The following is a 57,671-nucleotide window of genomic DNA, read 5'->3' as shown; positions in this document are numbered from 1 at the left end:
TCACCGAGGAAGCGGCGATTTCAGTCACCCGGGCAATCGGCCAAATGACGGATCGCATGGTCGTGTGGCAGATCGAGGCCCTGGTGGAGGACATGGTCCACGAGCAGGGCGTCACGGACGCCGTGGCCCGCAAGCGCCTGGTCAACGAACTTCCCGCCCTCGTGGATGCGCTTGAGGAAGTGCTGGTGTACTCCTGGCGCCGCCAGCTCAACGCAGGCGTCCAGCGGCTCGCGGTCCGCGCCGAGGCCGGCCTCCAGGCCAGCGAGGAAGGCCGGGAAGGCGACGAGGACGATGCGCCGCTGCCGTTGGCACGCGCGGTTGGCTTCGCCGACCTGGTGTCCTACACCAGCCTGTCCCGGCGGATGAACGAAAAAACCCTGGCCCGCCTGGTTCAGCGGTTCGAAAACAAATGCGCTGAAATCATCTCGGTGGGCGGCGGCCGGCTGGTCAAGACCGTGGGCGACGAAGTCCTGTACATTGCCGAAACACCCGCAGCCGGTGCCGAGATCTCCCTGGCGCTCGCCGAAGCCTTCACCGCAGACGAAATCCTCCCGGAAGCCCGGGTGGCCATGGTGTGGGGAAGGATCCTGTCCCGCCTCGGTGACATCTACGGCCCCACCGTCAACCTGGCGGCCCGCCTCACCACGCTCGCAGACCCGGGAACCGTGCTGGTGGACTCGATGACCGCCTCCGCACTGGAGCACGACGAGCGGTTCGTCATGATTCCCCAGGATCCGGAAAATGTCCGCGGTTTCGGCGAAATTAAACCGGTCCGCCTCACCCGCGGGCGCGGCCAGGGCCTGGTCCTGGACTAAGGGCACCATCCGGCCACGGGTGCCGAGGGCGGCCCGAAAACAATTTGTCCACTTGTTGGCGGATGGCGGTATGGTTGTGGTGCCCGGGGTCCAGTGCCACCGGCTGCCGGCAGGGGCAGAGAGCTATCGGGGGATAAGACTGCATGAACCGACGCGACCAAACGCGCGCTGAAAACCCTGGTTTTGCCATGCCCTCGACACGCCGGCTGCTGCGCTCGCGGTGGTCCGCCGGGGCTGCGTTTGGTGTGGTGGTGGCTGTGGTGGTGACGGGTGCGGTGTTGTATCCGGGGTTTAAGACCACTGAGGTTGAGTTGAATGATGGTGGCGTGTGGGTGGTGTCGAAGTCCAAGAATGCTGTTGGGCGGTTGAATTATCCTTCGCGGGTGCTTGATGGTGCGGTGACGCCGGCGTCGACGACGTTTGATGTGTTGCAGCATGCGGGTGAGGTGTTTGTTGATGATGCGACTGGTTCGACGTTGAACCAGGTGTCGCCGGCGAATATGCGCCTGGGTGGGGATAAGCGGTTGCAGGGTTCTGCTGCGGTGAGTTTTGGGGCGCAGACGATTTCGGTGACGGATCCGGCGTCGGGCAAGGTGTGGGCGGTGTCTCCGTCGACGGTGAATGGTTTTGATGAGGAAGCGTCGGAGCCTGTCATGGTGGGTTCTGAGGGGATTGTTTCCGCGGTGGGGTCTGATGACCGGATTTATTCGGCGGATCCGAAGTCCGGGGTGGTGTCCGTGACGGGGGTGGATGCCAATGGTGCGGTGACGTCCTCGGAGTCCAGTACCTGGGAGGGGTTGAAGGGTTCCGGGGATCTGCAGATGACGGTGGTGGGGGACAAGCCGGTGGTGTTGGATGCCGCGGCGGGCAACCTGTTTTTGCCCGGCGGTAAGCGGCTGGTGCTGGAGAATGCGCGGGATGCGAAGTTGCAGCAGGCGGGGCCGGGCAGTGATTTTGTTGCCGTTGCGACGCGGAAGGCGTTGTTGAAGCAGCCCCTGGACGGGGCGGCGGCGAAGACGGTCTCGTTCGATGGTGAGGGCGTGCCTGCGGCTCCGGTGCAGTTGGGTGGGTGTGTGCATGCGGCGTGGTCGGGTGCGAACAAGTACATCCGGGACTGCACCAATGATGCGGATGACAAGAATGTTGCGGTGCCGAAGGCGAGTGCGTCGCCGTCGTATGTGTTCCGGGTGAACCGGGACCTGGTGGTCCTGAATGATGTGAATTCGGGCAATGTGTGGCTGGTGAACCAGAACATGCAGCTGGTCAACAACTGGGACGACGTCATCCCGCCGCAACAGACCTCGGACGACGCCGACAAGGACTCGGCCGATGAGGTGCAGCAGACCGTCCTGCCGGACCGCACCAAACCCAACAACGCCCCCGTGGCCAAACCGGACACCTTTGGCGTGCGCGCCGGCAAGACCACCGTCCTTCCCGTGCTGGACAACGACTCGGACCCCGACGGCGACGTCCTCACCGTTCGCACGCCCGACCCCCTGAAGTCAGGCCTGCTCGCGCCGATCTACGGCGCCACCGGGTTCCAGGTCAGCGTCGGCGCCGACAAAACGGGCTCTGAGGCGTTCAAATACACGGTGGACGACGGCCGCGGCCTTTCCGGTTCCGCCGATGTCACGTTGAACGTCGTCCCGCCGGGGGAGAACTCGGCACCGCGGCAAAAGCCCAACCGCAACACCACCCTGGTGGTGCAGGCAGGCAAGGTCGTCAGCCAAAACATCCTCACCGATTGGATCGACCCCGACGGCGACGACCTCTTCGTGGTCGGTGCCAGCGGCAGCGACCCCCGCGACCAAGTCCGGGTCCGGCCTGACGGCCTGCTCAGCTTTCAGGATTCCGGTGCTGAACCGGGACGCAAAACTGTCACCGTCACCGTCTCGGATGGCCGGGCCACCACCGAGGGAAAGGTCACCGTCGACGTCCGCGCGCCCGGGGCGCTGCCGCCGATCGCCAACGCGGACCACGTGGTCGCCGTCGCAGGGGTGGATACGGTGATCGCGCCGCTGAAGAACGACTCAGACCCGCAAGGCGGGGCGCTGCGCCTGGCCCAGGCCAGCCCGGACGGTAATTCCACCGCCACCATGGGCGCCGACCAGCAAACCTTCACGTTCAATTCCACCGCCGAGGGCGCGCACTACGTCACCTACCTGGCCACCAACGGACCGGCCAGCGCCCAGCAACTGGTGCGTGTCGACGTCGTGCCCGGGAACGGCGACGGCGCCCCCGTCGCCGTGCGCGACACCGCACTGCTGCCCAGTGGCGGCAACGTGCTGGTGGACGTGCTCGGCAATGACTCCGACCCCTCCGGCGGCGTGCTGGTGGTCCAGTCCGTGACGGCCGCGGACGGCCTGCCCATCAGCGTCTCCGTGCTGGACCATTCCGTTGTCCGGATCACCGACATCCGCGCCCAGGGCCAGCTCACCGTCAAATACACCATCTCCAACGGCAAAGCCTCGGCCACCGGCGAGATCGCCGTGCTGGTGGTCCCCGCACCGGCGAAACTCCAGGCCCCCCAGGCCAAGCCGGATGAGGCCACCGTTCGTGCCGGCGACGTCGTCACCATCCCCGTGCTGGCCAACGACACCGACCCCAACGGCGGCGCCCTCACCCTTGACCCGCAGCTGGCCCAGCAGCCGGACCCGGCGGACGGGCGCATCTTCACGGCAGGCGGAACTGTGCGGTTCATCGCCGGCGACGTACCCAAAACCGTCTACGCGATCTACAAGGTCACCAACGAATCAGGCCAGTCCGACTCCCAGCAGGTCACGATCCGGATCCGGGCCCGCGACGACCAACTCAATACCCGGCCAGAACCAAGAAACCTCACCGCCCGGGTGGTGGCGGGCATGACCGTCCGCATCCCGGTACCCCTCGATGGCGTGGACAGCGACGGCGACTCAGTCCAGCTGACCGGGGTGGACAAGGCTCCCGCCATGGGCACGGCCGTGGTCAAGGACGGCTACCTCGAATTCACCGCAGCGGGCAATGCAGCCGGCACTGACACCTTCACCTACCGGGTCCGCGACCGGATCGGGGCCGAGAACACCGGAACTGTGATCGTCGGCATCGCACCCGCGGAAGCCACCAACCAGAAGCCCATCGCAGTCGACGACGCCATTGAAGTCCGGCCCGGACGCAAGATCGCCGTTGAAGCCCTCGCCAACGATTCAGATCCGGACGGTGACCCGATCACCCTGGTGTCCAACGGCTTCGAGGCCCGCCCGGACCTCGCCGTGGAGGCAGCCGAAGGCGGCAAGGTGCTGCTCACGGCCCCGAACGCTGCCGGCAATGACAGCGTCAGCTACAAGATCCAGGACGACAAGAAAGCCCAGTCCGGTGCAGTGATCCGGGTTAAGGCCAGCCCTGATGCCGCACTGAAGGCCCCGGTTGCCAAAGACGATGTGGTCACCCCCGCAGAGACGCTGGGCAAGTCCGCCGTGGACGTGCCGGTCCTCAAGAACGACTCAGACCCCGACGGCGTGGCCTCCGAACTGAAGATCGGCCTGCCGGACGGGAACCCCAACGCCCGCGTCACCGGCGACGGCACCGTGCGCGTCACGCTTGGGCCGGCCGACCAACTGGTTCCCTACACTGTCACCGATGTTGACGGCCAAAGCGCGACGGCGGTCATCTGGGTGCCCGGGCAGGGGGAGCAACACCCCACGCTGGCCAAGACCGAGACCGTGGAAGTCATGTCCGGGAAGGACATTACCCTCAACCTGGCGGACTACGTCCGGGTGCGGGAAGGCCGCACGCCCCGGATCACCCAGGTGGACAAGGTCCGCATCCTGGGCGGGGAACCGGACAACGTGGTGGCCGGAAACGGCAATGCCCTGCGCTATGCCGCCCTCAAGGACTACGTGGGTCCAGGCTCCATCACCTTCGAGGTGACGGACGGCACAGGGCCGGACGACCCCGCCGGCCTCAAGTCAACGCTGAGCATCATCACCAAAGTCATCCCGGACCCCAACGCCAACCATCCGCCCACCTTCAGCGGAGCCACCCTCGACGTTCCCGCCGGCGAGTCGGCCACCCTGGACCTGAGCAACCTGGCCAAGGACGTTGACGCCGGCGACCAGGACAAGCTCGCCTTCGCTCTCGACGGCGCGCTCCCGGAGGGCTTCAACGCAACAGTGGACAAGGCAACCCTTAAGGTCACCCCCGATTCAGCCCGGGCCGCCGGCTGGAAAGGCAGCATCCCGCTCAAAGTCACCGACGGCCGCTCAGATCCGGTCCGCGCCACCATCACCGCCACCGTGGTGGCCTCCAACCGACCGCTTCCCACAGCCAACGAGGACGTGGTGGACAAAGCGAACGCCGGCACGTCCGAGACCGTCAACGTCCTCGCCAACGACTACAACCCCTTCCCGGAGACGCCCCTCAGGATCACCTCCGCCACCGTGGAGACCGGATCGGCCGCAGGGCAGCCCGCCGTGGCGGGGGACTCGATCACCGTCACACCGGCCAGCGGGTTCAAAGGCGTGATGGTGGTGCGCTACACCATCATGGACAAGACCGGAGACGTATCCCGGCAGACCGACGGACGGGTCCGGATCACCGTCCGTGACCGGCCCGACGCGCCCTCCGCGCCCACGGCCACGGATGTCCGGAGCCGGACGGCCGTGCTCAAGTGGACACCGCCGTCGGATAACGGCGCGGCCATCACCAAATACACCGTGCACTCCACCAGCGGCTTCAGCCAGGAGTGTGCCACCCCCACCTGCACGCTGACCGGCCTGACCAACGACGTCAAGTACGTCTTCACCGTCACCGCCACGAACGAGGTCAGGGAATCCGACCCGTCGCCGGCCTCCAATGAGATCCGGCCGGACGAAAAGCCGTCGCCGCCGGACGCGCCTGCCGTCAAGGCCGGCGACAAGACCATGGAAATCACGTGGCCGGCAGCCAAAACCGAGGGTTCGGCCGTCAAGAACTACAACCTTGAGATCTCACCGCCGCCCGCGAATGGGGCGGCGGTCAAGAACGGCGTGACCGGGCTGAACTACACCTGGCCCGGGCTGACCAACGGCGTCCGGTACAAGGTGCGCGCCCAGGCAGTCAACGAACTGGGCCCCTCAGACTGGAGCCCGTACTCCGCCGAGGACAATCCTGCCAGTGTCCCCGCCGCACCCGCCGCTCCGACGTCGTCCGTGGCATCTTCCGTGGGAACCTCCAACCAGCTCAAGGTGGACTGGAACGAGCCAAACACCAACGGTGACGCCATCAGGAACTACTACGTCACCATGAGCGGCGGCGGCGGGGCAGCCCAAACCCAGATGGTGGCCGGCACCGTCCGGACAGCCAACTTCACCGCCAACAACTCCGAAGCGGCCTACACCTTCACTGTGCAGGCCGAGAACAAGGCCGGGAAGGGCGCGGTCAGTGCGGCGTCCGCCCCGCGCCGCGCCACCGGCAAGCTCGCGCAAGTCTCCGGCGTGAGCGCCACGGAAGCCAACACCGGCGGAGCCGGGCGCTCCGTCACCATCGACTTCCGCGAACTTACCGCCGCCGAACGCAACGGCTCAACGTACGCCGAAGTCAGCTACACCTACCGGGCCAGCACGGGACAGTCCGGTCCGATCAGGCCAGGGCAAACCGTCGGAGGATTCGCCAACGGCAGTTCCACGGCCATCACCGTCATCGCCAACTCTTCGGTGGCCCCCAGTTCCGACGCCAGCACGCCGGCCACCGCCAACCCGTACGGTTCTCCTGGCACGCCGTCGGCCGCCGGGCAGGACGGCGGGGAGAACCAGAAGAACCTCACCTTGAGCTGGGCATCCCCGGCGGCGGGCAGCCACGACATCGCCTACACCCAGATCAGGATCGACGGCGGGGGCTGGGAACGGGTGGCTGCCTCCGGCAACCGCACCATCAACACCGCCGGATTCAACGAGCGGCATTCGATCGACGTACAAACGGTCAATTCGCGCGGCACCGGTGGCCCGGTCGCGTCTGCCTCCGCGCAGTCGGGTGCCGCGAAAACCCGTTGGACCACGCGGCTTGGTCCCGGCATGGACCGCAGCTGCACCGACCTGCCCGGCGCCACGTCATATGACCCGTCGAGGAATACCTGCGATGGCCAAGGCGGCTACGACCGGCCCTGGATGTCGCACCTGGACACGTTCGATGTCATGTGCTGGAAGCCGCACGGCACCACATACAGCGGAGACGGACAGTGGTACTACATCATGCGCGGCTCGCCCAATGCCACCCGCTGGATCCAGTCGCTGCACACCACCCTGGGCTCTCCCGCGCAAAGCGGTGTACCGCTGTGCACCTTCCCGACAGGGGCAACGCCATAGCCGCCGCGGCGCCGGGCAAGTGCCCCGGAATGAGCGGTACACGGGATAGAGGTCCCCATCGCGGGGTCTTGCGGGGCTTCGGTAGGCTTGGCCCGGGGAAAGAAAGCCTACTGCCTGTCCCGCGAACAGGACCGTATCTGGCAACACAATCTGAGGGAAAAGTAACGCTGTGACAACTCTGCTGGGGAAGCTTGGGCTGAAGAAGCGACACAAGAAGGCCGCCGCCGGGGCTGCGTTTGGTGTGGTGGTGGCTGTGGTGGTGACGGGTGCGGTGTTGTATCCGGGGTTTAAGACCACTGAGGTTGAGTTGAATGATGGTGGCGTGTGGGTGGTGTCGAAGTCCAAGAATGCTGTTGGGCGGTTGAATTATCCTTCGCGGGTGCTTGATGGTGCGGTGACGCCGGCGTCGACGACGTTTGATGTGTTGCAGCATGCGGGTGAGGTGTTTGTTGATGATGCGACTGGTTCGACGTTGAACCAGGTGTCGCCGGCGAATATGCGCCTGGGTGGGGATAAGCGGTTGCCGGGTTCTGCTGCGGTGAGTTTTGGGGCGCAGACGATTTCGGTGACGGATCCGGCGTCGGGCAAGGTGTGGGCGGTGTCTCCGTCGACGGTGAATGGTTTTGATGAGGAAGCGTCGGAGCCTGTCATGGTGGGTTCTGAGGGGATTGTTTCCGCGGTGGGGTCTGATGACCGGATTTATTCGGCGGATCCGAAGTCCGGGGTGGTGTCCGTGACGGGGGTGGATGCCAATGGTGCGGTGACGTCCTCGGAGTCCAGTACCTGGGAGGGGTTGAAGGGTTCCGGGGATCTGCAGATGACGGTGGTGGGGGACAAGCCGGTGGTGTTGGATGCCGCGGCGGGCAACCTGTTTTTGCCCGGCGGTAAGCGGCTGGTGCTGGAGAATGCGCGGGATGCGAAGTTGCAGCAGGCGGGGCCGGGCAGTGATTTTGTTGCCGTTGCGACGCGGAAGGCGTTGTTGAAGCAGCCCCTGGACGGGGCGGCGGCGAAGACGGTCTCGTTCGATGGTGAGGGCGTGCCTGCGGCTCCGGTGCAGTTGGGTGGGTGTGTGCATGCGGCGTGGTCGGGTGCGAACAAGTACATCCGGGACTGCACCAATGATGCGGATGACAAGAATGTTGCGGTGCCGAAGGCGAGTGCGTCGCCGTCGTATGTGTTCCGGGTGAACCGGGACCTGGTGGTCCTGAATGATGTGAATTCGGGCAATGTGTGGCTGGTGAACCAGAACATGCAGCTGGTCAACAACTGGGACGACGTCGTCCCGCCCAAGAACCAGTCCGATGACCAGGACCAGGAATCGGCGGACAACAACACCATCAACGTCCTGCCTGACCGCACCAAACCCAACCGGCCACCGGAAACCAAGCCCGACGCCATCGGCGTCCGGCCTGGCCGCACTACGATCCTCAGCGTCCTGGACAACGACTCGGACCCCGACGGCGACGTCCTGACCGCTGCCGTGGCGCCGGAAGCCGCACCCAAATCGGGCACCCTCGAAAGCATCTACGGCGGCACTGCCTTCCAGATCACCGTTCCGGCGGATGCCAAACCAGGCACTGAGACCTTTAACTACAGCGCCTCCGACGGCCGCGGGCTCTCCGCCACCGGGCAGGTCACGCTCAGCGTCGTGGGGCCTGACGAAAACAAGCCGCCCAAGTTCAAGCGCGGCGAGGACACCACCATGCTGGTGGAGCAGGGCAAGACGGTCAGCCAGAACATCCTGACGGACTGGATCGACCCCGACGGCGATGATCTGGTCCTCCTCGACGCGAAGGCCGACAACGACCAGGACCAGGTCAAGGTCCGGCGCGACGGCCTGCTCACCTTCCAGGATTCCGGTGCGACCGCCGGCAAGAAGAACGTCCAGGTCACCATCTGGGACGGCCGCGCCACGGTCACCGGCAAGGTGGTGGTCAACGTCCAGCCCCCCGGCGCCCTGGCGCCGGTGGTCAACGCGGACCATGTCACCGCCGTCGTGGGCCAGGACCTGGTCATCTCGCCGTTGAAGAACGACGTCGACCCGAACGGCGGTGCCCTCCGGCTGGCCCAGGTGGAAGCCAACGGACCGGCCGAACTCGGGCCCGTCACGGACGGGGGCACCTTCACGTTCCGCAGCAGCACCCCCGGGCCGGTGTACCTGACGTACATTGCCAGCAACGGGCCGCAGAGCAGCCAGGGGCTGATCCGTGTCGACGTCGAATCCGGCAACGACGGCGGCGATCCCGTCGCGGTCCACGACGTGGCACTGATGCCCACCGGCGGCAGTGTCCTGCTGGACCCCCTGGCCAATGACTCCGACCCCTCCGGCGGCGTCCTGGTGCTGCAGTCCGTCAAAATCCCGGACAACGCCCCGGTATCGGTCAGCGTGATCAACCACAGCGTCCTGCGGATCACCGACATCCTGGGCACCAAGGACCCCCTGCTGTTCGAATACACCATGTCCAACGGCAAGAAATCCGCCACGGGCAGTGTCTCGGTCGTGCCCGTGCCGGCGCCGGCCGTGCTCGAAGCACCCCAGCCCAAACCGGACGAGGTGAACGTCCGGGTCAACGACGTCGTCACCATTCCCGTCCTTGACAACGACACCCACCCGCAGGGGCAGGAACTGACCGTGGACCCCATCCTGCCGCAGGCCGTGGACCCGGCTGACGGCAAGAGCTTCGTCTCCGAGAACACCGTCCGCTTTATCGCCGGCAGCCAGCCCAAGACGGTGCGCGCCATCTACAACGCCGTCGATCCGCAGGGCCAGAAGAGTGCCGCCGCGGTGACCATCCACATCCTTCCCCTGGAAGGTGCGGAGAACTCCCGGCCCCAGCCGCGGAACCTTACCGCCCGGGTGGTGGCTGCCGGGACGGTCCGGATCCCGGTTCCCCTCGACGGCATCGACCCCGACGGCGACTCCGTCCAGCTCACGGGCATCGACAGCACCCCCGCCATGGGCACCGCGACGGTAGGCAGCAACTTCATCGACTTCACGGCGGCCGGCGACGGCGCCGGTACGGACACGTTCCGCTACAAGGTGGTTGACCGCCAGGGTGCCGTGAACACAGGAACCGTAACGGTGGGCATCGCCCCGCGCGGAGAGGTGAACCAGAAACCCACGCCCGTGGACGACGAAGTCCGGGTCCGTCCCGGCCGCCAGATCGCCGTCGACGCCACCGCGAACGACACCGACCCCGACGGCGACCGCATCCGCATCCTCACCGACGGCATCGAAGCCGATCCCGCACTCCAGGCGACAGTCAGCAGGAACAGCGGCCGCATCATCCTCCTGGCCCCGAACGAGGCAGGAACCGTCAACGTGCGCTACACCATCGCCGATGACCGGGACGCCACCGCCCAGGCCACCATCCGCCTGGTGGTCGACAACAACGTGCCCCTGAAGGCGCCGATCGCCCGTGACGACAGGGTGACCTCAGCCCAGGCAATGGGCAAGACCGCCGTCGACGTCCCGGTCCTGAAGAATGACGAGGACCCGGACGGCGTGGGCGAGAACCTCAAGATCAGCACGGAGGCCACCACCGCCAGGCCCGGCGGCAACGGCAATGTCCTGGTAGACCTGACCAAGGATCCCCAGCTCATCCCGTACACCGTGGAAGACGTGGACGGACTGCAGTCCACCGCGGTCATCTGGGTACCGGGCCTCGGCCAGCAGGTTCCCACCCTGGCCAAGGACGACGTCATCGAGGTGGTAGCGGGCCAGTCCGTCGACGTAAACCTCAACGAATGGGTGAAGGTCCGCGAGGGCAGGTCGCCCCGGCTTACCCAGGCGGACCGGATCAAGCTCATCGGCGCCGACGGCGGCAACCCCGTCATTGGCGACGGCACCGGCCTGAAATACACCGCGGGAACAGACTACGTGGGCCCCGGGTCCCTGACGTTCGAGGTGACGGACGGAACCGGACCGGACGATCCCGCCGGCCTGAAGTCCACCCTCAGCATCCGCACCAAGGTGCTTCCGGACCCCAACAAGAACAACCCGCCCGAGCTGCTTGGCTCGGACGTGGACGTTCCCAAGGGCGACACTGCCAGCACGGACCTGGGCAAGCTGACTTCCGATCCGGACCAGGGCGACCTCGAAAAGATGAAGTATGAACTGGTGGGCGGAGCGCCCGGCGGCTTCAACGTAAGCATCGACGGCAAGACCCTGAAGGCTTCGGCGGCGGACTCCACCGCCACCGGGACCAGGGCCGCCGTCCAGGTCAAGGCCAGGGATCCGCGCGGGCTTGAGGCAACGGCCACGTACCAGCTTTCGGTGACCGCCTCCAACCGGCCCAAGCCGGTGGCCAACGACGATGTCGAGGCAAACGCCGCCGCAGGCAAGCCCGTCACCATCAACGTGCTCGCCAACGACGCCAACCCGTTCCCGGAGACCCCGCTGAAGATCATTGCTGCCAACACCGAAACGGGCAGCGGCAACGTAGGCGTCAACGGCGACTCGGTGACCGTCACTCCGGCCCCCGGTTTTACCGGGACCATGGTGGTGGCCTACACCGTGGAGGACAAGACCGGTGACGCGTCCCGGCATGCCACGGCGCGCATCCGCTTGACCGTCAAGGACAAGCCCGCGGCCCCCACCACGGCGCAGGCACAGAGCGTGGGTGACCGCACGGCGCTGCTGAACTGGACCGCCCCGGCGGACAGGGGCTCACCCATCACCAAGTACACGGTGTATGGCGAGGGCGGGTTCCGCCAGGATTGCCCGGCCAACACCTGCACCCTTAATGGCCTGACCAACAACACCACCTACCACTTCCAGGTGACGGCCACGAATGAGTTCGGTGAGTCCGACCGCTCGCCGGCCTCGGCCGACGTCCGGCCGGACGTGAAGCCCGATACTCCCATGGCGCCTTCGCTGGCCTTCGGCGACAAACAGCTGACCGTCAACTGGACGCAGCCGGCCAGCAAGGGGTCACCGGTGAAGTCTTACGACCTGGAAATCTCGCCGGCTCCGGCCGGGCAGAACGCCCAAATCCAGAACCTGACATCGGTCAGCTACGTCTGGAAGGGGCTGCAGAACGGCGTTTCCTACAAGGTCCGGGTCCTGGCACGCAACGACGCCAAGGAACCGTCCGAATGGAGCCCGTACTCGGCCGCCGAGGTGCCCGCGGGTGTTCCCGCGACGCCCACCGCGCCGAATGTGTCCCAGGCTACCCCGTTGGGCTCGCAGAGCCAGCTGCGGGTGGTCTGGTCCGCACCCAACAACAACGGCGACCCTGTCTCGTCCTACACCCTGACCACGCTGCGCGGCGGGGCTCCCGTGGCCAGCCAGCAGGTTTCGGGCACCTCGCAGAACGTCACCGTTGACAACTCCGAAACGAACTACACCTTCACGGTCTCGGCAACCAACAAGGCAGGGACCGGCGGTACCAGTCCGCAGTCCGCGGCTATCCGGGCGGCCGGCAAGCCGAGCCCGGTGAGCAGCGGCTCCGTCGCGGAGACCGGCACCAGCGGGCAGCTCAAGGTGACCTTCACGCCGCTGAGCGAGGCCCAGCGGAACGGCTCCACCGCCAGCGAGATCACCTACTCGTACAACGCCGACGGCAAGAGCGGCCCGATCGCCGCAGGCGGCGGCACCATCGGCGGCATGACCAACGGCCGGGACATCACGGTGACCATCGTGGCGACGTCCACGAAGAACACTATGTCCAGCGACGCGAAGGCCGTCGGCACGGGCAACCCGTATGGGCCGCCGAATGCGCCGGTGCTGAGCGGACAAAGTTCCAACACGCAGCAGGTCCACTGGACCTGGACTACTCCGGCCAACAATGGTCGTGCTATCGACCGCTATGAGGTCAGCTATGAAGGAGGGGGCTGGACGAGCGTCGGCATGGCCACCCGGTATGACCGTGATACGGGTGCCTGGAGCTCCACGAAGAACCTCAAGGTGCGGGCCTGTACCGTCGTGTGCGGTCCCGCAGATTCGGCCAACGCGACGAGCGGCAAAGACCCAACCCCGCCGCCGCCCACGGACTGGAACGTCACGGCCAGCCCGGTGCGCAGCTGCACGGAGCCTCGCCAAGGGACGGACAGCTACGTTGCTGGCAACCCGTCCCAGTGCACGGGCGCGGGCAAATGGCTCGACGCCGGTGCCCCGTCAACGGCCGACCGCTACCAGGTCTGGTACAAGACCTCGAACAACCCCAGCGGCATCTGGTACCACCTGAACTCCGGGATGGCCAACGGCAACTGGCTCCGCTGTGACACGTCCAACGTGGGCTGCAACCCACCGGCAGGTATGCCTAACCGCTAGGAACCGCATCCATCGTGTGGGCCTGGGACTCCCGGGCCCGCACGACAACTTTCGACCCATCAAAAGGAAGCACAATTCATGACCATGACCATGGAGCAGGCCGAGTGGTTTGCCGGGACGTTCGAAAAGCTGGTTGCCAACGTGGGGCAGGCGGTGCTGGGCAAGGAGCACGTCATCCGGCTGACCTTCACGGCGATGCTGGCGGAGGGCCACGTCCTGTTCGAGGACGCGCCCGGCACGGGCAAAACCTCACTGGCCCGGGCCCTCGCGGCCACCGTGCAGGGGTCCAACAACCGCATCCAGTTCACCCCTGACCTGCTTCCGTCCGACGTCACCGGCGTGACCATTTATGACCAGAAGACGCAGAAGTTCGAGTTCCACAAGGGCCCGATCTTCAACAACATCGTGCTCGCTGACGAAATCAACCGCGCCTCGCCCAAGACCCAGTCGGCGCTCCTGGAAGTCATGGAAGAGTCCCGGGTCACCGTGGACGGCGTCACCTACTCCGCCGGCCGGCCGTTCATGGTCATGGCAACCCAGAACCCGATCGAACAGGCCGGTACCTACCGCCTGCCCGAAGCCCAGCTGGACCGGTTCCTGATCAAGACCTCCATCGGGTACCCGGACCACGCCTCCACGGTCCGTCTGCTGGGCGGCAACAACCTGAAGGACCGCTCCAAGGAACTGTCCGCCGTCATCACCACCCAGGCTGTCGCGGACATGGCAGACCTCGCCGCCACCGCGCACGTGGATACCGCGGTGCTGGAGTACATTTCGCGGCTGTGCGAGGAGACCCGCAGCGCTCCCGAGACCCGGCTGGGCGTGTCCGTTCGCGGTGCCCTGGCCATGGTCCGGGCCGCCAAGGTCTGGGCTGCCTCGCAGGGACGGAACTTCGTCCTGCCGGATGACATCAAGGAACTGGCGCCCGTGGTGTGGACGCACCGGTTCGTGATGGACCCCGAGGCCGAATTCTCCGGCGCCACCGCCGAGGCCGTCCTGGCCAGGATCCTGGCCGACGTCGCCGCCCCGCAGCAGCGCACCAACGCCTGACCGGTCCGGCGCGCAACCAACGGCTGCACGCCGGCCCCTTTTCCTTTCCAACGCAACAACGAAGGCACACCCACATGTCCGACGGCACGTCCAGCGGCACCCCGTTGACCCGGCTCGGGGAGCGGATCCAGCTCCTTTTCCACCGGAACGGCCGCCCCACCCGCCTGCACCCCGCTGCGGTGTGGTCTGAAGCCAGCAACACGGCCCTCCTTGCCCTGACCCCGGCCTGGCGGACCATCCGCACCACCTGGCTGAAGTACGTTTGGCCGGTGCTGTCCGTGGTCAGCATCCTGGGCTGGTCCGTCCTCGCCGCTGCCGTCCTGCTGTGGACCACCGGCCAGGCGTTCGGCTGGCAGGAAGCCACGGCAGCCGCCATCGCCGCCTTCGCCATGTTCGTGATCGCGGTCGCCTTCATCCTGGGCCGGTCCTCCTACGGCGTGGTCCTGGACCTTGCCCGGACCCGCGTGGCGGTGGGGGACAGCGCCGTCGGAAGCATCGCCGTCTCCAATACCTCCGCCCGGCCGTTGCTGCCTGCGGCCCTGGAACTTCCGGTGGGCAGCACCACCGCCGTATTCCACCTGCCCCGGATGAAGCCGGGCCAGGTCCACGAGGACCTCTTCACCATCCCCACCGCCCGGCGCGCCGTCATCGTGGTGGGACCGGTCCGCTCCGTCCGGGCCGACCCGCTGCACCTCCTGCGCCGGCAGGTCCTCTGGACCGAGCCGGAAGACCTGTTCGTGCATCCGCGGACCGTAGCCCTGGCCGGCTCGGCGGCGGGCTTCATCCGCGACCTAGAGGGCATGCCAACCACGGACCTGTCCAGCGCCGACGTCTCCTTCCACGCCCTGCGCGACTACGTGCCCGGGGACGACCGCAGGCACATCCACTGGAAGACCACCGCCCGGACCAACAAGCTGATGGTGCGCCAGTTCGAGGAAACCCGCCGCGCCCACCTGGCCATCTCGCTGTCCATCAACACGGAGGAATACGCCTCCGAGAACGAATTCGAGCTGGCCATCTCGGTGGCAGGGTCCATCGGCCGGCAGGCCATCCGCGAACAGCGGGAACTGGACGTCCTCACCCAGAAAGGCCCGCTGCGCTGCGAAACCGGCCGCAACCTGCTGGATGACATGACCCGGATCGTCGGCGCCCCGATGCGCCGCACCGCCGTCGACCTTGCCCGGACCCTGGCGGACACCGTCCCCAACGCGTCCGTGGTGTTCTTCGTGGTGGGAAGCAACGTGACCGCCACCCAACTCCGTTCCGCAGCCGCCTCCGTCCCGCCCGGAGTCCGCAGCCTGGCCGTCCGGGTGGAAGCCGGCGCAGCGCCCACCCGGGCCAACATCGCAGACCTGACCGTCCTGACCCTCGGCGACCTGGCCGACCTTGCCATCGTGCTGAGAAAGGCCGCCGCATGAGCACCGCACCGGGCCAGATCCCGCAAACCCGTACACGCCGCAAAGCCCCCAGCCCGGAGTCCGCCTTCGCCCACGGCCGGCCGTGGCACTTCCTGCTCGACGCCGGCGCCCTGGTTGTCCTCTTGGGGCTGGGCCTGCTCGGCTTCGGTTTGAGCTTTGGCGGCGATCCCTACTACCTGCTGTCCGGATTCGGCGGCATCATCCTTGGCCTGGGCATTGGCGCCGCCAACGCGCACCTGCGCCTGGGCCTCCTGATCACCACGGCCCTGGCGCTGGCAGCGTACCTGGTCTTCGGGACTTGGCTGGCGGTGCCGGACTCGGCCATCGCCGGTTTCGTCCCCTCCCTGGATTCCCTGCGGACCCTGCTCCTGGGCGTCGTGTTCGCCTGGAAGGACATGCTCACCGTCGGGGTGCCGGTGGGAACTGCCGGCGGCGTACTCATCGTGCCCTTCCTCAGCTCGCTTATCACCGCACTCGTGGCCGCGCTCCTGACGTGGCGCGCGCGGAGCCCCTACCTGCCACTGCTGCCGGTCCTGGTCCTGTTCGTCGCCGGCATTGCCTTCAGCACCAACGCGGCGTTCCTGACCCTGGAGCGCGGCATTGGCCTGACAGTCCTCGGCATAGCCTGGGCCACGTTCCGCCGTGACATCCTGAGGCGGGACAGCACCCGAAGGGTTGCCGTCAACACCCCGCAGGCTGACAGCGGCACGGCCCGGCGTGCCCAAATCCGACGGCTGGGAATGGCAGCGGGCGTGATTGCCCTCAGCGTGGGCGTCACCGCCGTGGCCGCGCCCCTGGTCAACGCCGGCGAGGACCGGAAAGTCCTCCGGAACGTGGTGGTCCCGCCGTTCGACCCCAAGGACTACGTCACGCCGCTGGCGAGTTTCCGGACCTACGTCAAGGACAAGAAGGACGACACCCTGTTCGTGGTCAAGGGGCTGCCGCGGGACGGCCGGGTACGGCTGGGTGCCTTGGACGCCTTCAACGGGACCAACTACAACATGGACCCCAACGGCTCCGGCAACTTCAGCAAGGTGGGCGATGCCAAGTCCATCAACACCCTTGCCGATTCGGCCGGGGCAGTGCCCACCAAGGATTACTCGATCAACATCAACATTGAGGACTACCAGGGCTTCTTCGTCCCCGGCGGGCGGAAGACCACCGGCATCAGTTTTGACCAGTCCGGTTCCGCTGCGGCCGCAGGCCTCTACTTCAACCCCGGGACGGACACCGCCGTCACCACCAACGGCCTCACCCGCGGTGATTCGTACAGCGTCCAGGTGTCGGAGCCCGTCAAGCTTGAGCACGGCCAGCTGACCCAGTACGACTTCGCGAAAGTCTCCCTCCCGGATCCGCTGGAAGTGCCGCCCGTGGTCGGCTCCCAGGCCAACGACCTCTCCGCGGACGCCCCCACGGCAATCGACCGGGTCCGCCAGATCGAGGCCCATTTCCAGAAGACGGGTGCCTTCAGCAACGGCCTGGTCAGCGAAGGACAGCTGCCCAGCGTTTCCGGCCACGGTTCGGCCCGGATCCGGAGCCTGCTCACCGCCAAGCAGATGCTGGGCGACGACGAGCAGTACGCCGTGGCCATGTCCCTGATGCTCCGGCATCTGGGCATCCCGTCCCGGGTGGTGATGGGCTTCTATCCGGAGCCCACCAGCCCGGAAAACGGTGCCGGCGAAGTGAAGATCACCGGAAAGGACGTCCACGCCTGGGTGGAGGTTGCGTTCGAGCGCGTCGGCTGGGTCAGCTTCGACCCCACCCCGCCCAAGGACAACATCCCCATTCCGCCGGACCCGGAAAGCAAGTCAAAGCCCAAGCCGCAGGTGCTGCAGCCGCCGCCCCCGCCGCAGGAGCCCGCGGACCTGCCACCGGACTCGTCGCCGGACGCGCTGGACGCCGACCAGAAGAAGAACAATCCGTGGTTGTTCTGGGGCGCCCTGCTGGGTGCCCTGGGCGTCGTCGCCATCCCCGTGGTGATCCTTGCGCTGCCGTTGTTGCTGATCGCCCTGCTGAAGACACGACGCCGGAAACAGCGCTTCCGCGACGGCCATCCGGCCCAGCGCGTCGGCGGAGGCTGGAGCGAAGTGGTGAGCCTGGCCACGGACATGGGTGCCGCCGTCGACGCCCGGTCGACACGCCGGGAAAGCGCCGCTGTGCTGGCCGAGGCGTTCCCTGCCAGCCAGGGAACCACAACACTCCTGGCCCGCCGGGCCGATGCCTCCATCTTCGGCGCCGGCCAGCCCACGGAAGAGGAAGTCAAGGAGTACTGGACCATCGTGGACGGCTCGCTCAAGGAGATGACTGCCACCGTGGGGTTCTGGCGCCGGCAACAGGCACGTTTCTCACCCCGTTCGCTGCTGAGCGACGCCCGAACCGCGATGAACTCGGGCGGCGGGCTGTCCCTTCGCCGCTTCCGGGCTGGGCTGCCTGCGCTGGCGGCCCTGTCCGCCGGCCGTCGCCGCCCTGGCACCGGAGGTACAGACACTCCCGGCACGCCGGCAGGTGATCAACAAAGCCCCGGGGCGACTGCAAACGAACCGCAGGGCCCCGGCAGGCCGGGAACCAACGAGCAAGGACCAAGCCAGCCGGAGACCAACCAGCCGGGAACCAACGAGCAAGGACCAAGCCAGCAGTGACCTCGGACGTCGACCGTTGCCCGCGGTGCCAGCAAACGGTTCGCGCGGGAGCCACCTTTTGCGCGGCCTGCGGTGCGCCGCTGCCCAACCGGGCGGCGCGCCGCAACCGTGCCCAGGGCCCCGGCCCGCACGATGACCAGGCCGGCGCCCGGGACGGGCACGCCGCGCACGCGCCGGGGATTCCCGGTACTATCCCGGTAGTAGAAAGGCCTCCGGCAGCACAGCCGGCGGGCATCGCATATCCGGGTACCGCTCGTGCGGGCACCGATCCGGGCAGTGCCGGCGGTTCCACCAGGGTGGGGGCCGCTCCAGGGGGAGGAACGGGAATGGCAGTAAACCTCGAGCTTGTTCCGGCTGCGGCGGGCAAGCGGTTGGGCGCTGCCGTCATCGACTGGCTGCCCGGCGTGGCGGTGCTGGTGGTGACGTTCGCCATCGGCTTCGCCGGGATCACCCGTACACGAAGCGGCGGCTTCATTGTCTATGACACCTCGTCCCTGGTGCTGTTCGGCGGCATCGGCCTCGGGCTGACCCTTGCCTACCTGTTTGTGGTGCTGGGCCTCGAAGCCCGTACCGGCAAGACTCCCGGCAACCTGCTGATGGGCATCCGCAGCGCGGACCAGGACGGCTACGCGCCCGGGGCCGGAGGTGTCTTCCTTCGGGGCGTTATCACTGGCGCGGGCGTCCTGCTGTCCCTGTTGGCTGCCGTCCTGGTGGTGGTGTTCAAGTGGTTTGACGCCGCCCTGTTCATCCTCGGCCCCCTGCTCCTGCTGGGTGCCGTGTGGGCGGTGCTGGTGGTGGTTTCCAGCCAGTGGGACAAAAACGGCGGCGTGCGGGCCTGGAACGACACCGCCGCCAAGACCCTCATGTTCGATGTCAAGGCGGGCCGGGACCCCATCACCACGGGGGGCATCCAAGGCCCCTACAGCTTCGCGCCGCTGGACCTTCCGCCCGTCCAGCAGGTCCTGTCCCCGGTGGCCGGGGCCGCGACGGCCCACGCCACGGCAGCCCGGCAGTCAACGCCGCAGGCCGCCCCGCAGCCGCTGGCGGCCCAGCCGCCGGCCGCCCAGGCTCCGCTGCCGCAATTCGCCCCGCCGCAGGTGGCTGCTGCACCGCAGGCTGCTGCACCCCAGGCGGCGGCACACCAGGCTCCTGCACCGGCCGCTGCGGCTCCATCGCAGACCATGCCCTACACCAGCCCTGCCTCCTTCGCGCCGCCATCCGTGCAGGACGCCCCGTACCCCGCCACCCCGTATCCCGCAACGACCCAGAACCCTCAGCCCGTCCCGCCGAACGCCGCCCAGCCGGCCGCCGGCAGCCAAAGGTTCGCCCCGGGGGTCCAGGCGTCCACGGCAGGTCACCGGGTGCCCGGGCCGCACGTTGACGACGACGTCGAACGCACCCAGGTGCGTTCGGATGCCGGCGGGCCCGCCCCCGTGGCGGTCCTGCGGATCCGCTTGGACGACGACCGCGACTTCCAGCTGGACCGCAGCGTCCTGGTGGGCCGCAACCCGGTAGGCCAGCCCGGGGAACAGCATGCCCAGCTGCTGGCCGTGGACGATCCCGGACGCTCCATCTCGAAGACCCACCTGCATCTGCTCACCGATGGTGCGGGGATCTGGGTTACGGACCGGCAGTCCACCAACGGCAGCGCCGTGACCACCCCTGACGGCCTCCGCACCCCCTTGGCGCCGGGCGTCCCAACGTTTGTTACCCCCGGCTCCAGCGTGCATTTTGGAGACCGCACCTTTTACCTAGGACAGGCATGAACCAGCACCCCGCCAGTGTTTCCTCCACCATCCAGCCGGGGCCGGGCCTTAGCCTCACCTACGGCTACGGGACGGACAGGGGACTCCGCAGGGAGCTGAACGAGGATTCCTACATTGCGGCGGATCCCGTCTTCGCGGTGGCGGACGGCATGGGCGGCCACGAGGCCGGCGAGATCGCCAGCGGCCTGTGCGTAAGGGCCCTGGCCGGGATTCCGCAGCTCGCCACCGGTGAGCGGAGCATTACGGCCGCGGTCCTGCAGCAGTACCTGGTGCGGGCGGACAACTCGATCCGTGAAGCCGCCGGGGCACGCGCCGGCACCACCCTCACGGGCGCGGTGGTGGTGGAACAAATGGGCATGCCTTACTGGCTGGTGCTGAACATCGGCGACTCCCGCACCTACCGGCTCAGCCATGGCCGGTTCGAGCAGATCAGCGTGGACCACTCGGAGGTCCAGGAACTCGTTGATGCGGGCGAGATCACCGCCCAGGAAGCCACCGTGCATCCCCGCCGGCACGTGGTTACCCGGGCCCTGGGCACGGGGGACGAGACGGAGGCTGACTACTGGCTCCTCCCGGTCGAGGAAGGAGACCGGGTCCTGGTCTGCTCGGACGGGCTGACCGGTGAACTCGCGGACGAGGACATCCTCCGCATCCTCAGCACAGTGGCCCAACCGCAGGACGCCGTGGATGCCCTGATCCAGGCCGCCCTGCGCAGCGGCGGCAGGGACAACGTCACGGCCATCGTGGTGGACGCCAGGAACGTGGCGAGCGACGACGGCGCCGGCACCACCGCGCCACGCTACAGCCCGGCGGACCGGGACGAGGAGACGCTGCCGCGTCCGCTGGCCAACGGCGCGGCGACGCAGCCCTTGCCTGAGCAGCCGGAGGCCGGCAGGGACGTCGAGGGGGAGGCCGGCAATGACGGCCGCTAGCTACATTCCGGGCAGCTGGCTTGGTGTCGTCCGGTCCGGCACCGCCGTCCTCCTGGGTCCCGAGTCACCGGCCGAACTCGCCGGTGCCCTCTGGGAACTCCTGGCGGCCCGCCCGGAACCGCATGAGGTCCTCGCTGCCGTGACCAGCAGCTCTGGCGGGTCACTGGCCCGGATACCCTCCTTCGGCATCCTGGACTTCAATGGCTCGCTGAGGGTCTTCCTGCGCGGTAACCTCGACCTTCGCGTGGAGCAGCCCGGCGGAGCCGTGGACCTGGACGGCCGTGACGTCACCACCTGGAATGAACGCCGGTTTGTCGTCCCCGGGATGTGCCGCCTGGACATCGCTGACGCCGGCGGTGGCCAGCCCGAGCTGCCGCTCGGCGAGGGGGTGGTGTTGCTGCAGGCGCTAACGTTCGGCGTCCCGTCCGGGCCCGCCGCCGTTGCAGCCCCAGCCGCCCAGGAAGGGGCCGCAGCCACGGAAAGCCCGGCTGCAGCCACGGAAGACGCGGTTGCAGGAGAAAGTCCTGGCGAGGCACAGGGCCCGGACGACGCCGACAACCCGGTTGTCGTCGAAAGCCTGGTTGCGGTCGGCAACCCGGTTGTCGTCGAAACTCCCGTTGTCGTCGAGAGTGTGGTTGCGCTGGATTCCGCAGGGACGGCCGGGGACCCGGGTGCAGAAGCCAGCTCAACAGGTACCGACTTTGCCGGGCTGGACGAGCTCCCCGGTACCCTCGTTCCCGAGCACGGGGCATCCGCCGAGACGGTGCTGGCAGTGCTTGAGGAAGACCAGGAGGGGCTCCCCGAGGACACCGGAGACGCCCCGGAAACCGAGGGGGAAGCCGCCGACCCCGATGCCACGATTGCCCCCGGCGCCATCATCCCCACTGACCCGGCGGACGCGTCCGGCAGGGGGACGACGTTGGGCCGGCGGAGGAGGCGCCGCCGGCCGGTGACACCGGACTGGCTGACGCCGCTCCCGCGGTGGAAATGACCACCTCCTACGACCACCTGTGGGACCGCACCGTGATGCGGAATATCGAGGACGCGGCAGTCCGTGAGGACCCCGACGCCGACTCCGGCCTCGTGGCTGTCAGCCAGCAGCCCGCGCTGCCGGCGGCCGAACAGCCCGCCGCCGTGGGCGCGGGCGGCGACGCATCCACGGCCGGACAGCAGACCGGTTCCCACGCCGGGCCGGGCGCCGGGGCAGACGCTTCCGCAGGCAGCGACCCAGCCCGGGGCGCCAGGCAGGCCCCCAACCCCACCCCGGATCCCGGGCCGGAAGCGCAGGCTCCCGCCCCGCCGCCAGCCGGCGGCCTCATCGATTCCGTACCGTGGCGCACGCGCGGAGAGGCGACCGCTCCGTCGTCGGCCCCGTCCGGCCCACCCCTGGGTACACCGCCCACCTTCACTCCACTGGCAGGCCCTGAAGCGTCAGCGAACCCTGGTCCCGCGCAGGCCTTCACCGCAAGCCAGGCCCCTGCCGCCGGCTTCGATCCCGACCATGACGGCGAGACGGTCATGAAGAGCAGCCTCCCCGGCATGGCTCCGCATCCGGCGGCTCCGGCCGCCGGCCAGGACCCCGCCAATGGACCAGTGGTGCTGGCCCGGGTCTGCGCGCACGGTCACGCCAACCCGCCTACCCGCGCCCTGTGCAGTGCCTGCGGGGGCAGCCTGCTGCCGGATGCCGTCCAGGTGGCCCGCCCCAGGCTGGGACGGGTGCGCCTGTCCACCGGCGACGTGCTGGACCTCGACCAGTCGATGGTCATCGGGCGGCAACCGTCGGTATCCCGCGTCCAGGGCGGTGTGATGCCGCGCCTGGTGCAGGTGGCGAGCCCGGGCGGTGACATTTCCCGGTCCCACGTCGAGGTCCGGCTCGAAGGCTGGCACGTCATGCTCTGCGACCTGAAAGCCACCAACGGCACCGTCCTGGTGCGTGAGGGCCAGCCGCCGCGCCGCCTGGCCCAGAACGAGATGGCCATCCTGCTCGACGGCGACATCGCGGAGCTGGGCGAGAACATCTCACTGCGTTTTGAGGAGATTCCTTGAGTTCCAAACGGCCAGTAGCGCCGCCGCCCCGGATCCAGGGGTTCACGTACATCAGCCTGCTCGGCTCGGGCGGGTTCTCCGACGTCTACCTGTACGAACAGGACAGGCCGCGCCGCAAGGTGGCGGTCAAGGTACTGCTCTCCGATTTGAAGACCGAGGGCGCCCGCCGGCGTTTCGAGTCCGAAGCCAACCTGATGGCCCAGCTGTCCTCGCACCCTTACATCGTCACCATTTTCGAAGCGGAAGTGACCGACGACGGACATTCCTACCTGGCCATGGAGTACTGCTCCCGGCCCAGCCTGGATGTGCGCTACCGGCGGCAGCGCTTCAGCGTGGACGAGGTCCTGGCCGTCGGCATCCAGGTGGCGTCCGCCGTCGAAACCGCGCACCGTGCCGGCATCGCCCACCGCGACATCAAGCCGGCCAACATCCTGGTGACGGACTACAACCGCCCGGCCCTGACCGACTTCGGCATTTCCGGAACCCTGGCAGGCGACACTGACGACGACTCGGGGATGTCCATCCCGTGGTCCCCGCCCGAGCAGTTCCGGGACGGAAGCGTTGACGGCGTCATGGTGGACGTATGGGCCCTCGGCGCCACCTTGTACACCCTGCTGGCCGGCCGCTCGCCCTTCGTCATGCCCGGGGCGGACAACTCCCAACGCGAACTGATCAACAGGATCAGCAACATGGCCCTGCCACGGCTGGGCCGGGCGGACGTGCCGGAGTCACTGGAACTGGCCCTGTCCACCGCCATGGCCAAGTCCGCACAGTCCCGCTACAGTTCCGCGCACGCGTTCGCCCTGGCACTGCAGCGCATCCAGGCCGAACTGAACCTCTCCGTCACACCCTTCGAAGTGCTGGAAGAGCCGCAGCAGGAGGAAAGCCACCCGGACGACGGAACCGAGGAAACCCGGGTCCGCAGCATTGCCGCCATCGATCCCGAACGGACCGGCAGCGCACCGACGTTCCCCGCGCGCACCCGGCCCAGCCAGGCCGGCGGCACGGACGCAACCAGTCCCAGGGGAGGTGCGGCCCCGCCGTCGCACTTCACTCCCGCCGCGCCAGGCCAATGGCAGGCCGCCCCGTCCGTACCCAACTTTCCTGCCGGGCCGGCCGCACCGGAGGCAGCCGACGGCGCCGGGGCGGGAGAGTGGGCACAGTCCACCGTGCTCCGGGGCAGCGCCGCGGCACCACACTATGGCGCACCCGTCACCGGCCCGGCAGGCAGCAGGGAAGATCCGGCGTACGCCGCGGACGCTACGGTCCAGCGGGCGGTAAAAACCGCGGAGCCCCAGCAGGCGCCCGAGGCCGACCACGGCAAACGCAACCTCTGGCTCGCCCTCGCCGGCGGAACCCTGCTGGCACTTGCGGCGGTGGTGGGCGTCGTGGTGGCGAACTCGGCCACCGGCACCCCCAAGGCCGTGGAAACCCAACAGGTCAGCAAACCTCCCGCGGACGCCCTGGACAACGGCACCGTCCCCGACGTCGAAGGGCTCAAGGGCGCCATAGGGGCCGACGGGGAAGCCACCTTCACCTGGACCAACCCGCAGCCCAAGGACGGGGACACCTACAAGTGGAAGGTGTACACCATCGGCGGCAACAGTGCGGAATTCACGTCCGTCGCGAAACCACCCGTGAAGATCCGGCCCAATCCCGGCGGACAGACCTGCATCCAGGTGATGATCGTGCGCACCGACGGCGCCTTTTCACCCATGGAGGAGGGCTCCATCGCCTGCGCCGGCCAATGAGCGGCCTGCACGCACCAGCGGGGCGGACGCTCCGCACCACCAGCACTGACGGTTACCGCAACACTTCTGCCTTGAGGAGGCACAGATCATGGGGGATCTAGCAATAGATTTCTGTGGCGAATGGTACGAGCCATCCGACGAGGACATCTTCAACATCGGCCGCGAAGGCGACCTCGAAGTGGACGACAACCCGTACCTGCACCGGCAGTTCCTGCAGGTTGCCCGGTACGACGGCATCTGGTGGCTCAGCAACGTCGGCAGCATGCTCTCCGCCACCGTGGCCGACGCTTCCGGTGGCATGCAGGCGTGGCTTTCCCCGGCGCCCGGATCCCGCTGGTGTTCAGCCACACCAACATTATTTTTACGGCCGGTCCAACCACCTACGAGTTCGCCGTGCACCTGAAGACGCCGTCCTTCCGGCAGGAAGCCCGTGAGGACAGCAGCGGCGGCGACACGACGATCGGACCGGTGGTCTTCACGGATGCCCAGAAGGCCCTGATCGTGGCGCTCGCCGAGCCGGTCCTCCGGCGCGAAGGCACCGGCTTCAGCACCATTCCGTCCTCGGCCGCGGCCGCCAAGACGCTGGGTTGGGCGCTGACCCGCTTCAACCGGAAACTGGATAACGTCTGCGACAAGCTGGACCGGGTGGGCGTCGTCGGGCTGCGCGGAGGCGGCGGCAAATTGGCCACCAACCGCCGTGCCCGGCTGGTGGAGCACGCCGTCACCACCCACCTGGTAACACCCGATGACCTGTACCTGCTGGAGAAGATGAGGGGCGTGGACGAAGGATGAGGATCCGCCTGACACTCCGCCGCGAGCCGGCCGACGCCAAGGACCTGGCCGTCACGGTGGACGGCCTGGCCACCGTGGCCGACATCGCCACCGTGTTGTGGGCTGCTGATCCGGACCGCAAGGGAACGCCCCCTCCGGAGAACCTCTCGCTGCGCATCGATGAAGCGTTCGTCGGCGCCGGCATCAGCGGAAATGTCCTGGCCCGCCAGGACAACCTGCTCGAGTCGGGCCTGCGCCCCGGCTCGGTGGTATCGCTGGCCCAGGTCAGCGAACAATTCCATGAGCCCGGCGCCGGCCGCGGACCGGCTGCGGCCACCTTGCGTGTCCTGTCCGGGCCCGACGTCGGCCGCGAATTTTCGCTGCCTACCGGTACCAGCTACATCGGCCGGGACCGGGACGTCGACATCCGCCTCACGGACCCGCTCACCTCCAAGCGGCATGCCCGGATCACCGTGGCGGAGGGCATCGAGATCGTGGACGCGAACTCCGCCAACGGCCTGCTGATGGATGGTCTTCCCGTCACGCGCGCAACCTTGAACTCCTCCGACACGGTGACACTGGGGGACACCACGATCACCGTGGTTCCGCTGGGCCATAACCATGCGGCAGCGCCGACGTCGCCCCTGGTGGACTTCAACAGATCCCCGCGGGTGGTGCCCCGCTTCGAGGTGCCCAAACGCGTGGTGCCCTCCGGCCCCAAACGCCCCGAAGACCACCCGTTTCCGTACATCATGCTGGTGGCCCCGCTGATGATGGGCGCCGTGATCTTCGCGGTCACGCAAAACGTGCTGTCCATGATTTTCATGCTGATGATGCCGTTGTTCATCGTGGGCCATTACGTGGACCAGAAGATGCGGACCAGGAAGCAGCAGAAGGAACAGCTCAAGCAGTTCCGGGCATCCATGGCGGCGTTCCGGCAGGACCTGACGGAACTGCAGCAGGTGGAACGTGCTGTCCGGCTGCAGGAAGCGCCGTCGGTCAGTGACACGGTGGACGCCATCTACAAGCTGGGCCCGCTGCTGTGGACCCACCGTCCGGAGCACTCCTCGTTCCTGGGCCTCCGGTTCGGGCTGGGCACGGCGCCGTCCCGCATCCCGCTGGAGGAACCCTCCAGCAATGACACCGAAGTCCAGTACAGCCGCGAAATCCAAGACTGCATCAAGCAGTTCAGCGAGATCGAAGGCGTTCCCGTGGTATCCCAGCTGCGGACCTCCGGTGCCTTGGGCATCGCCGGTGCCCGCGGCCTGGTGGACGATGTGGCCCGCGGAATGGTGCTGCAACTGGTGGGCCTGCACTCACCGGCCGAGGTTGTCCTCACCGCCATCACCTCCGCCCAGTCGCGCGGGCGCTGGGATTGGCTGCAGTGGCTGCCGCATGTCGGCTCGGGCCACAGCCCGCTGGGCGGGGACCACCTTGCGGCCGGCTCTGCCGGCGGATCCTCCCTGCTGGCCCGGCTTGAGGACCTGGTGGATGCCCGCGAAGCCGCAGCCAAGCGGTCAGGCCCGGAACTGCGCCCGGGCGTCGACCCCGCCAAGCACGACCTCGAAGAACCTGTCCTGCCCGCCGTACTGGTGGTCGTGGAGGATGATGCGCCGGTCGACCGCGGCCGGCTGACCCGGCTGGCTGAGCGGGGACCCGATTCGGGCGTCCACGTCCTGTGGGTGGCCACGGACATCCAGGCGCTGCCGGCAGCATGCCGGGATTTCATGGTGGTGGACGGCGACCACGGCACCACCACCGGACAGGTGCGCCTGGGCCGGCACACCTACCCGGTCAGCTGCGAGAGCGTGGACGCGGAGCTGGCGGCCCAGCTCGCGCGGATGCTGGCTCCCGTGGTGGACGTGGGCAAGCCGGTCAACGACGACTCCGACCTGCCGCGGGCCGTTTCCTACGCCACCTTGATCGGCAAGGACTTCCTGGACAACCCGCAGGCTGTGGCCGAGCGCTGGACCGAAAACAACTCCGTGCACGCCACCGCCGTGGCGAACCGCAAGGACAACGGCACCCTCCGCGCCCTCGTGGGTTCCAAAGGCATCGAACCGCTCTACCTCGACCTGAAGAATGAGGGCCCGCACGCCTTGGTGGGCGGCACCACCGGTGCAGGAAAATCCGAGTTCCTCCAGTCCTGGGTCATGGGCATGGCCGCTGCCTACAGCCCGGACCGGGTGAGCTTCCTCTTCGTCGACTACAAGGGCGGCGCCGCGTTCGCGGACTGCATCAACCTGCCGCACACGGTGGGACTGGTCACCGACCTTTCCCGCACCTGGTGCGCCGGGCCCTGACGTCCCTGCGCGCCGAACTGCACTACCGGGAACAGCTGCTGAACCGGAAGAAAGCCAAGGACCTGCTGGCACTGCAGCGGGAAGCCGACCCGGACGCACCGCCCTACCTGATCATCATCGTGGACGAGTTCGCCGCGCTGGCCAACGAGGTTCCCGAGTTCGTTGACGGCGTGGTGGACGTGGCCGCCCGTGGACGGTCCCTGGGCCTGCACCTTATCCTGGCCACCCAGCGGCCGGCCGGTGTCATCAAGGACAACCTCCGCGCCAACACCAACCTTCGCGTGGCACTGCGCATGGCCGACGAGGAGGACGCCACGGACATCCTCGGCGTCCCGGACGCCGCCTATTTCGATCCCGCCATCCCCGGCCGCGGCGCAGCCAAAACCGGCCCGGGCAGGATCCAGGGGTTCCAGACCGGTTACGCCGGCGGCTGGACCACGGACAAGCCGCAGCGGCCGCAGATCGACATCGTGGAGATGGCCTTCGGTTCCGGTCCCAGCTGGGAGGCGCCCGCGCCCGAAAAGCCTGTGGCGCAGGAGCCCGCCGGCCCCAACGACATTGCACGGATGACGTCCACGATCGTGCACGCGGCGGATTCGCTGGACATCAGGCCGCCGCGCAAGCCGTGGCTGGATGAACTGGCAAAGACCTACGACTTCTCCAAACTGCCCAACCCCCGCACGGACGAACAGCTGCTGCTGGGCGTTGCCGACGATCCCGTGCACCAGGACCAGCCCACAGTGTTCTACGAACCGGACAGGGACGGCAACATGGCCATCTACGGCACTGGCGGCTCCGGCAAGTCGGCCGCGCTGCGGGGCATCGCGATTGCCGCCGCAGTGACTCCGCGCGGCGGACCGGTCCACGTCTACGGCATCGATTGCGGCTCCGCGGGATTGCGGATGCTCGAGGAGCTTCCGCACGTCGGCGAAATCATCAACGGCGACGACGTCGAACGCGTGGGGCGGCTGCTGCGGCTCCTGCGCGACATCGCCGAGCTGCGGTCAGCGCAGTTCGCCGAGGTACGGGCGTCCACCATCGTTGAATACCGGAAGCTCGCGAACCGGCCGGACGAGAAGCGGATCTTCGTGCTGGTTGACGGCATGTCGGCGTTCCGTGAGGCGTACGAGCACAGCAAGCTCTCCGGACTGTGGGACATCTTCCTCCAGCTGGCAACCGACGGCCGCACCCTGGGCATCCACCTGGTGGTGACGGGCGACCGGCCAAACGCCGTGCCGGCCTCCCTGCTGGCCTCGATCCAGCGCAGGCTGGTCCTGCGCCTCTCTTCCGAGGACGACTACATTTCCTTGGATGTGCCCAGGGACGTCCTCACCGCCACCTCGCCCCGGGACGCGGGCTCCTCGACGGGCTCGAAGTCCAGCTGGCAGTCCTGGGCGGCAACTCGAACCTGGCCCTGCAGGCCCGCGAAGTCCACAAGCTCAGCGAAGCCATGCAGCGCCAGGGCCTGGATACCGCTCCGGGAATCGAACGGCTCCCGGACCAGGTGGACCTGGACGTCCTGCCCGCCGGCAGCCCTGACCTGCCCGTCATCGGCGTGGACGACGAATCGCTGCAGCCGGCCGAGGTCATGGCCCGCGGCCCGCTGCTCCTGGCGGGCCCGCCAGGTTCCGGGCGCACCGTTGCGCTGGTCACCCTGGCCTACGCATTGCGCCGGTCCAACCCCGCCACCGAGCTGATCTACCTCGGCTCCCGCCGCTCCGCCGTCGCCTCCCTGCCCATCTGGAACCGTTCCGTGGTGGGTCCGGACGACCTCGCCGAGGTGGTGGAGGACCTGGTGGAGCACTCCACCGGCAATCCCGGTTCGGTGGCCATCTTCATCGAAGGCCTCACCGAGTTCACGGACACCATCGCGGAATCGGGCATTGCCCAGCTGGTCACGGCGTCCCTCAAGGCAGACCAGTGGGTGATCGGCGAGTCCGAGTCCTCCACCTGGTCCTCGGCCTGGCAGCTTGCCCAGCCCTTCAAATCCGGCCGGCGGGGACTGCTGCTCAACCCGGGGGACATCGAAGGCGACAGCCTGCTCAACACCTCCCTGGGCCGGGTCAGCCCGGACTTCATTCCCGGCCGGGGCTACGTGGTGGGACGCGGCAAGGCACGGAAGATCCAGGTGGCATTGCCACCTGAAAACCGGGACTGAGCCGCCCGGGGATGGGCGGGGCCGCCGCAGCCGTTGATTTGCGGCCCCGCAGGGCGCTGTAGAAGACTACCGGGGACACCAGAAAGCCGCGGTGGGGGGACTGCGCGCAGCGAAAGGTAGCAATGGCCCCGTCCGCACCGGTTCTCCGCACTGTTTCGACGACGGCAACAGCAGCTGTCATGGCCCTGGCCTTTGGCATCTTCCCGACCGGCCCGGCGGCCGCCGCCACCCCGCAGCCTTCACCCACCCAGGCGTCGGGGACCCAAACGACGCCGGACTGCGGGCTGCTCTGCCTGCCCGTGCTTGCCAGCAGCCCGGACACCGGTCAAACCGGCCGGCCGCGCAAATCCAAGGACCCCGTGCCGCCGCCCGCCCAGCCCGCGCCTCCCCCCGCCGAAGCTCCGGTGCAGCCGCCACAGCCCGCCGGGCCGCCGGCGGCCACCGCACCCCAGGCCGACGCTTCGGTGCCGCCTGCAGACGCGGAAGCAGCAAACGACGGTGCGGCAACCGCCGTCCAGTCGGCTGACGCCGCGTACCGCCCGCCCACCGGTCCGTCCAGCGGGAAGGATTGGAACAGCCCGGTCACCCGGTCCGCCGCGCCAACCCAGCTGGCTGCCGTTTCCCCCGCCCGGGGCGAAGGCCCCGGGGGCCCGGCGCTCCTGCCCATCGCCCTGGGAACGGTGCTGTTGGCCGTAGCGGCCGGCGCGTTCGCCTGGTGGAACCGCAACCGGCTCCGGTCGCACTGACGCCGCCTCCGCGCCGCCCTGTCCCGTGCCGCGCCGCCCTGCCAAGGAAAACGTCGGAGGGGTAGGGCAAGATAGGTCTGTGAGTACAGGACCAGGACCCGCAGAACAGACCGCCGCCCGGACCGCGGCCCCGCACGAGCCCGAGGCCATCCCCACCGAAGCCCTCCGCGAGGAATACGAAAACCTCGCGGACCTGGTGCGGAAGTACCGGTTCGCCTACTACCAGGAGGATGCACCCCTGGTGTCGGACGCCGAGTTCGACACCCTCTTCCGCCGACTGGAAGAGATCGAGGCCCTGCATCCTGAACTGGTGGCCAATGACTCGCCAACCCAGGAAGTCGGCGGCGAGGTTTCCGCCGCGTTCGCCCCGGTTGAGCATCTGCAGCGGATGTACAGCCTGGAGGATGTCTTCTCGCTGGAGGAACTCGAAGCCTGGCTCAACCGGGCGGAGGCAAGCATCGGGAAGATCGGCGATGGCGGCACCAAAGCCGCGTGGCTGACCGAACTCAAGATCGATGGCCTCGCCGTCAACCTCCTGTACCGGGACGGAAAACTGGTGCGCGCGGCCACCCGCGGCGACGGTACCACCGGCGAGGACATCACCCACAACCTGCTCACCATCAAGGAAATCCCGCAGGAACTGCACGGCAGCGGCTTTCCCGCCGAGATGGAAATACGCGGCGAGGTTTTTATTCCCTCCAAGGCGTTCGCCGAATTCAACGACGCCCTGCTCGAGGCCGGCAAGGCCCCGCTGGCGAACCCCCGCAACGCGGCGGCGGGTTCTTTGCGGCAGAAGGACCCTGCCGAAACCGCCAAGCGGCCCTTGAAAATGTTCGTGCACGGCATCGGCGCCCGTGAAGGGCTTGAAGCCCGCAGCCAGTCGGAAACCTACCAGCAGCTCAAAGAATGGGGGCTGCCCGTCAGCCCGTACTTCGAGGTGCTGGCGGCCCGCGAGGACGTCCTGGGTTTCATCCAGAGGTACGGGGACCAGCGCCACAAATTGCTCCACGAAATCGACGGCATCGTGATCAAGGTGGACGATTTCGCCACCCAGCGCGCCTTGGGCAACACCACCCGTGTTCCCCGTTGGGCGGTGGCCTACAAATACCCGCCCGAAGAAGTGCACACCAAGCTGCTGGACATCCAGGTCAACGTGGGCCGCACCGGCCGTGTAACCCCCTTCGGTGTCATGGAGCCGGTCAAGGTGGCAGGATCCACCGTGGAAATGGCCACCCTGCACAACCAGGACGTGGTGAAAGCCAAGGGCGTCAAGATCGGCGACATCGTGATCCTGCGGAAGGCAGGGGACGTCATCCCAGAGATCGTTGGCCCGGTCCTGGCCCTCCGCGACCAGCAGGATCCGCCGGTCCGGGACTTCGTGATGCCCGCCGACTGCCCCTCCTGCGGTACCCCGCTGGCCCCCGCCAAAGAGGGCGATGTGGACGTCCGCTGCCCCAACTCCAAGTCCTGCCCGTCCCAGCTCCGCGAGCGGGTATTCCACGTGGCCGGCAGGGGGGCGTTCGACATTGAGGCCCTGGGCTGGGAAGCGGCCATCGCGCTGACCCAGCCGGCTGAACCTGAAGTGCCTCCGCTGACGTCCGAAGCATGGCTGTTCGACCTCACGCCCGAGGACCTGGCCGAGGTACGGATCCGCCGGGAGAAGAAGTCCAAGGGCGTCCCCACCGGGGAGTTCGAGCTGGTGCCGTACTTCTACAGCAAGGGCACCGCGAAGTCGCCATCCAAGCCAACCGCCAACACCCAGAAACTGTTCAAGGAACTGGAAAAGGCCAAGACGCAGCCCTTGTGGCGGGTTTTGGTGGCGCTGTCCATCCGGCACGTGGGCCCGCGGGCGTCACGCGCCCTGGCGCAGGCCTTCGGCACCATGGACCGCATCCGGGCAGCCAGCGAGGAGGAGCTCGCTCACGTTGACGGCGTAGGACCTACCATCGCAGCCGCACTCAAAGAGTGGTTCGCCGAAGATTGGCACGTGGAGATAGTGGACCGTTGGGCGGCGGCAGGCGTCCGCATGGAGGACGAACGGGACGAGTCCACGCCGCGGACCCTGGAAGGACTCACGGTGGTGGTGACCGGCTCGCTGCCCAACTTCAGCCGGGACGAAGCCAAGGAAGCCATCCTGCTGCGCGGCGGCAAGGCCGCGGGCTCCGTTTCCAAGAACACCAGCTACGTGGTGGCGGGAGAAAGCGCCGGGACCAAGCTGGACAAGGCCGAACAGCTGGGGATCCGGGTGCTGGACGAGGACGGGTTCCGGCAGCTGCTCGACGGCGGGCCGGCAGCCCTGGGCGACGCCGCACCCGGCGGCACTCCATCGGACGCCGACGCCGCGGACCAAGACAGTGCCGGCGACGCCGCACCCGACGACACCACCGTGGAGGAAAGCGCATGACGTCCGCTTCTGAACTGTTGGATGTGGCCCGGCAGGCCGCTGCGGCCGGTGCGCAGGTACTGTCCGGCCGGGACGGCAATGCCCTGGATCCCAGCAACAAAGGTGCGGCCGGGGACTGGGTCACTGCCTTCGACGTCGCCGCCGAGGACGCCGTGCGCGCCGTGATCGCCGCCGCCCGCCCCGGCGACTTTGTCACCGGGGAGGAACAAGGAACGACCCGCCCCGCTGAACCCACCGGGTACCGCTGGTCCATCGACCCGCTGGACGGAACCACCAACTTCATCCGCAACATCGTCTACTACGCCACCTCCGTGGCGGTGGCCGATGCCGACGGCGTCTGGCAGGCCGGCGTCGTCAACGCCCCAGCCTTGGGGCGGGTGTACTACGCCGCCCGCGGCCAAGGCGCGTGGCTGGAGGAGCGGGGAGCGCTCACCCGGCTGGAAGGGCCGGTTTCGGGCCGCACCGGGCAGATCCTGGCCACCGGGTTCAGCTACGAGCCTGCCGTCCGCTCCGAGCAGGCGGCAGCGTTCGCCACGCTGATGGACGGCTTCGCCGACGTGCGGCGGCTCGGCTCCGCTGCCCTGGACCTGTGCATGGTGGCGGACGGAACCCACGACGCCTACGGCGAACGCGGCCTGAACGAGCATGATTTCTCGGCCGGTGCCCTGATCGCCGAGGAAGCAGGCTGCTGGGTGCGCCGGCCGCGGCTGACCAGTCCGCTCGACGGCGGTCCCTCCGACGACGAGCGCCTGGACGCCTGGACCTGCGCGGCCGGGTTGGAACTGTCAGGGAAGTTTCCGCTCTAGGTGTACCGAGCCGGGCGTGCCGCCCCCGGCTGCCCCGGCCGGCCGGCCTCGGCGCGGCGGTAACTGGTCCCGGTACTGATAGTTCGATCACGGAAAGCCCGGTTTGGGCCCGCGGCGGCCCCACCCGCCACTACCATTGACGGGTGCAGCCGCAGCCAACCATCCGTCCCGCCGTCGAAGCCGACTTCAGCGACGTCGCCCGCATCACCGCCGACTCCTACCTCGCCGCAGGGTATTTCGACGACGCCGCCCACCCGTACATGATCAAGGTCATGGACGTTGCGGCGCGCGCGGAGCAGGCCACCATCTGGGTGGCTGAACGGGAGGGGGCGGTCATTGGCTCGGTCACCCTGGCACTCGCCGGTGAACCGTACGCTGACATTGCCCTGCCGGACGAACTGGAATTCCGGATGCTGGTGGTGGACCCTGCCGTCCAGCGCAGCGGCGCCGGACGCGCCATGGTGGAAGCCATCATCAGCCATGCCCGAACCCTGCCGGGTATCCGTGCGGTGGCACTGACCACGGGGAAAGACTGGGAAAGCGCGCATGGCCTGTACCGCAGGACCGGCTTCCACCGGGTGCCCGAACGGGACTGGTTCGTTCCCGGAACCGACACAAAACTGCTGGTTTACCGGCGCGACCTGTAGCGGCCCTACAGTGGTGGCGACCCATTCCAGCTTTGAAAGGCCCACCCATGCGTAAAACCTTCGGCACCGGCTCCGTCTGGGAACAGACGCTCGGCTATTCCCGCGCCGTCCAGGTGGACAACACCCTCTACATCTCCGCCACCGCGGCCAGCGGCGACGACGGGATCGTGGGAGACGACTTCTACACGCAGACCCAGTACATCCTGCAGAAACTCGGCAAGGTCCTGGCCGACGCCGGCTTCGCCTACGAAGATGTGGTGCAGTCCAAGCTGTACCTGACCGACATCAGCAAATGGGAAGAGGCCGGCCGGGCGCACGGCGAAGTATTCGGCGAGATCCGCCCCACCCTCTCCCTGGTCCATGTGCTGCCGTTCCTGGACCCGAACATGCTCGTCGAGATCGAACTGGTCGCCCAGAAAGCTGCCTGACGCTCTCCCTGCCCTACCTTGCCGGCAGGCCGTAGCGGTGTTCCGGCCTGCCCGTGGTGCCGTAGCGCAGCTGGATGTCCACCGCGCCGTCGTCGGCCAGCGACGACAGGTAGCGCTGCGCCGTGGCGCGGGAGACGCCTACCCGGGCGGCCACCTCGGCGGCGGAATACTGTTCGCCCGGAGCCAGTGATTCCAGCACCGCGGCTTCGGTTGCCGAGCGGGGTTTCGACGACGACGTGACATCCCCCGGGATCAGCGACCGTTTTGCGCGTTCCACGGCCTCCTGGTCCAGGGCCCCGGCCTGGCCCAGGAGGCGCCGGTACCTGGCATAGGAGCGAAGCTGCTGGGACAGCGACTCAGCGGTGAAGGGCTTGAGCAGGTACCCCAAGGCGCCCCGGCGGAATGCCACCCGGACGGAGGCGGCATCGGAGGCGGCGCTGAGGATGATCGTGTCCACATCCAGCTGTTGCAGCAGGTCGAGGCCGGACGCATCGGGGAGGTAGACATCCAGCAGCACCAGGTCCGGGCGCAGGCTGTGGATCGCCTGCAGTGCCAGCGAGGCCGTGCCAACGGGGGCCAGGGCCAGGAACCCGGCCACCGAGTCCACGTAGGCTGCGTGCAGCTTGGCCACATGGAAGTCGTCGTCTACGATCAGGACCCGAAAATCATCAGCCATTGTTGTCCTTTCCGGCTGCCCCGGGGGTCTTCGCGGCAGGGTTTCCCGCCGTCGTGTGCGGGAGGACCGCCATGAAGACGGCGCCCGGGCCGCCGGCGGTGCCACGATCCAATACTTTGACGTCGCCGCCGCGGCGGCGTGCCAGCTGCCGGGCCAGGGCCAGGCCGAAGCCCTGCCCGCCACCGGCGCGGACCGGGCCCGCGGCGGTGGTGAATCCTTCGGCGAAGACGCCTTCCGGATCCGTTCCGTCCGCCAGCCCGTCGCCCGAGTCCGCCACCACGATGTGCAGCGTCCCGCCGTCGTCGCCCGGCTCATCCAGGACCTCAAGCTCAACCCAGCGGTCTGTCGAGGATCCTGCCACGGCGGCGTTGACGGCGTTGTCGATCAGGTTCCCCAGCACCGTGGTCACGTCCTGGGCCTCCGTGACCTGTCCGCGGACCAGGGTTTCGGGTCCGATGCGGAGGGCGACGCCGCGTTCGTCGGCTTCCACGCCCTTGGCCCCCACAAACGCCTGCAGGTAGGGGTCCTGGAGCAGTTCGGCCTGGTCCACGGGGAACTTCAGCGGACCGGTGGCGGCCAGCCCGGCCAGGTAGTCACGCGCCTCCTGGTGCTGCCCGATGCCCAGGAAACCGGCCAGCGTGTGCAGTTGGTTGGCGAACTCGTGCCGCTGGGCGCGCAGTGCCGTTGACATGGTGCCCACGGCGTCCAGCTGCCGGGTGAGCTCCTGCAGCTCGGTGCGGTCGCGGAGCATGATCACCCAGCCCAGGTCCTCCCGGCGGTGCAGCGCCTTGCGGGCGTTCACCACCAGGACCCGGCCGGCCGCCACGAGTTCCAGGGCGTCCGGTCCGGCGGCATTCCCTTCCGGCCCGGCGGCAGCCAACCGCGGAGCGGCAGCAACGGGGGCGGTGCTGGTGAGGGACTTCAGCTGCGCAGGAACGGGGGCGTCCTCCCACCGCGTCCCGGACAGGTCGGGCAAATCGAGCAGGCGCTGCGCCGCGGCGTTGAACACGCTGACCCGGCCGTCGGCACGGACGCCGATGACGCCGTCGTCCACGCCCTGCAGCACCGCCACCTGGTCGTGGACCAGGGTGCTGATCTCTTCCGGTTCCAAGCCCAGGGTGAGCCGCTGGAGGCGGCGGCGCAGCAGGAAGGATCCGAGGACCCCGGCCAGCAGGGCGCCGGCGGCGGTCAGGGCCACCGGGCCGATGTCGCGGCTCACGCTCTGGGCCACGGTTTCCATGGAGTAGCCCACGCTCACCTCACCCACCACCGTCGCGGTGCCGGGGGCGTACACCGGAACCTTTGCTCCGGCGGAAGGGCCCAGGGTTCCCGTGTTCCGGGTGGTGATTTCCTGCCCGGACAGCGCCTCGGACGGGTCCGTGCTCACCTTCTCGCCGAGCCGCTGCGGATCCGGGTGGGCCAGCCGGATCCCGGTTTCGTCGGTGATCACCACGAACAGCGCCCCGGTCCTGGTCCGTGCGGCCTCTGCGGAGGCCTGCAGCGGACCCGCGATGAGCGCGGCCGGCGGGGGAGTGCCTGGCTGTTCGCTGATGGCCAGCACGTCTGCCCTGACCTCCGGATCGGATGCGACTGTCCGGGCCAGCGTCAGGGCCTGGTTCTCCGCGTCGCTGCCCACCCGGTCGTACGTCAGCCAGGCATGCACCGTGGCGCTCAGGAGGACCACCAGGAGAACGACGGCCACCTGCAGCAAGAGTGTCTGGGTGGAAAAGCGCAGCGGCTTCCGGGGCGCGGGACGCTGCATTCATCCTCCTTGACGGGTGTGGCCTGGCGGGTATGGCTCAACCGTATCGGCTGCCGCCACGCGCCGACACAGCGTGAGCACAATGAGCAAAATGCTCGCAATAAGCAGTATGCCAATCAATTGAGCCAAAGGCACCGCCGTGACGGACGCCACCCTACAGTCTGTAGCACGCGTCACACCGCTGTGCCGCTGTTCACAAGAAGGAGCCGGCTGTGCTGGTAATACTTGGATTCGCCATGATCGCGGTTTTCATGGTGCTGATCATGACGAAGAAGTTGACGCCAGTGCTGGCGTTGATCATTGTCCCCACCGTTTTTGGCCTCTTTGCCGGCGCCGGCCTGGGCATCGGCGACATGGTCATGGACTCCATGAAGTCCATGACCTCCACCGCGGCCCTGCTGATGTTCGCCATCATCTACTTCGGCCTGATGATCGACGTCGGACTCTTTGACCCGCTGGTGAAGTTCATCCTACGCAAGCTGGGCAACGACCCCGCCAAGGTGGTCCTGGGCACCGCCATACTCGCGGCCGCCGTGTCGCTGGACGGTGACGGGTCCACCACCTTCATCCTCACCACCGCCGCCATGCTGCCGGTCTACCTGCGCCTGAAGATGAGCCCCGTGGTCCTCACCTGCGTGGCCGGCCTGGCCAACGGCACCATGAATATCCTGCCGTGGGGTGGTCCCACCGCCCGCGCCGCCACCGCCCTGAAGATCGATGTCAACGACGTCTTCGTCCCCATGATCCCGTCCCTGGTGGCCGGCCTGGTCGTGGTATTCGCCTTCGCCTGGCTCCTGGGACTTCAGGAACGCAACCGCCTCCGTGCTGTTGCTCCGGAAATCTGGGGAACGCCGTCTTCGGCGGAGCCCTTCACGGCGGACGGGTTCGACGGCGGCACCACCGCCGGCGGTTCGCGCACCGGCGGCACGGCGCCCCGTACCGGACGCAAGGGCGGCAACCCCGGCGGAGCAGCCCCCGCCGTCGGCGGCTCCCCGGCAGGATCCTCCGTGGCCGTGCTGGAGCGCACCGACGCCCTCCTTGAGGACAGCGGTGCCGGGCTCACCGATACCGCCCTGGATCCGAACCGCAGCACCCTGCGTCCCAAGCTGTTCTGGTTCAACCTGGCCCTGACCGTCGCCGTCATGGTGGTCCTCGTGGCCAACGTCATCCCGCTGCCGTTCGTGTTCATGGTGGGCGCGGCCATCGCCCTGCTGGTCAACTTCCCCAAGGTCAAGGACCAGGGCGCCCAGCTCATTGCGCACGCACCCTCCATCGTCGCCGTGGTCAGCATGGTCATGGCCGCCGCCGTCCTCACCGGCGTCCTCAAGGGCACCGGCATGGTCGAAGCGATGTCCGCCTGGCTGGTCCAGATCATCCCGTCATCCATGGGCCCGTTCATGGCCGTCATCACCGGTGTGCTGAGCATCCCCATGACGTTCTTCATGAGCAACGACGCCTTCTACTTCGGCGTCCTTCCCGTCCTCAGCGAGACGGCCGCGCACTATGGTGTCGGCGCCGCGGACATGGCCCGGGCCTCCATCACCGGCCAGCCGTTCCACCTGCAGAGCCCCCTGGTTCCGGCCATCCTGCTGCTGGTCTCGCTGGCCAAGGTGGACCTGGGCGACCACCACAAGAAAGTCCTGTGGCGTACCGCCGTCATCTCCCTTGTCATGCTTGGCGTCGGGATGCTGACCGGAGCCATCGGAATCGGTTAGTCTGTAGCTGCCTGTGCTCCTGTCCCCGAGGCAGGGCCTGGCACGAAGGTGCCCGTCTGACGCCCGCTGGGGGATGTCAGACGGGCATCGGCGTTTCCCCACTAGACTGGATCGGAAAACAATTCGAACTTTGCAGGGGAGATCCATGGCTGCGATCAACCGTGACGACGTCGCGCATCTCGCGCGGCTCGCTCACATCGAGATGAGTGCCGAAGAGCTGGACAGGATGGCCGGCGAACTTGCCGTCATCGTCGATTCGGTCAAGTCCGTCAGCGAGGCCGCAGGGGATGACGTCCCGGCGACCTCCCACCCCATCCCGCTGACCAACGTCTTCCGCGACGACGTCGTGGGACACACGTTCACGGCTGAACAGGCACTCTCCGGCGCCCCGGATTCCGATGACAACCGTTTCAAGGTCCCGGCCATCCTGGATGAGGCATAACCATGACTGAACAGAACTCCACCGGCGTCAGCGCCGAAACCCTGATCCGCCTTTCCGCCGCGCAGCTCGCTGAGAAGCTGGCTGCCGGCGAGGTCACCGCCGTCCAGGCCACCCAGGCGTACCTTGACCGCATCGCCGCCGTCGACGGGCAGGTCAACGCCTTCCTCCACGTCAACGCCGAGGAAGCCCTTGCTGTCGCCGCGGAGGTGGACGCCATCCGCGCAGCCGGCGGTGCGGAGGCCGAAGCCCTGCACGTCCTCGCCGGCGTGCCCATCGCCGTCAAGGACCTCATCGTCACCATCGGCCAGCCCACCACTGCCGGTTCCAAGATCCTCGAAGGCTGGCACAGCCCGTACGACGCCACCGTCGTCGAGCGCCTGCGCGCGGCCAAGATGCCGATCCTTGGCAAGACCAACCTGGACGAGTTCGCCATGGGCTCCTCCACCGAGCACTCCGCCTACGGACCCACCCGCAACCCCTGGGACCTGGACCGGATCCCGGGCGGCTCCGGCGGCGGTTCAGCTGCGGCCGTGGCTGCCTTCGAGGCCCCGCTGGCGCTCGGCACGGACACCGGGGGATCCATCCGCCAGCCCGGCGCCGTCACCGGCACCGTTGGCGTGAAGCCCACTTACGGCAGTGTCTCCCGCTACGGCGCCATCGCCATGGCGTCCTCCCTGGACCAAATCGGCCCCGTGACCCGCACCGTCCTGGACTCCGCCCTGCTGCACCAGGTCATCGGCGGCCATGACCCACGCGACTCCACCTCCCTGCCGGAACCGCTTGCTGACCTTGTTGCCGCAGCGAAGACCGGCAACGTCGAGGGCCTGCGGATCGGCATCATCAAGGAACTGCACGGCGAGGGCTACCAGGCCGGCGTCGAAAACCGCTTCAACGATGCCCTGGAGCTGCTCAAGGAAGCCGGCGCGGAGATCGTGGAGGTCTCCTGCCCGAACTTCCAGTACGCCCTGGGCGCCTACTACCTGATCATGCCGTCCGAGGCCTCCTCCAACCTGGCCAAGTTCGACGGCGTCCGGTACGGCCTGCGGGTCCTCCCGGAAGACGGTCCCATGACCATTGAACGCGTCATGGGCGCCACCCGCGCCGCCGGCTTCGGCGACGAGGTCAAGCGCCGCATCATCCTGGGCACCTACGCCCTTTCAGCCGGCTACTATGACGCGTACTACGGGTCCGCCCAGAAGGTGCGCACGCTGGTCCAGCGGGACTTCGAGGCCGCCTTTGAGCAGGCCGACGTCCTGATCTCGCCCACCGCCCCCACCACGGCCTTCCCGCTCGGCGAAAAACTGGACGACCCCCTGGCCATGTACCTCAACGACGTCGCCACCATCCCGGCGAACCTCGCCGGCGTCCCCGGGCTGTCCCTGCCCGGCGGACTGGCGGACGAGGACGGCCTGCCCGTGGGCATCCAGCTGCTGGCCCCCGCCCGCGAGGATGCCCGCCTCTACCGGGTGGGTGCTGTCCTGGAGTCCTTGCTGGAAGCAAAATGGGGCGGCCCGCTGCTGGCCCAGGCTCCCGCGCTGGGCGCTGAATCCCTCGAAACCCAGGAGGCAAAATAATGAGCACCGACGAAATCCTGAGCTTCGAAGAGGCCATGGAGAAGTACGACCCCGTCCTCGGCTTCGAGGTCCACGTCGAACTGAACACCAAGACCAAGATGTTCTCCTCCGCGCCCAACGTCTTCGGCGACGAGCCGAACACCAACGTCAACGAGGTGGACCTGGGGATGCCCGGTGTCCTGCCGGTGGTCAACAAGACGGCGGTGGAGTCCTCCATCAAGATCGGCTTGGCGCTGAACTGCAAGATCGCCGAATCCTGCCGGTTTGCCCGGAAGAACTACTTCTACCCGGATACCCCCAAGAACTTCCAGACCTCGCAGTATGACGAGCCCATCGCGTACGACGGCTACCTGGATATTGAACTCGAAGACGGCACCGTGTTCCGGGTGGAAATCGAGCGCGCGCACATGGAAGAGGACGCCGGAAAGCTGACGCACATGGGCGGAGCCACCGGCCGCATCCAGGGTGCCGACTTCTCCCTGGTGGACTACAACCGTGCAGGCGTACCGCTGGTGGAAATTGTCACCAAGCCCATCGAGGGCGCGGGCTCCCGCGCACCGGAGCTCGCCAAGGCGTACGTGGCCGCCATCCGCGAAATCGTCAAGAACCTCGGCGTTTCCGACGCAAAGATGGAACGCGGCAACGTCCGCTGCGACGCCAACGTCTCGCTGCGCCCGCACGGCCGCGAACGCTTCGGCATCCGCTCCGAAACGAAGAACGTGAACTCGCTGCGCGCCGTCGAACACGCCGTGCGCTACGAGATCCAGCGCCACGCCGCCGTCCTGGACTCCGGAAACCCGGTGGTGCAGGAAACCCGCCACTGGCACGAGGACACCCGCACCACCACCTCGGGCCGGCCCAAGTCCGACGCCGACGATTACCGCTACTTCCCGGAACCTGACCTGGTGCCGGTGGTCGCTTCGCGCGAATGGGTGGAGGAACTGCGTGCCACGCTCCCCGAGCCGCCCGCCGAGCGCCGGAAGCGGCTCAAGGCCGACTGGGGCTACTCCGACCTCGAATTCCGCGACGTTGTGAACGCCGGCGTCCTGGACGAAATCGAGGAAACCATCGCCGCCGGGGCGTCCGCCTCCGTGGCCCGCAAATGGTGGATGGGCGAGATCGTCGGCCGTGCCAAGGCTGCCGATGTCGACCCCGGCCAGCTGGGCGTCGAGGCTGCCACCGTGGTGGAGCTCAGCCGCATGGTGGAGGCCGGCAAGATCAACAACAAGATGGCCTCCCAGGTGCTGGACGGCGTGCTCTCCGGCGAAGGCACCCCGGAAGAGATCGTCGAAGCGCGCGGCCTCGCCGTTGTGTCCGACGACGGACCCCTCCTGGAAGCTATCGATGCCGCACTGGCCGCGCAGCCCGGCGTCGCGGACAAGATCCGCGCCGGCAAGGTGCAGGCCGTGGGAGCGATCGTGGGCGGGGTCATGAAGGCCACCCGCGGGCAGGCCGACGCAGGACGCGTCAAGGAGTTGATCCTGGAAAAGCTGGGCGTCACCGCTTAGCACTCCGATACCCAACCGGGTCGCAGCAGATGTCGTTTTGAGCATCCATAACGACATTAACTGCGGCCCGGTTGGGCTTTAAGTACTCAGGTGCCGCCGGCCGCAAAGTACCCGTGGCCGCAGGGGCGTGGCGCATTTAGACTGGAGCCCACAGGGCACAGAAGGGCACAGGGCGGTGATGCCCTGGCAGTGCTGCGGAAGGAACAACCATGGTCCGGGACCCATTGAGGATGCGCAAGGCAATGCTGGCCGGGGCGGTGGCCTTGGCCCTTTCCGGAACCGGGGCGGCCCTGGCCTGGTCGGCAACCGGGACGCCAACGCCGGCCGCCTCCCAGGCCGCGCCGAACCCCTCCCAGACTCCACCGGGCCAGCAGAAGGCGCCCGGGCAGCAAAAAGCGCCGGGCCAGCAGAAGGCGCCCGGGCAGCAGAAGCCTGGGCATGCCCAACCGCTCCACGGTGAGGCCGTGGTCAAGCAGCCCGACGGGACCTTCCAGACGGTCCTCGAACAGCGCGGAACCGTGGAGTCCGTTAGCGACTCCGCCATCACCGTCAAGAGCGAGGACGGCTTCATCCAGTCCTACGCCGTCAACGGGGACACCAGGATCACCAAGCTTCCGGCGGCAGACAATGGTGCGGGCCGCAAGCCGGCCGCCGGATCGACGGCCGACATCGCCACCGGCGACACCGTGCGCGTGGCCGGCGTGAAGGACGGGGACAAAGCCACCGCCAAGCGGATCGTTGACGGTGCCGGTGACGGCCCGGGCCTGGGGTTGGGACGTGGGCATGGCATGGGCAAGAAGATGGGTGCGGGCGACCAGCAGGATGGTGAAGGGGCGTAGCTGCGCCGGTCCGGCCACGCCTGCCTCGGGTCGATGGCTGCTGCCTACCCCTGCTGCACCAGTCCTGCCATGATGTCCTCGAGGGCCTCACAGACCAGCACTACTGCACGCCGCTTGAGGTTTTCCGGCCTGGCGAGCAGGTCGATCCGGCGGCGGGTGCTGATGCCTTCCAGCGGGCGCAGGACAATGTCCGGATTCAGGACCGGCCCGGCGGTGTACCTGGGCAGCAGCCCCACCACCCCGCCTGCGGCCACCAGGGCAGCCACCGTGGAGTAGTCGTTGATGCGGTGGACGATGTTCGGTTCCCGGCTGGAGACGGCCGCGACGGCGGAGAGCACGTCGGCGGGGGAGTAGCCGGGGTGGCTGGTCACCCAGGCTTCGGCGCCGACGTCGTGCACCGTGACGGTGTCCTGCCGGGCCAGCGGGTGCCCGGCGGGAAGGGCTACGTCCAGCGGCTCGTGGGCCAGCGGGATCACGGCAACTCGTTCGGTGGGCCAGCGGGGGCTGTGGTCCATGCGGTGCGCCAGCACGAGGTCGTACCGGGCGGTGAGGGCCGGAAAGTCCTGCTGGGCGACGTCCTCGTCGGAGAGTTCGATCCGCGGATGTCCCGGCTGGTCCAGCATCCGTGCCAGCGGGCCAAACAGGGCCTGCCCGGCGCTGTGGAACCCACTGACGGTGACCCGGCCGGCGGGCGAACCGTGGTAAGTGCCAAGAGCCCCACGGGCATCGGCCATGGCGCTGAGGACGGCGGCGCCGGCGTCGGCGAGGACCTGGCCGGCTTCGGTCAGGACCAGGTTCCGGCCCTCCTTGCGCGTCAACGGCACGTCAACCGTCCGTTGCAGGTGCGCCAGTTGTTGGGAGACCGCCGACGGGGTGACCATAAGGGTGTCGGCCACCGCCTTCACGCTGCCCAGCGCCCCGAGTTCGCGGAGGATTTCCAGCTGATGTATTTCCACTCCGCCAGTGTATCCATTAGGAAAATCTAAATCGTCGATTGAGAAGATTCCTGTTGTGCTAATGCTTTCACGGGGCTTCAATGAGGAGGACACTAACCCCGCTGATGTGAATGCCAAGAAGTAAGGACGCCAATGAAGGCCCTGTACAAGGCCGGCCCGCACGCCGGTTTCGAACTCGTCGACCGGCCGGAACCCACGGCGGGTCCGGCCGACGTCAAGATCCGCGTGATGACCACCGGGATCTGCGGAACCGACCTCCATATCCAGTCCTGGGACGCCTGGGCGCAAGGCATGATCGCGGCTCCGCTCATCGCCGGCCACGAATTCTACGGAGAAGTGGTGGAGGTGGGCGAGGACGTCCGCGAGGTCAAGGTGGGAGACCGTGTTTCCGGCGAAGGCCACGTGGTCTGCGGTATCTGCCGCAACTGCCGTGCCGGGCGCCGGCAGATGTGCATCCACACGGTCAGCGTGGGAGTCCAGCGCGACGGCGCCTTCGCCGAATACGTGGTCATCCCGGAGACCAACATCTGGGTCCACCACGACCCCTCGGTCACCCCCGAGCTTGGCGCCATCTTCGACCCGTTCGGCAACGCCGTCCACACAGCGCTCAGCTTCCCCTGGTGGGCGAAGACGTCCTCATCACCGGCGCAGGTCCCATCGGCCTGATGGCCATTGCTGTTGCCCGCCACGCCGGCGCGCGCAAGATCGCCATCACGGATGTGTCGGTGCCGCGGCTGGAGCTGGCCAAGCAGCTGGGCGCCGACCTTGCCATCGATGTCTCCACGACCCGCGTCCGCGATGCCCAGCGGGAGCTGGGCATGCGGGAGGGGTTCGACGTCGGAATGGAAATGTCCGGCCACCCCACCGCCCTGCCTGAGATGATCGACAACATGAACCACGGCGGCCGGATCGCCATGCTGGGCCTGCCCAGCCAGGACATCACCATCGACTGGGGCAAGGTGGTCACCCACATGCTCACGCTCAAGGGCATCTACGGCCGGGAGATGTACGAAACCTGGTATGCCATGAGCGCCATGCTTTCCTCCAACCCGGTACTGCACGCCGGAATCTCCGCCGTGGTCACGGACACGCTGCCCGCCACGGACTGGGAGAAGGGCTTCGATATTGCCCGCAGCGGCGTGGGCGGAAAAGTTGTCCTCGACTGGACCCGACTCTAAGGAACCCCCATGTACACCTCCATCAAGGACCAGCTCCGCGGCGAGCTGGACGAGATCCGCACCGCGGGACTCTACAAGACCGAACGCAGCATCAGTTCACCGCAGTCAAGCCACATCACCGCGGGCCGGATCGGCGGTCAAGGCAGTGACGTGCTGAACTTCTGTGCCAACAACTACCTGGGACTGGCCGACCATCCGGACATCATCAGCGCCGCAAAAACCGCCATGGATGAGCGCGGCTTCGGCATGGCCAGCGTACGGTTCATCTGCGGAACCCAGGACCTGCACCTCAGCCTCGAGGCCAGGGTCTCCGCCTTCCTGGGAACCGAGGACACCATCCTCTTCTCCAGCTGCTTCGACGCCAACGGCGGCGTTTTCGAGTCCCTCCTCGGCCCGGACGACGCCGTCATTTCAGACGCCCTCAACCACGCCTCCATCATCGACGGCATCCGCCTGTGCAAGGCCCGCCGCTACCGGTACGCCAACCAGGACATGGCCGAGCTCGAGGCCCGCCTCCAGGAGGCCCAGGACGCGCGGCGGAAGCTGATCGTCACCGACGGCGTGTTCTCCATGGACGGTTTCCTCGCCCCGCTCGAGGCCATCTGCGACCTCGCCGAAAAATACGGCGCCATGGTCATGGTGGACGATTCCCACGCGGTGGGCTTCATGGGGGCAAGCGGCGCGGGCACCCCGGAGCATGCAGGGGTTTCGGACCGGGTGGACATCTACACCGGAACCTTCGGCAAGGCACTTGGCGGGGCGTCCGGCGGCTACGTGTCCGGCCGCGGCGAGATCGTGGCCATGCTGCGGCAAAAGGCGCGCCCGTACCTGTTCTCCAACTCACTGGCGCCCGCCATCGTGGCCGCGACGCTCAAAGCGCTTGACCTTGTGGAGAACTCCGCGGAAGCTCCGGCGCCGGTTGTTCGAGAACGCCGCGCAGTTCCGCCGCCGCATGACCGGGGAGGGCTTCGACCTGCTCCCGGGCGAGCACGCCATCGTGCCCGTCATGTTTGGGGACGCCGTCATGGCAGCCAAGGTGGCGGACCGGATGCTGCAGCACGGCGTCTTCGTCACCGCCTTCAGCTTCCCCGTGGTACCGCGCGGTGCCGCCCGGATCCGGGTGCAGTTGTCCGCCGCGCATACAGCGGACGACGTCGAAGCATGCGTTCGTGCCTTCGTCGCCAGCCGTGCCGAGGCGGCAGTTTAGACGGCAGCGCCGGCTGGCCTGAACCCACGCCCGGCATAAACCCCGACCTGGCGTGAACCCCCGCTTGGCGTGAACTCTGCGAGGATGGACCAATGGCAGCTCATTACGATGTCCTGATCGTAGGCGGCGGCATCGCCGGCCTGTCCCTGGCGTCCGCGCTGGCGGGGCGTTGCAGCGTTGCGCTGGTGGAGGCGGAGCAGGAACTGGCGTACCACACGTCCTCCCGCTCCGCCCGCCAGCTCATCCCCAGTTACGGGCCTCCCGCAGTGCAGGAACTCACCGTCCGGACCCTCGAACTGCTGGCTGCCCGCGACAGGGAACTGCCGGAACCGGTCCTGACGCCACGCAGTTTCATGCTGATCGGCTCGGAGCTGGATGTGGCATCCGAAGCGAGCGGACATATGCAGCCGATCACGGTGGACCGTGCCCTCGAGCTGTGTCCGGCGCTCCTGCCGGATACGTTTGCCGCCGCAGGGCTGGACAGTGGGTCCTTCGGCTGCAACGCCCCTGTCCTGCTGGCGGATCACCGTGAGAGGGCGGTCGCCGCCGGGGCGGACATCATCACGGGCGCCCGCGTCCACTCGGCCCAGCGGCAAGGCTCGGGGTGGCAGGTGGGCGCCGGCAGCGAAGGCTTTGAGGCCGGGGTCCTGGTCAACGCGGCCGGTGCCTGGGCCGACGAACTCGCCGTGATCAGCGGCGTCGAGAAGCTCGGACTCCAGCCGTACCGGCGCACTGCGGCGATTGCCGCCGTCGAACGCTCCCTGCCTGAACACAGCCCCATGGTGGCCGCCGCGGACAATTCCTTCTATTTCCGGCCGGACGGCCCGGATGTGCTGATTTCCCCGTCCGAAACGGTGCCCAGCGGCCCCGAGGATGCGCGTCCGCGGCCAGGCGACGTGGAACGCTTGGTGGCCATGCTGAACTCCGCCACCGGCCTCGGGATCACCCACATCCGGCGTGCGTGGACGGGCCTGCGCACCGAAGCGGCCGACGGGGTGCCGGTGGCGGGGTTCGACGCCGAAGCGCCGGGGTTCTACTGGCTCGCAGGGCAGGGCGGCTACGGATTCCAGACCTCCGCAGCCATGGCCGAGTTTGCAGCCACCCAGATCCTTGCCGGGCAATCCGGCGGCGGCGGCGCAGGCGGGGCGGGTCCGGCATCCCGGACAGTGGAGGCACTGGCTGCCACACGCTGGTCCATTCGACGCTGAAGAATGGTCCCATGAGCACCCTGATCACCAATATCGCCGAGCTGATGACGCAGGACCTTGAGCACCGGGTCCTGCGGGACGCCGCCGTGGTGGTGGATGGGGAACGGATCTCGTGGATCGGCGCGGCGGCCGATGCACCTGCCGCGGACGACGCCGTCGATGCCGGCGGGCGGGCCATGCTGCCGGGATGGGTGGACTCCCACAGCCACTTGCTGTTTGCCGGGGACCGCACCGCCGAGTTCGAAGCCAGGATGGCCGGTGAGGCCTACGCTGCCGGCGGCATCGCCGTCACCATGAAGGCCACCCGGGCCACATCCGATTTTGACCTCACGCGCCTGGCCATGGGCCGGGTGGCTGAGGCCGTTTCGCAGGGGACCACCTACCTGGAGACGAAGACCGGGTACGGCCTGGACATTGAGAATGAGGCCAGGAGCGCCCGGATCGCATCCACAGTGGCAGACCAGGTGACTTACCTTGGTGCCCATCTGGTTCCCGCCGGCCAGGACGCCGAGGCCTACACCGACCTGGTCTGTGGGCCCATGCTGGCCGCCGCCAGGCCCTATGTCCAGTGGGCGGACGTATTCTGCGAGGAAGGCGCCTTCACTGCCGAGCAGTCGCGCCGCGTGCTCCTGGCCTGCCGCGACGCCGGACTCGGCCTGCGCGTGCACGGCAACCAGTTGGGCGAAGGGCCGGGAGTGCAACTAGCCGTCGAGGTAGGTGCCGCCAGTGTTGACCATGTGAACTACCTATCCGGGCAAGACGTCAAAGCCCTGGCGGCCTCGTGGTCTGCGTGGGACCCCGCCACCGGCACCGGGGAGCGGGGTACGGTGGCCACCTGCTTGCCTGCGTGCGACCTGTCCACCCGCCAGCCGCTGGCCCCCGCGCGGGCACTCCTTGACGCCGGCGTGCAGGTGGCGTTGGCCTCCAACTGCAACCCAGGCACGTCCTACACCAGTTCCATGGCATTCTGCGTGACCACCGCCGTTCTGCAGATGCACCTGAGCGTTCACGAGGCGGTCCGTGCTGCGACGTATGGCGGTGCGTTGGCGCTGCACCGGGAGGCGGGGCGTGACGCGGACGGCGAACGGGCCGTAGGTTCGATCGCCGTCGGCCACCGGGCCGACCTTCACCTGCTCAACGCACCCTCCGCCACCCATCTCGCTTACCGCCCGGGCATGCCCCTGACGTACGCTGTGTGGCGGGCCGGAGTGCGGGCGCGGTGAGAGTTGCCGGATTCGTGATTGTTATTGATTGTTTGCCCGTGCTTATAATCAGGAAACGTCATCCGGTAGGGTGGCTGGTGTACTGAAAGGCCCCCTGCATGACGCGCACTGACCGGTTGACGGCCATTCTTGACCTTCTGGCCAAGACCGGCCAGGTGGAAGTTGACGAGATCGTCAGCAGCCTGAATGTTTCTCCGGCCACTGCGCGCCGTGACCTGGACAGCCTTGCCAAGCGGCGGTTGCTAACCCGGACCCGCGGCGGCGCCACCACCGGCGCCTTGGCCTACGACCTGCCCGGACGCTACAACCGTGACGACCACGCAGAGGCCAAGGAACAAATCGCGCAGTGTGCGTCGGCCCTGATCCGGCCTGGAGCAGTCATTGGGCTGTGCGGGGGCACCACCAGCACAGCCCTGGCGCAGATCCTGGCGACGCGGGAAGACCTGAACGCCCCGTCCAACCAGCCAACCCTCACCGTGGTTACCAACGCCATCAACATCGCCGGCCAGCTCGCGGTGCGGCCCAACATCAAAGTCATGGTCACCGGGGGCATCCTGAACCCCCGCTCCTACGAGCTGGTTGGGCCCTATACGGACATCATCATGCAAAAAGTGGTGCTGGACATCGCATTCATCGGAGTCAACGGTATCGACCCCGAGGTGGGGCCAACCAACACCGGAGAAGGGGAGGCATCGGTCAATGCGTTGCTCGCCAGCCGCGCCCGGGTCTCGTACGTTCTGGCCGATTCCTCCAAGGTGGGCGTCCGGGCCTTCGCCACCATGGACGGTTACGACTTCACCCGGCTCATCACTGATTCGGGCATTTCTGCGCACGACAAGGCGGCCTTCGAAGCCCGGGGTACGGAAGTCATTATCGCGCCTGCCTAATGCCCGGCAGCTGGTGCCAGCGTGGTCCGGGCGGCCTCTGGTGTGCTGCCTGGCTCCTTGGTGTTGCCCCGGCTTATGGTTCCCTACGGCCGCTCCATCAGCCCGGATCCAGAAACTGAGGGCAAGATGGGAACATGCTGGTTCCCTCCCGCCGTCGCCTGCGGCTCGAAGTCTGGATCGTCCTGGGCCTGTCACTCGGCCAGTCGGCTGTGTACTCCGTGGTGCAGCTGCTCGATAAGATGACCCGTGCGCCGCTGGCGGAGGGCACTTCCACGCTGAACCGGTCGCAGAGTACGCGGGAGTACTTCGACCTGACCTACCAGTTGCTGGACATCATCTTTGCGCTGGTTCCCGTGCTGCTGGTCCTCTACTTCCTCACGGACCAGCGTCAGGCCGCCCCGGGCGACGCCGGTTCATCAGGTTCGGCGTTCCGGAAGCTTGGGTTCAACTTTGCCCGGCCCGGAAGGGACCTGCTGCAGGGCCTGGGGCTGGCGGCCCTGATCGGGATCCCGTCGCTGGGGCTGTACGCCGCCGGCCGTGCGTTGGGAATCACGACGGCGATCATTCCCAGCGCGCTCGACGCCTACTGGTGGACGGTCCCGGTCCTCATCCTGTCCGCAATCAGGCACGCGGTCCTGGAAGAAGTCATTGTGGTGGGCTACCTCTTGGACCGCTTAGGCAAGTTCGGTTGGAGCACGCCTCTCGCTATCGCCGTCAGTTCCCTGCTCCGCGGCAGCTATCACCTCTACCAGGGTTTTGGGCCATTTATCGGCAACGCGATCATGGGGGTGGTCTTCGCCTGGCTCTACACCCGAACCCGCCGCGTCATGCCGCTGGTCATCGCCCACGCGCTGCTGGACATCGTGGCGTTCGTCGGCTTCAGTCTCTTTGGCAAGGCCGTCGGGTTGGGGTAGGAGTGGGGCGCTAGCCTCGGCGGCTCAACCCGTACATGTGCTGTCACATCAGCGACAACAGCAAGGGCCACTCTCCTTGCGGGTCCGGTGGCAACACGAACGGTTTCGCGTAAAAGTCGTCCCAGAGGGCATCAGTAGTGCAAAGGTCGTCCGGATCCAGCAGGTTGTTTCCGTCAGGCTCCTCCGTTTCCGGACCCTCCATTTCCGGTTCCGGCCACGCTGGATCTTCGGCAAGCGGCAGGGTTCCTGGTGGCCAGTGGGTTGGTTGGGGGTCGTGTTGTTCGGGTGTGTAGTGTCTGCCGGTGGGTGAGGTCCAGCCGGGTGGTTCATTCTTAGTGGCCGGGTCGGGGGTCCAGGTGGTGTGGTGTTTGAGGCGGTGGTGTTTGGGGCAGAGCTGGGCCAGGTTGCCTACGTCTGTTTTGCCGCTGTGGTGCCAGGGGGTGAGGTGGTCGGTGTCGTTGTCGGGGGTGTGGTTGGTGCAGCCGGGGAAGGTGCATTTGCCGTCCCGCAGCCGGATCCATTTCTTGATGGTCTCGGGGAGCCGGTAGCGGGTGCGTCCGATTTCCAGGGGCGCGCCGTCGCGGGGGTCGACCAGGACCCGGTAGAACGATTCCGCCCCGCCGGCGACGAGCCTCCGTGCCATGGATGCCGGGATCGGCCCGAATCCGTCCAGCACCGCGGGCTCATCGGTGAGGCCGAGCAGTGAGAATACCGGGACCGTGACCAGGACGTCCGCCCGGGGTGTGGGGATCTTGCCAAGCCCGCCGGCGGTTCCCGCATCGGTGAAGCTGCCCGGGCCGGTGGCGCGGCAGGTGTCAGGCTGGGGCGGAGGTTCGGTGCCACCGGTGGGGCTGGTTCCGGCCTCGAGGGACAGGCTGGTGCGGCCGTTGGGGGTGGCGGTGGGCTGCAGCCCGGCGCCGAGGAGCAGGGACGCGGCGACGTCAGCGCGGAGCTGGGTCAGGGTCCGCTCATCCGTGGGGTTTTGGAGGCCGCGGGCGGTGGCGGTGCTGCGGTTCCAGATCGCGCACGCGGTATCCCCGGGAAGGTAGAGCGAGAGCCAGGCCATCCCGTCCCGGTCCGGAGCGTAGTCCATCCGCCGGTCCGCCACCCCCTTGGCGTGGCGCTTCTCCAAGGACTCGGGGTGGTGGCGTTCCCGCCAGGCCCGGACCTTCGCCCGGAACCGGGACGGGACAAGCTCACCGGGCGCGGCGCCCCGGGCCGGGTGGGGCGCGTCAGGGTCGAAGAAATGCGCCACCAACGCGGCCGCCCCTGCAGGGGTGAGGCCTTCGGTTTCGTCGGCCACGATCCGGGCGTGCTGCCAGGACATGTCACCCGCAGCCAAGGCTTCAACCACCGGTGGCAGTGAACAAACCCGGCGGGACTGCTCCACCAACGCCCCGGCCGCCCCCGAACCGATGGTGAGGATCCCGGCGATCTCCTCCACCGCGGACATCTCCGCGAACGTGCGCTCCTCCACCGGGGCGTCCGGCGGAAGCAGAGCATGCTGGATGTCAACGCACTCGGCCACATCGCGCGCCTTCACCGCCGCCAGCTGAGCTTCCAACCTGGCCACAAGCTCCAGCCGTTCCAGACACAGCCCATACTGCCGCTGCAACACATCCACGGAAACGCCGGCATGAAGGTCAGAAGTCAAGGAAGCGTCCTCCAGAACCAGCCCGCTGAGCGCAGCAACAGAGGCAGAAACACCCTCCATCACCGCCGCCAGATCCGCACCGATTCCCATAAAGAAATCATCCAACCAGGGTCCGACATTTATGGAGGAGGCTTGTGGTTCAGCGCCCTTCCGAATAATTCAGCGATCCTCCCCGGGAACGCTTAAAGGAATTCGGCCGCCATCGGGTGGTGACGCCGTTGTCACCACCCGATGGCGGCCGAAGCTCTTTGGGCGCAGGTACCTACGGCCCCTCTCCGGAAACAAGCCGGAGAGCGGGAGGGGTAATCAGATCGTGACGGCCCCGTTGGCGGTTTCAAAAGTGACCGACAGAATGCCGGGAGTGCCGTGCGGGGCTACCCATTCGACCGCAACGTCCTCAAGCGGCTTCTCCACCGGCTCGCCCAGCCACTCGGTCACCCGCGACGCGGAGCCGGCAATGGTCAGGCAGCTCATTTTGAGGTTGCTCTCGTAGGCGTTGGAGGGGTGCAGGGACGGGTCGCCTTCCCATTTGAGCATGTAGGGGACCTGGGGGTCTGCAATTAGGCCCAGGATGCCGATCTGCTTCCACACGAGTTCGCGGCCGTCCGGGAACTTGCGGTTGCCGTTCACGGCAGCGCGGCCCAGGCGTTCCTCGAACGGGGCGAGGTCGTCCACCTCGACGCACCAGCCCATCCAGCCGCCGCCCGCAGCGGAACGGGCCCGCACTGCCTGTCCGAACGGTGCCTTGTCCGAAGCAGGGTGGTCCAGGACCTCCACAACTTCGAGGTATTTGTGCCCGGCGAGGGGGATGATCATATTCCGGGTGCCGAAACGGGGGTGGACCCCGCCCTTCACTGCCTCAACGCCGAGGGCAGTTGAAATCCGTTCGGTAGTGGCCGCGAGGCCATCGTGTTCACAGGCGTAAGAGACGTGATCCATGCGCATGGCAACATCTTGGCACTTTGTGATCGGGCTCTCAGCTAAGGGTACCCTTACTTGGATTTCCGCCCCCGGGCGTGGTGAGGGAAGTCCCCGCAGGGGCCGCGTTCAGCCTGCGATGTAGTAGCCGAAGGTGTCGGCGATGAGTTGGACGGTGCCGGCGGAGTTGTTGGTCAGGGCGATGGTTCCGTCGGCGGCGACGGGGGTGATGACCAGGTTGGGGGTGGTTTGGTCGGGGTTGAAGTTGAGGTTGGAGGTTCCGGGGGTGGGGGTGCCGCCGGCGTGGACGGTGATGTTGCCGAAGCTGGTGGGGGAGGTGGCGGTGACGTTGACGGCGACGGCGGAGACTCCGGTGGTGGGGATGCCGCCGCGGCCGGTGACGGGGACGCGGATGGTGTCTCCGGGTGCTACGGGGCCGCTGATGCCGCCGGTGCCGTAGCGGGTGTCCAGTTGCCGGAAGGGCGCCTGCGAGGAGAAGGTGCCAGGGTCTACCGGGGCTCCTGCGATGTAGTAGCCGAAGGTGTCGGCGATGAGTTGGACGGTGCCGGCGGAGTTGTTGGTCAGTGCGATGGTTCCGTCGGCGGCGACGGGGGTGATGACCAGGTTGGGGGTGGTTTGGTCGGGGTTGAAGTTGAGGTTGGAGGTTCCGGGGGTGGGGGTGCCGCCGGCGTGGACGGTGATGTTGCCGAAGCTGGTGGGGGAGGTGGCGGTGACGTTGACGGCGACGGCGGAGACTCCGGTGGTGGGGATGCCGCCGCGGCCGGTGACGGGGACGCGGATGGTGTCTCCGGGTGCTACGGGGCCGCTGATGCCGCCGGTGCCGTAGCGGGTGTCCAGTTGCCGGAAGGGCGCCTGCGAGGAGAAGGTGCCAGGGTCTACCGGGGCTCCTGCGATGTAGTAGCCGAAGGTGTCGGCGATGAGTTGGACGGTGCCGGCGGAGTTGTTGGTCAGGGCGATGGTTCCGTCGGCGGCGATGGGGGTGATGACCAGGTTGGGGGTGGTTTGGTCGGGGTTGAAGTTGAGGTTGGAGGTTCCGGGGGTGGGGGTGCCGCCGGCGTGGACGGTGATGTTGCCGAAGCTGGTGGGGGAGGTGGCGGTGACGTTGACGGCGACGGCGGAGACTCCGGTGGTGGGGATGCCGCCGCGGCCGGTGACGGGGACGCGGATGGTGTCTCCGGGTGCTACGGGGCCGCTGATGCCGCCGGTGCCGTAGCGGGTGTCCAGTTGCCTGAACGGCGCCTGCGACGAGAACGCCCCGGGCAGGCTTGGGCTGGCAGGCACGTGCAGCAGTTTGTTTGGCGTTCCGGCGCCGGCACCGGCGATGGTTCCCGGAACAGCCGCCGAGAGGACGGTGTCCGTGACCTGCGCAGGGGTGAAGAGCGGGTGCTGGGAGAGGATGAGGGCTGCCACGCCGGCAACGTGCGGTGAAGCCATGGAGGTCCCGCTCAGCGATGCCGTGGCCGTCGACGACGTGTTCCAGGTGGAGGTAATGCCCACCCCCGGGGCGTAAAGGTCCACGCACTGGCCGTAGTTGGAAAACGATGCCTGGTGGTCCGAGGAGTCGCTTGCGGCTACCGTCAGTGCGGACGGGACCCGGGCGGGGGAGGACGTGCAGGCATCCGTGGCCGAGTTTCCGGCCGCGACGACGACGGAAATACCGTCGTTGACGACGTTCTGGACCGCAGTGTCAAGGAGGGTGCTGCCCGGTCCGCCAAGGCTCATGTTCACCACGGCCGGAGTTCCTGCGGCATGGTCCCCGGCAATCCAGTCGAGTCCGGCGATGATGTCCGAATAGTAGCCGGACCCGTCGCAGGCCAAGGTCCGCACAGGCACGATCGTGGCGGATTTGGCCACGCCGTAGACGGTTCCGGCGATGATCCCCGAAACATGGGTGCCGTGTCCGTTGCAGTCACTTGTTCCGCCGCCGTCGGACAGTGCCGTCCATCCCGCGGCAACCCGTCCGCCGAAATCGACATTGGAGGCGAGGACTCCGGTGTCAACCACATAGGCACGGACACCGAGGCCGGAAGCGTTATACGTGTAGGCGCCGGACAGTGGCAACGCCTGCTGGTCCAGCCGGTCAAGACCCCAGGGGGCGGGTTTTTCCGTGGCGGAAATCGTCGATACCGCGTCGGGTTCCACGGCGGTTGCCTTGCCGGACCGCAGCAGTGCGGCGGCTTGCGCCGCCGTGGCTTTGATCGCTGCTCCGTGCAGGGCCTTGCTGAACGTGTGGTCGACGGCGACCCCTTGGGAACGAAGGTCGCGCGCCGCCGTTGGGACGTCGGTTCCCGCCGGGAACTGGACCAGGTAGCGGCCGTTCGGGCTGTCGGGAGCGGCCGCGGGCGCGGCGGGCGCGGTGGGTGCCGCTGCCGGCGCCGAGGCTTGCGCCGGTGCTCCGCTTGAGCAGAGGGCGACGACGGACAACAGTGCGGCGCCAACGGCCAGGCGCAAAGACTGGGGCAACGGAATCGGATTCCTTTTGTGCTTAGTAGGGGGTGCCTCTATGGTTTTCGTCAAGCGGCTGAGGGTTGCCGGGGTTCGTAGAAGGTGCTGTCCCTGAGCATGGCGTAGAGGGTGTCGCAGCGGCGGCGGGCGAGGGCGATGAGAGCCTGATTGTGGCGTTTGCCTTCTGCTCGTTTCCGGTCGTAGTAGGCCCTCGACAGCGGATCCTTCAAGGCCGCGAAGGCGGAGAGGAACAGGGCTCTTTTGAGAATCTTGTTTCCCTTCCGGGATGGGTGGTCACCGCGGATGGAAGACCCTGATCGCCAGGTCACCGGGGCCAGGCCTGCGTAGGAAGCCAGGTGCCCTGCGGAGGCGAAGTCCTTCCCGACGATCTCGGTGAGGATCCGTGCTGCGGTCCTGACGCCGACCGCCGGGAGCGACGTCAGGACCGGGTGAAGAGGGTGGGCCTCCACGAGGGCTTCAACCTGGGCGAAAACGGTGTCCCGCGATTCGCGGATATCGGCGAGCATCCGCGCCAGTTGGGGCAGCACGATGGTCGCAGCGTTCGTTCCGACCACTGTCACCGTTTGCTGGTCCAGGGCCTCGATGATCTCGCCGGCAAGACGTTCACCCATCCTGGGTGCGAGCTTCTTGAGCCGGTTCCCGATCCTGCGCCGGCCGGCATGGCGGAGGGCTTCGGGGGTCGGCCAGGTCCGCAGCAGATCCAACACGGCAGGGTGGTCCAGGCGCGGGCCGAGGACACGCTCCAGTGCCGGATGGATCTGGGTCAGGAGGCCTCGGATCCGGTTCGATGTCGCGGTGGCCTGTTTGGCCAGGTCGTCGTCGAAGCCGCAGAGCATGGTCAGTTCGGCGAGTTGTTCGTCGGCGATCTGGATGGATCGCAGTGTGTGGGGCATGGTCCGGGCCGCTGCGGCGATGATGAACGCGTCCCTTGCGTCGGTTTTCGCTTCGCCGGGGTGCAGGTCCGCGATCCGGCGCATCGCCAGCCCGGGAAGGTATCCGACGGTGACACCGGCGGCCTGGGCGACCGCGACCGGCAACGCACCGATCGTCGCGGGCTGGTCAACCACGAGCAGGATCCTGCCGTGGTTGTCCAGCGACGCCAGTATTTCGCGCAGCCTGAGCTCGTCGTTGGGTAAAGCCTTGTCGAAGAGCTTCTTCCCGGCCCGGTCCACGGCAACGGCGTGGTGCTCGCCCTTGCCGACGTCCAAGCCGATGAAGACATCAATGCTTTCGTGGTTTCCGATCACCTGTA

31 protein-coding genes and 5 pseudogenes (2 of these 36 running past the window's edge) are annotated in these 57,671 nt (G+C 67.7%); 29 read left to right on the top strand and 7 right to left on the bottom strand.

Features of this window, described 5'->3' with window-relative positions:
* The 18 genes and pseudogenes from ACX5I6_RS18385 to ACX5I6_RS18300 form a co-directional block, all read left to right on the top strand.
* On the top strand, positions 1-815 hold the 3' portion of the coding sequence (locus ACX5I6_RS18385; protein WP_461841402.1) for an adenylate/guanylate cyclase domain-containing protein. 400 nt of this gene lie to the left of the window's left edge; only the last 815 of its 1,215 coding nucleotides appear in the window; its start codon lies beyond the left edge, outside the window; the stop codon is at positions 813-815.
* A gap of 188 nt (positions 816-1,003) precedes the next feature.
* On the top strand, positions 1,004-7,132 hold the full coding sequence (locus ACX5I6_RS18380) for an Ig-like domain-containing protein (protein ID WP_461841401.1): 6,129 nt from the start codon (positions 1,004-1,006) through the stop codon (positions 7,130-7,132).
* A 169-nt stretch (positions 7,133-7,301) separates the two neighbouring features.
* Positions 7,302-13,406 carry an Ig-like domain-containing protein gene (locus ACX5I6_RS18375; protein WP_461841400.1) on the top strand — a complete coding sequence of 2,035 codons (6,105 nt, stop codon included), beginning with the start codon at positions 7,302-7,304 and terminating at the stop codon, positions 13,404-13,406.
* A gap of 78 nt (positions 13,407-13,484) precedes the next feature.
* Positions 13,485-14,456: an AAA family ATPase gene (locus ACX5I6_RS18370; RefSeq protein WP_018763002.1), complete on the top strand. Its 972-nt coding sequence runs from the start codon at positions 13,485-13,487 to the stop codon at positions 14,454-14,456.
* A gap of 74 nt (positions 14,457-14,530) precedes the next feature.
* The gene (locus ACX5I6_RS18365; protein ID WP_461841399.1) at positions 14,531-15,874 is read left to right on the top strand and encodes a DUF58 domain-containing protein; all 1,344 of its coding nucleotides are present in this window, start codon (positions 14,531-14,533) and stop codon (positions 15,872-15,874) included.
* Complete coding sequence (locus ACX5I6_RS18360) at positions 15,871-18,513, top strand: transglutaminase-like domain-containing protein (RefSeq protein WP_461841398.1); 2,643 nt, start codon at positions 15,871-15,873, stop codon at positions 18,511-18,513. Before ACX5I6_RS18365 ends, ACX5I6_RS18360 begins: the two co-directional genes overlap by 4 nt.
* Complete coding sequence (locus ACX5I6_RS18355; protein ID WP_461841397.1) at positions 18,510-20,279, top strand: RDD family protein; 1,770 nt, start codon at positions 18,510-18,512, stop codon at positions 20,277-20,279. The genes ACX5I6_RS18360 and ACX5I6_RS18355 overlap by 4 nt, the downstream gene beginning before the upstream one ends.
* Positions 20,276-21,211, top strand: coding sequence for a PP2C family protein-serine/threonine phosphatase (locus ACX5I6_RS18350; RefSeq protein ID WP_461841396.1), 936 nt, complete (start codon positions 20,276-20,278; stop codon positions 21,209-21,211). The genes ACX5I6_RS18355 and ACX5I6_RS18350 overlap by 4 nt, the downstream gene beginning before the upstream one ends.
* Positions 21,198-22,202, top strand: a complete 1,005-nt coding sequence (locus ACX5I6_RS18345; RefSeq protein WP_461841395.1) for a hypothetical protein — start codon at positions 21,198-21,200, stop codon at positions 22,200-22,202. Before ACX5I6_RS18350 ends, ACX5I6_RS18345 begins: the two co-directional genes overlap by 14 nt.
* A complete protein-coding gene (locus tag ACX5I6_RS18340) occupies positions 22,199-23,257 on the top strand; it encodes an FHA domain-containing protein (RefSeq protein WP_461841394.1) in 1,059 nt (352 codons plus the stop codon). Before ACX5I6_RS18345 ends, ACX5I6_RS18340 begins: the two co-directional genes overlap by 4 nt.
* A complete protein-coding gene (locus tag ACX5I6_RS18335; RefSeq protein WP_461841393.1) occupies positions 23,254-25,008 on the top strand; it encodes a serine/threonine-protein kinase in 1,755 nt (584 codons plus the stop codon). Before ACX5I6_RS18340 ends, ACX5I6_RS18335 begins: the two co-directional genes overlap by 4 nt.
* An 88-nt stretch (positions 25,009-25,096) precedes the next feature.
* Positions 25,097-25,800, top strand: a pseudogene (locus ACX5I6_RS18330) (hypothetical protein).
* Positions 25,797-30,240, top strand: a pseudogene (locus ACX5I6_RS18325) (FtsK/SpoIIIE domain-containing protein). Before ACX5I6_RS18330 ends, ACX5I6_RS18325 begins: the two co-directional pseudogenes overlap by 4 nt.
* Before the next feature lie 122 nt (positions 30,241-30,362).
* Complete coding sequence (locus tag ACX5I6_RS18320) at positions 30,363-30,986, top strand: hypothetical protein (protein WP_461841392.1); 624 nt, start codon at positions 30,363-30,365, stop codon at positions 30,984-30,986.
* A gap of 148 nt (positions 30,987-31,134) precedes the next feature.
* Positions 31,135-33,390, top strand: coding sequence for an NAD-dependent DNA ligase LigA (gene ligA / locus ACX5I6_RS18315; RefSeq protein WP_461841753.1), 2,256 nt, complete (start codon positions 31,135-31,137; stop codon positions 33,388-33,390).
* Positions 33,387-34,196 (top strand): inositol monophosphatase family protein, encoded by an 810-nt coding sequence (locus ACX5I6_RS18310; RefSeq protein WP_285248199.1) that lies wholly within the window; start codon positions 33,387-33,389, stop codon positions 34,194-34,196. Before ligA ends, ACX5I6_RS18310 begins: the two co-directional genes overlap by 4 nt.
* Before the next feature lie 143 nt (positions 34,197-34,339).
* Entirely contained in the window at positions 34,340-34,843 is a 504-nt protein-coding gene (locus tag ACX5I6_RS18305) for a GNAT family N-acetyltransferase (protein ID WP_285248198.1), read from the top strand.
* A gap of 47 nt (positions 34,844-34,890) precedes the next feature.
* The gene (locus ACX5I6_RS18300; protein WP_285248197.1) at positions 34,891-35,271 is read left to right on the top strand and encodes a RidA family protein; all 381 of its coding nucleotides are present in this window, start codon (positions 34,891-34,893) and stop codon (positions 35,269-35,271) included.
* Between the two features lie 13 nt (positions 35,272-35,284).
* Here the strand turns inward: ACX5I6_RS18300 and ACX5I6_RS18295 are convergent, their stop codons facing one another.
* Together ACX5I6_RS18295 and ACX5I6_RS18290 are read right to left on the bottom strand one after the other, a co-directional pair.
* Positions 35,285-35,947 carry a response regulator gene (locus tag ACX5I6_RS18295; RefSeq protein WP_018763015.1) on the bottom strand — a complete coding sequence of 221 codons (663 nt, stop codon included), beginning with the start codon at positions 35,945-35,947 and terminating at the stop codon, positions 35,285-35,287.
* Positions 35,940-37,709 (bottom strand): sensor histidine kinase, encoded by a 1,770-nt coding sequence (locus ACX5I6_RS18290; protein ID WP_461841391.1) that lies wholly within the window; start codon positions 37,707-37,709, stop codon positions 35,940-35,942. The genes ACX5I6_RS18295 and ACX5I6_RS18290 overlap by 8 nt, the downstream gene beginning before the upstream one ends.
* A 212-nt stretch (positions 37,710-37,921) precedes the next feature.
* Between ACX5I6_RS18290 and ACX5I6_RS18285 the strand changes: the two genes are divergently transcribed.
* From ACX5I6_RS18285 to ACX5I6_RS18265, 5 genes are all read left to right on the top strand, one after another.
* On the top strand, positions 37,922-39,424 hold the full coding sequence (locus ACX5I6_RS18285; protein WP_285248195.1) for a CitMHS family transporter: 1,503 nt from the start codon (positions 37,922-37,924) through the stop codon (positions 39,422-39,424).
* A gap of 145 nt (positions 39,425-39,569) precedes the next feature.
* On the top strand, positions 39,570-39,866 hold the full coding sequence (gene gatC / locus ACX5I6_RS18280) for an Asp-tRNA(Asn)/Glu-tRNA(Gln) amidotransferase subunit GatC (RefSeq protein WP_018763018.1): 297 nt from the start codon (positions 39,570-39,572) through the stop codon (positions 39,864-39,866).
* Between the two features lie 2 nt (positions 39,867-39,868).
* Complete coding sequence (gene gatA / locus ACX5I6_RS18275) at positions 39,869-41,440, top strand: Asp-tRNA(Asn)/Glu-tRNA(Gln) amidotransferase subunit GatA (protein WP_133830279.1); 1,572 nt, start codon at positions 39,869-39,871, stop codon at positions 41,438-41,440.
* Positions 41,440-42,948, top strand: a complete 1,509-nt coding sequence (gene gatB / locus ACX5I6_RS18270) for an Asp-tRNA(Asn)/Glu-tRNA(Gln) amidotransferase subunit GatB (RefSeq protein ID WP_461841390.1) — start codon at positions 41,440-41,442, stop codon at positions 42,946-42,948. Before gatA ends, gatB begins: the two co-directional genes overlap by 1 nt.
* Before the next feature lie 209 nt (positions 42,949-43,157).
* Positions 43,158-43,787: a hypothetical protein gene (locus tag ACX5I6_RS18265; protein WP_461841389.1), complete on the top strand. Its 630-nt coding sequence runs from the start codon at positions 43,158-43,160 to the stop codon at positions 43,785-43,787.
* A 44-nt stretch (positions 43,788-43,831) separates the two neighbouring features.
* Here ACX5I6_RS18265 and ACX5I6_RS18260 read toward each other — a convergent pair whose 3' ends face one another.
* Positions 43,832-44,743 (bottom strand): LysR family transcriptional regulator, encoded by a 912-nt coding sequence (locus tag ACX5I6_RS18260; protein ID WP_285248192.1) that lies wholly within the window; start codon positions 44,741-44,743, stop codon positions 43,832-43,834.
* A 132-nt stretch (positions 44,744-44,875) separates the two neighbouring features.
* On the opposite strand from ACX5I6_RS18260, the pseudogene tdh reads away from it, so the two are divergent.
* The 6 genes and pseudogenes from tdh to ACX5I6_RS18230 all read left to right on the top strand — a co-directional run bounded on the left by tdh (position 44,876) and on the right by ACX5I6_RS18230 (position 51,360).
* A pseudogene (tdh, locus tag ACX5I6_RS18255) lies at positions 44,876-45,921 on the top strand (L-threonine 3-dehydrogenase).
* Between the two features lie 9 nt (positions 45,922-45,930).
* Positions 45,931-47,128 (top strand): annotated as a pseudogene (locus ACX5I6_RS18250) (glycine C-acetyltransferase).
* Between the two features lie 92 nt (positions 47,129-47,220).
* Complete coding sequence (locus ACX5I6_RS18245) at positions 47,221-48,336, top strand: NAD(P)/FAD-dependent oxidoreductase (RefSeq protein WP_461841388.1); 1,116 nt, start codon at positions 47,221-47,223, stop codon at positions 48,334-48,336.
* 11 nt (positions 48,337-48,347) lie between these two features.
* On the top strand, positions 48,348-49,559 hold the full coding sequence (gene hutI, locus ACX5I6_RS18240; RefSeq protein ID WP_461841387.1) for an imidazolonepropionase: 1,212 nt from the start codon (positions 48,348-48,350) through the stop codon (positions 49,557-49,559).
* Positions 49,560-49,657: 98 nt separating this feature from the next.
* Entirely contained in the window at positions 49,658-50,446 is a 789-nt protein-coding gene (locus ACX5I6_RS18235; RefSeq protein ID WP_461841386.1) for a DeoR/GlpR family DNA-binding transcription regulator, read from the top strand.
* A 134-nt stretch (positions 50,447-50,580) separates the two neighbouring features.
* A complete protein-coding gene (locus tag ACX5I6_RS18230) occupies positions 50,581-51,360 on the top strand; it encodes a CPBP family intramembrane glutamic endopeptidase (protein WP_461841385.1) in 780 nt (259 codons plus the stop codon).
* 43 nt (positions 51,361-51,403) lie between these two features.
* On the opposite strand, the gene ACX5I6_RS18225 is transcribed toward ACX5I6_RS18230, so the two are convergent.
* The 4 genes and pseudogenes from ACX5I6_RS18225 to ACX5I6_RS18210 all read right to left on the bottom strand — a co-directional run.
* Positions 51,404-53,104, bottom strand: a complete 1,701-nt coding sequence (locus tag ACX5I6_RS18225; protein ID WP_461841384.1) for an HNH endonuclease signature motif containing protein — start codon at positions 53,102-53,104, stop codon at positions 51,404-51,406.
* Positions 53,105-53,320: 216 nt separating this feature from the next.
* Entirely contained in the window at positions 53,321-53,959 is a 639-nt protein-coding gene (locus ACX5I6_RS18220; RefSeq protein WP_026265047.1) for a VOC family protein, read from the bottom strand.
* A gap of 102 nt (positions 53,960-54,061) precedes the next feature.
* Complete coding sequence (locus ACX5I6_RS18215; protein ID WP_461841383.1) at positions 54,062-56,416, bottom strand: S8 family peptidase; 2,355 nt, start codon at positions 56,414-56,416, stop codon at positions 54,062-54,064.
* Positions 56,417-56,466: 50 nt separating this feature from the next.
* Positions 56,467-57,671 (bottom strand): annotated as a pseudogene (locus tag ACX5I6_RS18210) (IS110 family RNA-guided transposase); it runs 60 nt beyond the window's last position.

This window comes from Arthrobacter sp. MMS24-T111 (genome assembly GCF_054888995.1).
The sequence above is the reverse complement of the archived record's forward strand: the minus strand, read 5'-3'. Positions and strand labels throughout refer to the sequence as shown.

Coding starts and splice junctions, on each gene's coding strand:
- ACX5I6_RS18380 (WP_461841401.1), top strand. CDS start 1,004: ATGCCCTCGACACGCCGGCTGCTGCGCTCGCGGTGGTCCGCCGGGGCT.
- ACX5I6_RS18370 (WP_018763002.1), top strand. CDS start 13,485: ATGACCATGACCATGGAGCAGGCCGAGTGGTTTGCCGGGACGTTCGAA.
- ACX5I6_RS18365 (WP_461841399.1), top strand. CDS start 14,531: ATGTCCGACGGCACGTCCAGCGGCACCCCGTTGACCCGGCTCGGGGAG.
- ACX5I6_RS18360 (WP_461841398.1), top strand. CDS start 15,871: ATGAGCACCGCACCGGGCCAGATCCCGCAAACCCGTACACGCCGCAAA.
- ACX5I6_RS18350 (WP_461841396.1), top strand. CDS start 20,276: ATGAACCAGCACCCCGCCAGTGTTTCCTCCACCATCCAGCCGGGGCCG.
- ACX5I6_RS18345 (WP_461841395.1), top strand. CDS start 21,198: ATGACGGCCGCTAGCTACATTCCGGGCAGCTGGCTTGGTGTCGTCCGG.
- ACX5I6_RS18340 (WP_461841394.1), top strand. CDS start 22,199: ATGACCACCTCCTACGACCACCTGTGGGACCGCACCGTGATGCGGAAT.
- ACX5I6_RS18320 (WP_461841392.1), top strand. CDS start 30,363: ATGGCCCCGTCCGCACCGGTTCTCCGCACTGTTTCGACGACGGCAACA.
- ACX5I6_RS18310 (WP_285248199.1), top strand. CDS start 33,387: ATGACGTCCGCTTCTGAACTGTTGGATGTGGCCCGGCAGGCCGCTGCG.
- ACX5I6_RS18300 (WP_285248197.1), top strand. CDS start 34,891: ATGCGTAAAACCTTCGGCACCGGCTCCGTCTGGGAACAGACGCTCGGC.
- ACX5I6_RS18295 (WP_018763015.1), bottom strand. CDS start 35,947: ATGGCTGATGATTTTCGGGTCCTGATCGTAGACGACGACTTCCATGTG.
- ACX5I6_RS18290 (WP_461841391.1), bottom strand. CDS start 37,709: ATGCAGCGTCCCGCGCCCCGGAAGCCGCTGCGCTTTTCCACCCAGACA.
- gatC (WP_018763018.1), top strand. CDS start 39,570: ATGGCTGCGATCAACCGTGACGACGTCGCGCATCTCGCGCGGCTCGCT.
- gatA (WP_133830279.1), top strand. CDS start 39,869: ATGACTGAACAGAACTCCACCGGCGTCAGCGCCGAAACCCTGATCCGC.
- gatB (WP_461841390.1), top strand. CDS start 41,440: ATGAGCACCGACGAAATCCTGAGCTTCGAAGAGGCCATGGAGAAGTAC.
- ACX5I6_RS18265 (WP_461841389.1), top strand. CDS start 43,158: ATGGTCCGGGACCCATTGAGGATGCGCAAGGCAATGCTGGCCGGGGCG.
- ACX5I6_RS18245 (WP_461841388.1), top strand. CDS start 47,221: ATGGCAGCTCATTACGATGTCCTGATCGTAGGCGGCGGCATCGCCGGC.
- hutI (WP_461841387.1), top strand. CDS start 48,348: ATGAGCACCCTGATCACCAATATCGCCGAGCTGATGACGCAGGACCTT.
- ACX5I6_RS18235 (WP_461841386.1), top strand. CDS start 49,658: ATGACGCGCACTGACCGGTTGACGGCCATTCTTGACCTTCTGGCCAAG.
- ACX5I6_RS18230 (WP_461841385.1), top strand. CDS start 50,581: ATGCTGGTTCCCTCCCGCCGTCGCCTGCGGCTCGAAGTCTGGATCGTC.
- ACX5I6_RS18225 (WP_461841384.1), bottom strand. CDS start 53,104: ATGGGAATCGGTGCGGATCTGGCGGCGGTGATGGAGGGTGTTTCTGCC.
- ACX5I6_RS18220 (WP_026265047.1), bottom strand. CDS start 53,959: ATGCGCATGGATCACGTCTCTTACGCCTGTGAACACGATGGCCTCGCG.